Source organism: Moraxella sp. E33BD, assembly GCF_041807865.1.
In the GTDB taxonomy this organism is placed as follows: domain Bacteria; phylum Pseudomonadota; class Gammaproteobacteria; order Pseudomonadales; family Moraxellaceae; genus Moraxella; species Moraxella haemolytica.
Map to the genome: position 1 here is coordinate 1 of NZ_JBGTZD010000009.1, position 57,671 is coordinate 57,671.

55 protein-coding genes, 1 tRNA gene and 1 other RNA gene (1 of these 57 running past the window's edge) are annotated in these 57,671 nt (G+C 43.3%); 30 read left to right on the forward strand and 27 right to left on the reverse strand.

Annotation, left to right across the window (positions count from 1 at the left end; all coding sequences use genetic code 11):
* Window positions 1-157 precede the first annotated feature (157 nt).
* Window positions 158-349 (forward strand): hypothetical protein, encoded by a 192-nt coding sequence (locus tag ACERC6_RS06550; RefSeq protein WP_373628253.1) that lies wholly within the window; start codon window positions 158-160, stop codon window positions 347-349.
* 34 nt (window positions 350-383) lie between these two features.
* Here the strand turns inward: ACERC6_RS06550 and ACERC6_RS06555 are convergent, their stop codons facing one another.
* The 6 genes from ACERC6_RS06555 to ACERC6_RS06580 all read right to left on the reverse strand — a co-directional run bounded on the left by ACERC6_RS06555 (window position 384) and on the right by ACERC6_RS06580 (window position 7,063).
* The gene (locus ACERC6_RS06555; RefSeq protein WP_373628338.1) at window positions 384-1,295 is read right to left on the reverse strand and encodes a tyrosine-type recombinase/integrase; all 912 of its coding nucleotides are present in this window, start codon (window positions 1,293-1,295) and stop codon (window positions 384-386) included.
* Between the two features lie 397 nt (window positions 1,296-1,692).
* Window positions 1,693-2,051, reverse strand: a transfer-messenger RNA (tmRNA) gene (ssrA, locus tag ACERC6_RS06560).
* 66 nt (window positions 2,052-2,117) lie between these two features.
* A complete protein-coding gene (locus ACERC6_RS06565; protein ID WP_373628254.1) occupies window positions 2,118-2,900 on the reverse strand; it encodes a WG repeat-containing protein in 783 nt (260 codons plus the stop codon).
* 61 nt (window positions 2,901-2,961) lie between these two features.
* Window positions 2,962-5,781, reverse strand: coding sequence for a [protein-PII] uridylyltransferase (gene glnD, locus ACERC6_RS06570; protein ID WP_373628255.1), 2,820 nt, complete (start codon window positions 5,779-5,781; stop codon window positions 2,962-2,964).
* Window positions 5,782-5,808: 27 nt separating this feature from the next.
* Window positions 5,809-6,597 (reverse strand): type I methionyl aminopeptidase, encoded by a 789-nt coding sequence (map, locus tag ACERC6_RS06575; protein WP_373628256.1) that lies wholly within the window; start codon window positions 6,595-6,597, stop codon window positions 5,809-5,811.
* A 115-nt stretch (window positions 6,598-6,712) separates the two neighbouring features.
* The gene (locus ACERC6_RS06580) at window positions 6,713-7,063 is read right to left on the reverse strand and encodes a beta-lactamase hydrolase domain-containing protein (protein WP_373628257.1); all 351 of its coding nucleotides are present in this window, start codon (window positions 7,061-7,063) and stop codon (window positions 6,713-6,715) included.
* A 309-nt stretch (window positions 7,064-7,372) separates the two neighbouring features.
* Between ACERC6_RS06580 and ACERC6_RS06585 the strand changes: the two genes are divergently transcribed.
* Window positions 7,373-9,460 carry an FAD-dependent oxidoreductase gene (locus ACERC6_RS06585; protein WP_373628339.1) on the forward strand — a complete coding sequence of 696 codons (2,088 nt, stop codon included), beginning with the start codon at window positions 7,373-7,375 and terminating at the stop codon, window positions 9,458-9,460.
* A 105-nt stretch (window positions 9,461-9,565) separates the two neighbouring features.
* Here ACERC6_RS06585 and glyA read toward each other — a convergent pair whose 3' ends face one another.
* Window positions 9,566-10,948 carry a serine hydroxymethyltransferase gene (glyA, locus tag ACERC6_RS06590; protein ID WP_373628258.1) on the reverse strand — a complete coding sequence of 461 codons (1,383 nt, stop codon included), beginning with the start codon at window positions 10,946-10,948 and terminating at the stop codon, window positions 9,566-9,568.
* A 151-nt stretch (window positions 10,949-11,099) separates the two neighbouring features.
* Window positions 11,100-11,774: a chorismate lyase gene (locus ACERC6_RS06595; protein ID WP_373628259.1), complete on the reverse strand. Its 675-nt coding sequence runs from the start codon at window positions 11,772-11,774 to the stop codon at window positions 11,100-11,102.
* 284 nt (window positions 11,775-12,058) lie between these two features.
* Here ACERC6_RS06595 and ACERC6_RS06600 point away from each other — a divergent pair, with 284 nt between their 5' ends.
* Both ACERC6_RS06600 and ACERC6_RS06605 read left to right on the forward strand, forming a co-directional pair.
* The gene (locus ACERC6_RS06600; protein WP_373628340.1) at window positions 12,059-13,660 is read left to right on the forward strand and encodes an isocitrate lyase; all 1,602 of its coding nucleotides are present in this window, start codon (window positions 12,059-12,061) and stop codon (window positions 13,658-13,660) included.
* Window positions 13,661-13,749: 89 nt separating this feature from the next.
* On the forward strand, window positions 13,750-15,927 hold the full coding sequence (locus ACERC6_RS06605) for a malate synthase G (RefSeq protein ID WP_373628260.1): 2,178 nt from the start codon (window positions 13,750-13,752) through the stop codon (window positions 15,925-15,927).
* A 144-nt stretch (window positions 15,928-16,071) separates the two neighbouring features.
* Here ACERC6_RS06605 and leuE read toward each other — a convergent pair whose 3' ends face one another.
* The 3 genes from leuE to nagZ are packed head-to-tail and all read right to left on the reverse strand — an operon-like array spanning window position 16,072 to window position 18,854.
* Entirely contained in the window at window positions 16,072-16,722 is a 651-nt protein-coding gene (gene leuE / locus ACERC6_RS06610) for a leucine efflux protein LeuE (protein WP_373628261.1), read from the reverse strand.
* 14 nt (window positions 16,723-16,736) lie between these two features.
* Window positions 16,737-17,726, reverse strand: coding sequence for a manganese-dependent inorganic pyrophosphatase (locus tag ACERC6_RS06615; protein ID WP_373628262.1), 990 nt, complete (start codon window positions 17,724-17,726; stop codon window positions 16,737-16,739).
* Between the two features lie 9 nt (window positions 17,727-17,735).
* A complete protein-coding gene (gene nagZ / locus ACERC6_RS06620) occupies window positions 17,736-18,854 on the reverse strand; it encodes a beta-N-acetylhexosaminidase (protein ID WP_373628263.1) in 1,119 nt (372 codons plus the stop codon).
* A gap of 176 nt (window positions 18,855-19,030) precedes the next feature.
* Here nagZ and ACERC6_RS06625 point away from each other — a divergent pair, with 176 nt between their 5' ends.
* The gene (locus ACERC6_RS06625; protein ID WP_373628264.1) at window positions 19,031-21,202 is read left to right on the forward strand and encodes a carboxy terminal-processing peptidase; all 2,172 of its coding nucleotides are present in this window, start codon (window positions 19,031-19,033) and stop codon (window positions 21,200-21,202) included.
* 117 nt (window positions 21,203-21,319) lie between these two features.
* Here ACERC6_RS06625 and ACERC6_RS06630 read toward each other — a convergent pair whose 3' ends face one another.
* The 3 genes from ACERC6_RS06630 to ACERC6_RS06640 form a co-directional block, all read right to left on the reverse strand.
* On the reverse strand, window positions 21,320-22,861 hold the full coding sequence (locus ACERC6_RS06630) for an ATP-binding protein (protein ID WP_373628265.1): 1,542 nt from the start codon (window positions 22,859-22,861) through the stop codon (window positions 21,320-21,322).
* Between the two features lie 193 nt (window positions 22,862-23,054).
* Complete coding sequence (locus ACERC6_RS06635) at window positions 23,055-23,777, reverse strand: response regulator transcription factor (RefSeq protein ID WP_284673346.1); 723 nt, start codon at window positions 23,775-23,777, stop codon at window positions 23,055-23,057.
* A 212-nt stretch (window positions 23,778-23,989) separates the two neighbouring features.
* The gene (locus tag ACERC6_RS06640) at window positions 23,990-25,063 is read right to left on the reverse strand and encodes an efflux RND transporter periplasmic adaptor subunit (protein ID WP_284673345.1); all 1,074 of its coding nucleotides are present in this window, start codon (window positions 25,061-25,063) and stop codon (window positions 23,990-23,992) included.
* A gap of 166 nt (window positions 25,064-25,229) precedes the next feature.
* On the opposite strand from ACERC6_RS06640, the gene ACERC6_RS06645 reads away from it, so the two are divergent.
* Window positions 25,230-25,757 (forward strand): cytochrome b, encoded by a 528-nt coding sequence (locus tag ACERC6_RS06645; protein ID WP_373628266.1) that lies wholly within the window; start codon window positions 25,230-25,232, stop codon window positions 25,755-25,757.
* A 179-nt stretch (window positions 25,758-25,936) separates the two neighbouring features.
* Here the strand turns inward: ACERC6_RS06645 and ACERC6_RS06650 are convergent.
* A tRNA-Phe gene (locus ACERC6_RS06650) sits at window positions 25,937-26,012 on the reverse strand.
* 200 nt (window positions 26,013-26,212) lie between these two features.
* On the opposite strand from ACERC6_RS06650, the gene ACERC6_RS06655 reads away from it, so the two are divergent.
* Entirely contained in the window at window positions 26,213-27,142 is a 930-nt protein-coding gene (locus ACERC6_RS06655) for a polyprenyl synthetase family protein (RefSeq protein WP_373628267.1), read from the forward strand.
* A gap of 86 nt (window positions 27,143-27,228) precedes the next feature.
* Here the strand turns inward: ACERC6_RS06655 and mutY are convergent, their stop codons facing one another.
* A complete protein-coding gene (mutY, locus tag ACERC6_RS06660) occupies window positions 27,229-28,383 on the reverse strand; it encodes an A/G-specific adenine glycosylase (RefSeq protein WP_373628269.1) in 1,155 nt (384 codons plus the stop codon).
* A 166-nt stretch (window positions 28,384-28,549) separates the two neighbouring features.
* Between mutY and ACERC6_RS06665 the strand changes: the two genes are divergently transcribed.
* The 3 genes from ACERC6_RS06665 (at window position 28,550) to ACERC6_RS06675 (ending at window position 30,292) form a co-directional block, all read left to right on the forward strand.
* A complete protein-coding gene (locus ACERC6_RS06665) occupies window positions 28,550-29,518 on the forward strand; it encodes a DNA/RNA non-specific endonuclease (protein WP_284673341.1) in 969 nt (322 codons plus the stop codon).
* 27 nt (window positions 29,519-29,545) lie between these two features.
* The gene (locus tag ACERC6_RS06670; RefSeq protein ID WP_373628270.1) at window positions 29,546-29,782 is read left to right on the forward strand and encodes a hypothetical protein; all 237 of its coding nucleotides are present in this window, start codon (window positions 29,546-29,548) and stop codon (window positions 29,780-29,782) included.
* A 141-nt stretch (window positions 29,783-29,923) separates the two neighbouring features.
* Window positions 29,924-30,292 (forward strand): DUF2147 domain-containing protein, encoded by a 369-nt coding sequence (locus tag ACERC6_RS06675; RefSeq protein WP_373628271.1) that lies wholly within the window; start codon window positions 29,924-29,926, stop codon window positions 30,290-30,292.
* 98 nt (window positions 30,293-30,390) lie between these two features.
* Here ACERC6_RS06675 and glnK read toward each other — a convergent pair whose 3' ends face one another.
* A complete protein-coding gene (glnK, locus tag ACERC6_RS06680; protein ID WP_284673338.1) occupies window positions 30,391-30,729 on the reverse strand; it encodes a P-II family nitrogen regulator in 339 nt (112 codons plus the stop codon).
* 134 nt (window positions 30,730-30,863) lie between these two features.
* Between glnK and murD the strand changes: the two genes are divergently transcribed.
* Complete coding sequence (gene murD, locus ACERC6_RS06685) at window positions 30,864-32,273, forward strand: UDP-N-acetylmuramoyl-L-alanine--D-glutamate ligase (protein WP_373628272.1); 1,410 nt, start codon at window positions 30,864-30,866, stop codon at window positions 32,271-32,273.
* 194 nt (window positions 32,274-32,467) lie between these two features.
* On the opposite strand, the gene ACERC6_RS06690 is transcribed toward murD, so the two are convergent.
* Window positions 32,468-32,608 carry a hypothetical protein gene (locus ACERC6_RS06690; protein WP_284674642.1) on the reverse strand — a complete coding sequence of 47 codons (141 nt, stop codon included), beginning with the start codon at window positions 32,606-32,608 and terminating at the stop codon, window positions 32,468-32,470.
* Here ACERC6_RS06690 and ACERC6_RS06695 point away from each other — a divergent pair.
* Window positions 32,589-33,656, forward strand: a complete 1,068-nt coding sequence (locus tag ACERC6_RS06695) for an FtsW/RodA/SpoVE family cell cycle protein (protein WP_284674625.1) — start codon at window positions 32,589-32,591, stop codon at window positions 33,654-33,656. The two genes, ACERC6_RS06690 and ACERC6_RS06695, sit on opposite strands and share 20 nt — an antisense overlap.
* Window positions 33,657-33,836: 180 nt before the next feature.
* Window positions 33,837-33,968 carry a hypothetical protein gene (locus ACERC6_RS06700; RefSeq protein WP_284673336.1) on the forward strand — a complete coding sequence of 44 codons (132 nt, stop codon included), beginning with the start codon at window positions 33,837-33,839 and terminating at the stop codon, window positions 33,966-33,968.
* On the opposite strand, the gene gluQRS is transcribed toward ACERC6_RS06700, so the two are convergent.
* The 6 genes from gluQRS to ACERC6_RS06730 all read right to left on the reverse strand — a co-directional run bounded on the left by gluQRS (window position 33,965) and on the right by ACERC6_RS06730 (window position 38,417).
* Window positions 33,965-34,951: a tRNA glutamyl-Q(34) synthetase GluQRS gene (gluQRS, locus tag ACERC6_RS06705; RefSeq protein ID WP_373628273.1), complete on the reverse strand. Its 987-nt coding sequence runs from the start codon at window positions 34,949-34,951 to the stop codon at window positions 33,965-33,967. The two genes, ACERC6_RS06700 and gluQRS, sit on opposite strands and share 4 nt — an antisense overlap.
* Before the next feature lie 4 nt (window positions 34,952-34,955).
* Entirely contained in the window at window positions 34,956-35,369 is a 414-nt protein-coding gene (gene dksA, locus ACERC6_RS06710; protein WP_284673334.1) for an RNA polymerase-binding protein DksA, read from the reverse strand.
* 221 nt (window positions 35,370-35,590) lie between these two features.
* Complete coding sequence (locus ACERC6_RS06715) at window positions 35,591-36,394, reverse strand: metallophosphoesterase (RefSeq protein WP_373628274.1); 804 nt, start codon at window positions 36,392-36,394, stop codon at window positions 35,591-35,593.
* Complete coding sequence (locus tag ACERC6_RS06720) at window positions 36,373-37,176, reverse strand: metal ABC transporter permease (RefSeq protein ID WP_373628341.1); 804 nt, start codon at window positions 37,174-37,176, stop codon at window positions 36,373-36,375. The genes ACERC6_RS06715 and ACERC6_RS06720 overlap by 22 nt, the downstream gene beginning before the upstream one ends.
* Window positions 37,169-37,933 (reverse strand): metal ABC transporter ATP-binding protein, encoded by a 765-nt coding sequence (locus ACERC6_RS06725; protein ID WP_373628275.1) that lies wholly within the window; start codon window positions 37,931-37,933, stop codon window positions 37,169-37,171. The genes ACERC6_RS06720 and ACERC6_RS06725 overlap by 8 nt, the downstream gene beginning before the upstream one ends.
* On the reverse strand, window positions 37,908-38,417 hold the full coding sequence (locus tag ACERC6_RS06730) for a Fur family transcriptional regulator (protein WP_284673331.1): 510 nt from the start codon (window positions 38,415-38,417) through the stop codon (window positions 37,908-37,910). The genes ACERC6_RS06725 and ACERC6_RS06730 overlap by 26 nt, the downstream gene beginning before the upstream one ends.
* A gap of 416 nt (window positions 38,418-38,833) precedes the next feature.
* Here ACERC6_RS06730 and ACERC6_RS06735 point away from each other — a divergent pair, with 416 nt between their 5' ends.
* The 12 genes from ACERC6_RS06735 (at window position 38,834) to ACERC6_RS06790 (ending at window position 50,050) form a co-directional block, all read left to right on the forward strand.
* Window positions 38,834-39,691, forward strand: a complete 858-nt coding sequence (locus ACERC6_RS06735) for a metal ABC transporter solute-binding protein, Zn/Mn family (protein WP_373628276.1) — start codon at window positions 38,834-38,836, stop codon at window positions 39,689-39,691.
* Window positions 39,692-39,948: 257 nt separating this feature from the next.
* The gene (locus tag ACERC6_RS06740; protein WP_373628278.1) at window positions 39,949-40,362 is read left to right on the forward strand and encodes a hypothetical protein; all 414 of its coding nucleotides are present in this window, start codon (window positions 39,949-39,951) and stop codon (window positions 40,360-40,362) included.
* A gap of 332 nt (window positions 40,363-40,694) precedes the next feature.
* Window positions 40,695-41,588, forward strand: coding sequence for a F0F1 ATP synthase subunit A (gene atpB / locus ACERC6_RS06745; protein ID WP_284673328.1), 894 nt, complete (start codon window positions 40,695-40,697; stop codon window positions 41,586-41,588).
* 49 nt (window positions 41,589-41,637) lie between these two features.
* Complete coding sequence (atpE, locus tag ACERC6_RS06750; protein WP_277808831.1) at window positions 41,638-41,883, forward strand: F0F1 ATP synthase subunit C; 246 nt, start codon at window positions 41,638-41,640, stop codon at window positions 41,881-41,883.
* Window positions 41,884-41,988: 105 nt separating this feature from the next.
* A complete protein-coding gene (locus ACERC6_RS06755; protein WP_284673327.1) occupies window positions 41,989-42,459 on the forward strand; it encodes a F0F1 ATP synthase subunit B in 471 nt (156 codons plus the stop codon).
* Window positions 42,460-42,471: 12 nt separating this feature from the next.
* Window positions 42,472-43,020 (forward strand): F0F1 ATP synthase subunit delta, encoded by a 549-nt coding sequence (locus tag ACERC6_RS06760; protein WP_284673326.1) that lies wholly within the window; start codon window positions 42,472-42,474, stop codon window positions 43,018-43,020.
* A gap of 33 nt (window positions 43,021-43,053) precedes the next feature.
* A complete protein-coding gene (atpA, locus tag ACERC6_RS06765; RefSeq protein ID WP_284673325.1) occupies window positions 43,054-44,598 on the forward strand; it encodes a F0F1 ATP synthase subunit alpha in 1,545 nt (514 codons plus the stop codon).
* Window positions 44,599-44,672: 74 nt separating this feature from the next.
* Window positions 44,673-45,545 (forward strand): F0F1 ATP synthase subunit gamma, encoded by an 873-nt coding sequence (gene atpG / locus ACERC6_RS06770; RefSeq protein ID WP_373628281.1) that lies wholly within the window; start codon window positions 44,673-44,675, stop codon window positions 45,543-45,545.
* Between the two features lie 27 nt (window positions 45,546-45,572).
* The gene (gene atpD, locus ACERC6_RS06775) at window positions 45,573-46,997 is read left to right on the forward strand and encodes a F0F1 ATP synthase subunit beta (RefSeq protein ID WP_284673323.1); all 1,425 of its coding nucleotides are present in this window, start codon (window positions 45,573-45,575) and stop codon (window positions 46,995-46,997) included.
* Between the two features lie 93 nt (window positions 46,998-47,090).
* A complete protein-coding gene (locus ACERC6_RS06780) occupies window positions 47,091-47,507 on the forward strand; it encodes a F0F1 ATP synthase subunit epsilon (RefSeq protein WP_284673322.1) in 417 nt (138 codons plus the stop codon).
* Between the two features lie 54 nt (window positions 47,508-47,561).
* Window positions 47,562-48,290 carry a response regulator gene (locus ACERC6_RS06785; RefSeq protein ID WP_373628282.1) on the forward strand — a complete coding sequence of 243 codons (729 nt, stop codon included), beginning with the start codon at window positions 47,562-47,564 and terminating at the stop codon, window positions 48,288-48,290.
* A gap of 62 nt (window positions 48,291-48,352) precedes the next feature.
* Window positions 48,353-50,050 (forward strand): ATP-binding protein, encoded by a 1,698-nt coding sequence (locus tag ACERC6_RS06790; protein ID WP_373628283.1) that lies wholly within the window; start codon window positions 48,353-48,355, stop codon window positions 50,048-50,050.
* A 45-nt stretch (window positions 50,051-50,095) separates the two neighbouring features.
* Here ACERC6_RS06790 and ACERC6_RS06795 read toward each other — a convergent pair whose 3' ends face one another.
* Window positions 50,096-51,514 (reverse strand): ATP-binding protein, encoded by a 1,419-nt coding sequence (locus ACERC6_RS06795; RefSeq protein WP_373628284.1) that lies wholly within the window; start codon window positions 51,512-51,514, stop codon window positions 50,096-50,098.
* A 338-nt stretch (window positions 51,515-51,852) separates the two neighbouring features.
* Between ACERC6_RS06795 and rpsP the strand changes: the two genes are divergently transcribed.
* From rpsP to rplS, 4 genes are all read left to right on the forward strand, one after another.
* Window positions 51,853-52,098, forward strand: coding sequence for a 30S ribosomal protein S16 (gene rpsP / locus ACERC6_RS06800; protein WP_284673318.1), 246 nt, complete (start codon window positions 51,853-51,855; stop codon window positions 52,096-52,098).
* A gap of 200 nt (window positions 52,099-52,298) precedes the next feature.
* Window positions 52,299-52,832, forward strand: coding sequence for a ribosome maturation factor RimM (rimM, locus tag ACERC6_RS06805; protein WP_284674623.1), 534 nt, complete (start codon window positions 52,299-52,301; stop codon window positions 52,830-52,832).
* Window positions 52,833-52,843: 11 nt separating this feature from the next.
* Window positions 52,844-53,605 (forward strand): tRNA (guanosine(37)-N1)-methyltransferase TrmD, encoded by a 762-nt coding sequence (trmD, locus tag ACERC6_RS06810; RefSeq protein ID WP_373628285.1) that lies wholly within the window; start codon window positions 52,844-52,846, stop codon window positions 53,603-53,605.
* A gap of 228 nt (window positions 53,606-53,833) precedes the next feature.
* Complete coding sequence (gene rplS, locus ACERC6_RS06815) at window positions 53,834-54,202, forward strand: 50S ribosomal protein L19 (protein WP_284673316.1); 369 nt, start codon at window positions 53,834-53,836, stop codon at window positions 54,200-54,202.
* Between the two features lie 54 nt (window positions 54,203-54,256).
* Here rplS and ACERC6_RS06820 read toward each other — a convergent pair whose 3' ends face one another.
* The gene (locus ACERC6_RS06820; RefSeq protein ID WP_284673315.1) at window positions 54,257-54,805 is read right to left on the reverse strand and encodes a DUF4442 domain-containing protein; all 549 of its coding nucleotides are present in this window, start codon (window positions 54,803-54,805) and stop codon (window positions 54,257-54,259) included.
* Between the two features lie 249 nt (window positions 54,806-55,054).
* Between ACERC6_RS06820 and uvrC the strand changes: the two genes are divergently transcribed.
* Complete coding sequence (gene uvrC / locus ACERC6_RS06825) at window positions 55,055-56,875, forward strand: excinuclease ABC subunit UvrC (RefSeq protein WP_373628342.1); 1,821 nt, start codon at window positions 55,055-55,057, stop codon at window positions 56,873-56,875.
* Window positions 56,876-56,966: 91 nt separating this feature from the next.
* On the opposite strand, the gene ubiM is transcribed toward uvrC, so the two are convergent.
* A protein-coding gene (gene ubiM / locus ACERC6_RS06830; RefSeq protein WP_373628286.1) for a 5-demethoxyubiquinol-8 5-hydroxylase UbiM crosses the window boundary here: on the reverse strand, window positions 56,967-57,671 show its 3' portion. The gene runs 486 nt beyond the window's last position; the window shows 705 of its 1,191 coding nt (coding positions 487-1,191); the start codon falls outside the window, past its right edge; the stop codon is at window positions 56,967-56,969.

The following is a 57,671-nucleotide window of genomic DNA, read 5'->3' on the forward strand; positions in this document are numbered from 1 at the left end:
ACCAGCTACGCACGAGTAAGGACTTGATATGATGTATGTACACACAGGACTGTACGAACTGCCGATATTGATGACGGTGCGATACAGACCACTTAATTATTATGAATTTTGTTTGTTGTGGGCGTATAAGTGCAAATTATCCATCTAGGAGGGAAAAATGATTAATCAGCAAATCCAATGGCTCACCCAAAAAGACATGGCAAAACGACTGGGTGTGTGCGTCAATACCTTTAAGGCTTACTATCGTCCGAAATACCCACCCAACGCTCAGCGTGGCAATAAGGTATATTGGACGCTGGAAAATGCCATTCGCATTGAACAAGAAATTAATGGCACGACCGTATCATAAAAAATCTAATACAAGGGGCAAAATGCCCCTATTTTTATGCCTGCCAATCAGCGACAATATCCGCCCACCAGCTCATGAGTGCCACACGCTCGTCCCAGTATTCAGCACGGTTATAGACATGGCGGACATCTTTTTTGGTGTGAGCCAGCTGTCTTTCAATCACATCAGCACGCCAAAGCCCACTGTCATTGGCGACCGTAGAAAACAGCGAACGAAAGCCGTGCGTGGTCATACGACCGCCAAAGCCCGCCCGTTTGATGACTGCCAGCACACTTTCAATCGGCATGGGCTTGGCAGGATTGCTGTGATGTTTAAACACAAAGCCGTCATCAATGCGTGAGCTGTGTAACTCCTTTAAAATCTTTAACGGCTGACTGGCAAGCGGGACGGCGTGTTCAAGCCGTGTTTTCATGCGATAGGCAGGAATAACCCACACGCCTTTATCTAGGTCAAATTCGTCCCATGTCGCCTTGCACAGCTCGCTGGGTCGCACCGCCAGATAATTTGCCAGCGACAAAGCAACAGGGGCAAGTCCGATGGTGGGCGTTTTTCTGATGGTTTGCCAAAAATCCACCATCTCATCAGCGGATAATGTTGCCATATTTTGCACGGTGTGGTTGGGTATGATGTTATCAACCAGCGTGCAGGGGTTGTTCTGGGCGTATTCGTGGGCGATGGCATAGTTGAATACTTGCGATAAGAGGCGTAATGAGCGTTTGGCAGTCTCGTATGTGCCTTGTGCGACCATTTGGCTGACGGCTTTTGAGACCATCGCACGGCTGACATCTGACACTGCCATGTCCTTAAAATCGTTGGTGATGTAGGTCAGACGATAGATGACGGTGTATTTGTACTTCTCACTTGTCCATTGCTTGCTGTACAGCTCTATCCATTCATGAATGAGTTCGCTGACTGTAATGGGCGTTAGTCCTGCATTGTCTTTGATTTGATTGGCAAGCTCTCGGGCTTTCTTTAAGCTGGTGGCGGGGTATTCGCCAAGTTTTTTGCGTTTTCGCTTGCCAAGGGCGGTGTATTCTAATACCTAAGACTTACGACCTGTTGGCATGACATCAATGGATAAGCCTTCGCCTGCTGATAGCGAGTAGCGTTTTTCGGTGGGTTTTAGCCCTTTGATTTTGTTATCTGTGAGCATTGGTGTGTGTATCTCGTGTGTGGCTGTGTGTCGCCGTGTGTGTAAAATCGTTTGATATTCGTTGATTTACTATGATACAATATGACTTTATGAGATACAACAAGACAATAAAAAAGCCTTGATTTACAAGGCTTTTTTGATGGTTTATGACACTTAAAAATAATTGATGATTTTTAGTGATTTGGATATGTGGTGGAGATGGCGGGAGTTGAACCCGCGTCCGCCAGCACTACGCCCATAGTTCTACATGCTTAGAATCTGTCTATGGCTTTAATCCGCACCGAACCGACAGTCAGGTAGGATTGGACGATTTGCTAAAAATTTCGCCTGATTCATCGCAACACTAAATCAGACTATCCTTTGTGCGTTCGCATCGGGGTGAGCAACCAGACCAAAGGCAATCTGTGCCGACCCAAGTAGCCCTTAGGCTGCTAGTGCGTAAGTTTCGTCGTTTGCGACTATTTTAATTGGTACTGTATTTACAAGAGATTACCACTCTTGGCATGCACTATTAGGTTTCATTACCAGCGTCGAAGCCAGAACATCCCCAATAATCCTATCATTCTAACAGATAAAATGGATACTGACAACCATAGATGGTGTTAATTTGCCTATTTATCGTGGTTGAAAAGGCACTTCTTTGCCCGCTTTGTTGATATAATGGGCGTGATTATCCTTGATGACAAAGGCGACGCCATCAATGAAGTTGGCAGGCGTGTCATAGACCAAATCGATGGCTACATCGCCTTTGGTATTTAAGTAGCCATAGCGATAACCGTTCGTTGTCTTAATGCCAACCGATGCCAAACCTTCAGAAAAATCCTCAGCGGTGTCGTACATGGCAGCGATGATGGTATTCCCATCTTTATTGATAAACCCCCACTTATCGCCCACCTTGACACGCACCAAACCATCTTCAAACCAATCGCCTGTATCGGTGTAGCTTGGGGCGATGGCGATTTTGCCTTTTTTATCAATAAAGCCAAATTTGCCATGCTTTTTAATCTTGGCACGCCCCTCCCAAAAGCCCCATGCGTTGGTAAACTGTGGCGTGATGACAATTTTGCCTTTTGGATTGATGTAGCCAAATTTGCCATCTTGTTTGATGAGTGCTAGCCCATCATCAAAACCCTCCGCTGACTCAAAAGTCGCTGGAATGATGATGTTGCCTTGAATGTTGGCGTAGCCGTATTTGCCGTTTTTGCTGACGACAAATAAATTTTCATTGTATTGGCAATCAGGGCTTTCTTGGGCGAATTGATAACCTTGGGGCAGACTAATGCGACTTTGGCAAGAGATTTCATTGTCGGTGTTGGCGTGTGCTGTACCGATATAACAGGCAACAGCCAAACTTAGGCTAACAAGAGCGAACTTGGGATAAAAAACGGATGTATTCATAAGTTTATGTGTAGCATGAATCAGTTGGGGTAACTATAAAATAAAATCGTTTGCTATTGTATCATGCCAAAGCTTCAATCACAGCGACTTTTAATGTAGTTAATTTGTCAGCATCTAATGTCTGATTATTTTTATCGCTCAAATAAAACATATCTTCGGCACGCTCGCCTAAAGTAGTAATGCGTGCCCCATGCACCTCAACCCCTAATCGGCTAAAGACCAAGCCTAATTTTGCCAGTAGAGCAGGGCGGTCTTTGGTAACTAAGGTCATCATATGATGACCTGTGTGTGTAACCGAAGTCGCTTTGCTAAACTGTACTTGGGTGGGTACGGTAAAGTGTTTTAGTTGAGCATCTAGCGTAAAGTTGCGTGGCATTGTTTGGGTTAGTCCATGCGTGAAGGCATGGATTAGCTTATCGATGAGTAGCTGTCTGCGGATATCATTACTTAGAATGTCATCTTGTGTACTACCTGTGATGGCATGACGGTCGATGAGTACATAAGAATCAAGGGCGACAGGCTGTCCATTGATATCGGCAGTCAAGATAGTAGCATCTAATACGGATAGTCCTAGATGATCTAGCACGCTGACGGTGGCAGCGAATAAATCATCTTGGTCTTTGGTGCAGATAAATAGCTGTAAAGCGTTGAGTGCTAGGTCTGAGTGCGTACGCAGGGCGATGATGGGCAGGTCTTGCGATAGGCTATCTTTGCCTTTTAGGATCTCGCTGGTCTGCCATGCGATGTCATGGTGTTTTTGTTTTAAGAAAAATTCATCGCCAAAATCTGCCCACAGTGCATCAATCTGATGGGTGGCAATGTCTGCCATTAGCTTCTTGGCTTTGATTTTTCGGTTGGCGATAATGGCGTCTTTATCGGCGGCATCAATGCCTATGCTCAGCACTCGGTGCGTACTGATGTATAGTTGTTTTAGCAAAGATGCTCGCCAACTGTTCCATAGCTGTGAGTTGGTGGCGTTCATGTCAGCAACTGTCAGCACATACAGATGATTAAGATGGGCAATCGTACCTGTAAATTTGGCGAATTTTCTGATGACCTCTGGGTCAAAGATGTCTTGTTTTTGGGCGGTTAAAGACATGGTGAGATGTTCACGAACAAGCCATGCAACAAATTTCGTGTCTTCATCGCTCAGTCCGTGCGTCTTGGCAAATTCATGGACATCTACCGCCCCAAGTTCACTGTGGTCGCCGCCACGCCCTTTGGCGATATCATGAAATAGTGCAGCGATCACTAATAGGTCTTTGCGGTTAATCTTTTGATAAACCTCGCTGACTAGGTCAAATTTCTGCTGATATTCGGCGTTACTGGTGTCGCCAAAGCGGTGTAAAATGCGAATGAGTAACAGGGTGTGTGCATCCACCGTGTAACGATGAAAGAGATCATACTGCATCAGCCCCATGATTTGCCCAAAGGCGGGTAAATAATTATCCAAGATGCCGTATCGTTTCATCAGTCGTAGCCGATGAAACAAAAAGTTGGATTCTTGCAGGTTTTGTAAAAACAAAGCACGGTGCTTAGGTAGGTTGCGATAATGCTCATCAATCTGTTGATTGGCAAGATATAAAGCACGCAGGGTACTAGCAGCGATTTTTTTGATGCCATGTATGCCCATGATGAGAAAGATTTTAAGCAGAGTTTCGGGTTTTTTGATGAAAATCTGCGTATCTTTGGCGAAAATTTGTAAGTCTTGGTTGGCTAATTTATCGTGTCTGATTAAGGCTTGCGTTGCTATACCATCTTGTTTTAAGGTGGTGTCAATCGGGGTGTTTGTTTGGACGATTTGATAAAAATCTTGGTCAATAGGGAGTGTGGTATAACTGGGCTTAAGATAGCTTTCATTGTAGTAGGCACACAGCATCTCAGACAAGGCGGCGACCTGCATGGCATGGCGATAGTAAGTACGCATCATGCCTTCTAGGGCTTGTGTGAGTTGTGCGGTGCAAGTGGTCTCATCGGTTAAGTGCAGGCGTTTGGCGATGTGTTTTTGATGGTCAAATAGCAGGCGGTCTTCACAGCGTCCTGTGATGGCGTGTAGATGATGGCGAACGCCCCATAAAAAATTCCTAGCATTTGTTAAGCCGTCAAATTCATCAATGCTTAAAAAACCCAATTTGGTCAAATCTGCCAAATCCTGTACGCCATCAAAATAAAACTTACCAAGCCAAAGCAAGATGTGCAAATCTCGCAGTGAACCTGGTGCGGTTTTTATGTTGGGTTCTAGGCTGTATTCGGTGGCGTGATGACTTAGATAGCGTGCTTTAGATTCGCCTGTTTTGGCAGCAAAAAAAGACTTGGCACTCCATGCGTTTTTGACTGCCTGCTTTGGCACATGGCAAAGATTTTGGTTGCCAGCGATGAATCGTGCTTCAAGTAAGGCGGTGGCGACCGTATGATCGGTAACGGCGATGTTGGTGTCTTCTTGAGTGCGTACGCTGATGGCAGGCGTGATGCCAATATCCCACAGCATTGCCACGAACTGCTCTATGGATTGGGTGTGGTCATCTAGCGTCTCGCCAAGAATTAATATATCAATGTCTGAGCAGGGCAATAGCTCCTCTCGACCATAGCCACCAATGGCGAACAATGACAGCGTCTCACTTAGATATTGACAAAACAATCCATGTAAAACAACATCTACAGCATGGGTGCGTAGCTTGATGAATAAACCCATCTGAGAAAATGCCTGCTCTCCTAAAATGACGACTTTATCGTCAATGGTGGCATTGATGTGTTCTAGCCATGATTTAATCAGTGTGACATCAATGTTGCATTCTTGGCTACAAAGGTCTGGCAGGGGCTTAGGGTGGATGCCAAGTGTTTTGGCATGCTGGTAGAAAGCATGATGGCTAACGGTGGTCATGGCATCTCCTAAGCCTTATTGTGGTTGTCAATGCAAAAAGCTCAAATCCTCACCCAGTCGTTGGGTGGTAACAAGGCATCCGTTATCAGTAACAATCAGCGTGTGTTCCCATTGGGCGGATAGTTTTCGGTCCTTTGTGATGGCGGTCCAGCCATCTTTCATGATTTTGGTTTGCCAAGTACCTTGGTTAATCATGGGTTCGATGGTAATTGCCATCCCTGTTTTTAGTTGCACGCCTGTGCCTTTTTTGCCATAGTGCAGCACTTGTGGTTCGGCATGAAAGGTTTTGCCGATACCGTGTCCGCAGAATTCACGCACGATAGAGAAGCGTTCTGGCTCAACCACTTCTTGAATGGCAGCACCGATATCGCCAAGATAGGCACCGTCTTTGACGACTTTCATGCCGGCATATAGTGCTTTTTGGGCGGTGTCGCAGATGCGTTTTGCCATGACAGAGCCTTCACCAATAATCCACATGGCGGAAGTATCGCCATAGTAACCATCTTTGATGACAGTAACATCGATGTTGATGATGTCACCATCTTTTAAGATGCGTTCATGGTCGGGCATACCATGGCAGACGACATGGTTGATGGAGGTACAGAGTGTGAACGGATAGCCTTGATAATTAAGGCAGGCGGGAATGGCGTTTTGTACTTCGGTGATGTGCTTGTATGCCAAATCATCCAAAAAGCCTGTGCTAACACCTGCTTTGACATAAGGGTCTAGCATTTCTAATACTTCTGCTGCCAAGCGACCAGCGACTTTCATTTTTTCAATTTCGTCAGTCGTTAAGATGGGGATATTTTTACTCATGATGAACCTAGTTTGTTAATTTTTAAAAACTTATCAATAAAAATGGGCGAAAATTAACGCCCATTTTACTAAATTTTTGATATTTTTGCTTGATTTTTCAATAAGGCTTACTGGCTTACTCTTCATCTAACAAATCACGCTCACGAGCTGCCTGTAAAATGATGCTAGAACGGTTGCCTGAGCGACAAAAGATGTGCAATGGGCGTTCGGTGGCATTAAAAAAATCAGCAAACTCTTGCACATGATTCATATCTAGCATACCACCTGCAAAAGCGATTTGTTTATAGATGATGCCGTGTTCGGCACAGGCAGTACCAATCTCATCGGAGGTGGGCTGACCAACTTCCTCACCATCTGGGCGGTTGTTCACGATGGTTTTTACGCCTTGCTTGGCAAGTTCTGCGACATCATCAGGTGTGATTTGACCTGAAATGGTGATGTGAAATTCGGGAGCGACTTCAGTCATGATAATTCCTAAATAATTCGGTTGTGTAAAAAGGTAGATAAGACTAGCTTACCTTTTTTTTAGTATTTTAGCAAATGCTTTTGGGTAATTGGTGCGTGCCTGTCATCATGACCATGTGGTCAAATCTGCAAAAAATCACAATATCAAACCGACCTTATGATAAAATTAGCCGATAAGTCAGCCAGTGCTAGCAGTCGCCAATCATCAAGGATTTTTATGAAAACATTGTTTAAATCAACGCTAAAAAATGCCGTGCAGCTTGGCGAAAGATTATCTGCCAAACAACCAAGCCGTACCCAAATTGCTCAGATGGATCAACCCGTTCATCATGATGGGCTGACATACCCACATTTGTTTCGCCCACTTGATTTGGGATTTGTGGCGTTAAAAAACCGCATTGTTATGGGGTCTATGCACACAGGTCTTGAAGATAGATTTTATCATTATGGTAAATTGGCACGCTATTTTGAAGCACGAGCCAAGGGCGGAGTGGGACTGATCATTACAGGTGGCATCTCGCCTAATAAAGAAGGCTGGCTAACACCGCTTGGTGGCACACTAAACACAACTACCGATACGGTGCATCACCGACGAGTTACTCGTGCAGTACACAAGCACGGCACCAAGATTTTGCTTCAGATTTTGCACTCTGGACGCTATGGCTATCATCCTTTTGTGGTCGCACCCAGTCCGATTAAGTCGCTCATCTCGCCTTTTAAGCCACGCCAAATGTCAATCAAGAACATCCGTGCTACCATTCAGGATTTTGCCCATACCGCCCAACTTGCCAAAAAATCAGGCTATGATGGTGTGGAAATCATGGGTTCAGAGGGTTATTTGATTAACCAATTTTTATCGGCACGCACCAATCATCGTAACGATGAATATGGTGGCAGTTTGGATAATCGTGCCAGATTTGCTCTTGAGATTGTTCATGCGGTGCGTGAGGCGGTAGGGCGTGAGTTCATCATTAGTTTTCGGTTGTCTATGGCGGAGTTTGTTGAGCATGGAGCAACCATGAGTGATGTCATCATGTTGGCAAAATGGCTCGAGCAGGCAGGTGCTACGCTCATTAATACGGGTATCGGCTGGCATGAGGCACGCATACCAACCATCGTAACGGCTGTGCCACGAGCCAGTTTTGTTCGCTATACTCAAGCGGTCAAAGAGGTGGTATCCATTCCTGTCATCGCAGCCAATCGCATCAATATGCCTGCCACTGCCGAGGCGATATTAGCGAATGGTCAAGCGGATATGGTGCAGATGGCACGCCCATTTTTGGCAGATAGCGAATGGGCGAATAAGGCAAAAGAGAATAAAGACCGGTTGATTAATACTTGCATTGGTTGTAATCAAGCCTGTCTGGACCATACCTTTAGCGGTCAAAGAGCGTCTTGTTTGGTCAATCCATTGGCGTGCCATGAGACAGAATATGTCATTAAACCTGCCAAAAAAGCCAAAAAAATCGCTGTGATTGGTGGTGGTGTGGCAGGCATGATGGCGGCACTGACAGCAAGCCAAAGAGGGCACAAGGTTTCTTTATTTGAAGCCAAAGAGGTGCTAGGCGGGCAGTTTAATTATGCCAAAGTTATCCCTGGTAAAGAGGAGTTTTTTGAGACGATTCGCTATTTTCGTGAGCAGCTTGCTTATCATCAGGTGGATATCCAGTTGGAGACTAAGGTTACTCGCCAGATGTTAGAAAAGATGGTATTTGATGATGTCATTGTGGCGACAGGAGTTGTGCCACGCTCGCTACAGATGGCTGGGGTGAATTTGCCCCATGTCATCAGTTATGCCCAGTTGCTTTCAGGTGAAAAGATAGCGGGCGAAAGGGTGGCCATCTTGGGTGCTGGTGGTATTGGTTTTGATGTGGCGGAATTTTTAGCACATGGCGGTCAAGTGTCTAAGCAGGTTAATGATACCGATTATGAACCAGTAACTCAAACGACCGAAGCTTTTTTTAGGCAGTGGGGCGTTGATGGCGAGGCAAATTATACCACACAGGGGGGATTGATTGCTCCACAGTATGTCAAATCATGTCGCCAGATTTATCTATTGCAACGCAGTGAAGATGGATTTGGTAAAACCTTAAATAAAACCACAGGCTGGGTGCATAAAGCCACCATCAAGCAAGCAGGCGTCAAACAAATCGGTGGCGTCAGTTATGAGCGTATCACCGATGAAGGTTTGTGGATTAAGGTGGCAGGTCAATCACAGCTTTTGCGTGTAGATACGGTGGTGCTTTGTGTGGGTCAAGAATCGGTCAATACACTAATGCCCAATGTGGGTGATGCTCCTAAGGCACAGTATCACATCATCGGTGGTGCTAAAAAGGCCGAACGACTTGATGCTAAGCGTGCCATCAAGGAGGGCTTTGAGATTGGCTTGCAAGTTTAGTGGCTTGTCTTGTCTTGATGCTTAGTTTTGGTTTATTAAAAACGCTAAGGTATCCAAAAACAAAAGACCGATTGGAGAATCGGTCTTTTTTAGATGCTCAAATGATTAAGCTTTATTGATTTTTGCCATTGCTTTTTCATAGAGTTCATAGAACTTGTCTTTGGCAGTATGAATCAGCTCGCTATCGGCTTGTTCATCAATCATATCACTGATTTTGCTAAACAACTCTTTGGTTTTTGATTTTTGATAGACAGGTAGGCGAGCACAAAGCTCGGTTACTTTGGTACGCACTTCGCCTAATACTTTTTTATCGCCACGAGCATCTAAGATATCACAAATCCAACCTGCCAGTTCTACACATTCTGCTTCTTTAAAGTCACGAGTGGTAACAGCAGGGGTGCCGATACGAATGCCTGAGGTAATAAACGGTGATTTAGGATCGTTTGGCACAGAGTTTTTGTTCACGGTGATGTGAGCATCGCCAAGCCATTTGTCCGCTTCTTTACCTGTAATGCCTTGTTTGATTAGGCTGATAAGCATTAGGTGATTTTCTGTACCACCAGAGACGACATCATAACCACGCTCAATGATGGTTTTTGCCATCGCTTGTGCGTTTTTGACCACTTGTTGTTGATACTCTTTGAATTCAGGACTCATCGCTTCTTTGAAGCACACCGCTTTGGCGGCGATGGCGTGCATGAGTGGACCGCCTTGCATGCCAGGAAAGACGGCTGAATTTAGTTTTTTCTCAATTTCTTCATTTTTCTTTGCCAAAATCAGACCAGAGCGTGGACCACGCAAAGTTTTGTGGGTGGTTGTGGTTGTTACATCAGCGATTTGCACAGGGTTTGGATAAACGCCTGCTGCCACAAGACCTGCCACATGAGCCATGTCCACCATTAGGTAAGCACCTACGCTGTCGGCAATCTTGCGAAAACGCTGCCAATCCATGACTTGGCTATAAGCTGAGAAACCTGCGATGATCATCTTAGGCTTATGTTCATTGGCTAGGCGTTCAACTTCATCATAGTCAATCAGTCCGTTATCATCGATGCCATAATGCACGGCATTATAGGTTCTGCCAGAGAATGACACGCTAGCACCATGCGTCAAGTGTCCACCATGAGCTAGGCTCATGCCAAGTACGGTATCGCCTGCTTCTAGTAGGGCAAGATAAACGGCGGCGTTGGCGTTAGAACCAGAGTGTGGCTGAACATTGGCATAATCCGCCCCAAATAGCTCTTTGGCACGATCAATGGCAATCTGTTCGATTACATCCACATGCTCACAGCCACCATAGTAACGCTTGGCAGGATAGCCTTCGGCATATTTATTGGTTAGGTTGGAGCCTTGGGCGTGCATGACGGCAGGCGAGCAATAGTTTTCAGAAGCGATAAGCTCGATATGGTCTTCTTGGCGTTGCCCTTCAGCGTCAATCGCAGCAGCGATATCTGGGTCGTAGGTGTAAAGTGAGATGTCTTTGAACATGGTTTGCTCCTTGACGAAGTTGTAAAATAAGTAGTGCTTTGTAGTGTACCATAATTCATCAAAAATAACAGAGTGCTTTGCGTATTTTCATATAAAAAATGCAGGGTCATGCTCACCAAGTAGTAACAGCCTATCCATATCTATTGATTTATTACAACAAACTTTGCACAAAGGTATTTAAAAATACTTCTTGAATTAAGATGGGGCGTGTGTGCCAGTCATAGATGGTGATCCGACCAAATTGCCCAAAGTCGTTGATTAAACGCCGTTTATAGGGCAGGGTTTGATTTTTATTGAACATGACATAGCCAATCGGTGTGTATTTTAGGTGGCATAATCGCTTGGCATCACCTTTTAAACTGCTGATGGGAAAGATGCTTTTGGCATGAACCCAAGCGGTATCATCATCGCCATCTTGTCCAAATAGCAATACTTCTCGTACCCATGCTAAGGCAGGTCGGTGTAGCGGTAGGTTTAGATGTGATTTTTGGGAGGTGTTGAGCAGGTCATAACCTTCATGGATAATCTTGATTTTTAAAGGTTGTTTGGCTTTGGCTTCTAACAAGGCGGTCAGCGAGCCTTGTGCGTGCAAATAGGGCAAGAGGGCGTTGGGCGGTGTCATGTTAAATGGTTGGTGATTAAGCTGATGTTGAAGTGTGGAATAAAAATTGTTTGTTGATTTTAGCATAAAAATGAAGATGGATTGGTTGGATTTGTCATCAAAAGTTGTCAAAATAGATGAATGATTGGGTAATTTGTTACAATTTTTTGAAATTTTTAGGGTATTTTCGTTGTGTTTTTTAGGTATTTTTAAGAAAAATGGCATTGATACATTTTAAGAAATAGAGTTTGGCTTCATTGGTTTAACAAAGTTTTTTTGTATTTAAATTATCAAATATTATAATGATTTTTTATCTATCATTTATTTAAAAAATAGTGAACATTATGACTTGCTATTGGATTAACGATGAAGTTTTGAGTATGCTGTATCACAAGAATCACAGGCAAATAATTATCCATCGGTAATAATTACCCATCGGCATAGGCAGTGATTTGGTCTGGTGTGGCAATCGCTACTCAGATAACACATTACAAGGAATTTAGGAGGCTATCATGACTTATCAATCCGCATTAGAGCATATTCGTGCTGTTAAAGAAAAACTAGGTGGTACTTGGGGGGCTATCCGCCCAGAAGATGCTGCTCGTATGATTGTCCAAAACCGTTTTAAGACTGGTCTTGACATCGCCAAATACACCGCAGCGATTATGCGAAAAGATATGGCAGAATATGATGCCGACCACACCAAATATACTCAATCATTGGGCTGTTGGCATGGCTTTATCGCTCAGCAAAAAATGATTGCCAACAAAAAATACTTTGGCACAACAAACAAACGCTACATTTATCTATCAGGCTGGATGGTGGCTGCTTTGCGTTCTGAATTTGGTCCATTACCCGACCAATCCATGCACGAAAAAACCGCTGTGCCAAAGCTGATTGAAGAGATTTACACTTTCTTACGCCAAGCAGATGCCAAAGAGTTAAACGATTTGTTCCGTGCCTTACAAAAAGCAGAACAAGCAGGCGATACCGCTAAGGTTAAAGAGATTGAAAGTCAGATTGATAACTTTGAAACCCATGTTGTGCCAATCATTGCTGACATTGATGCAGGTTTTGGTAACGAAGAAGCAACTTATCTTTTGACCAAACAAATGATTGAAGCGGGTGCGTGTGCCATTCAAATTGAAAACCAAGTATCTGATGCCAAGCAATGCGGACACCAAGCAGGTAAGGTAACCGTACCACATGAAGACTTTTTGGCAAAAATCAACGCCGTGCGTTATGCGTTTTTAGAGCTTGGTGTTGATGATGGTGTGATTGTGGCTCGTACTGACTCAGAAGGGGCGGACTTGACCCAAAAAATCCCTGTTAGTCGTGAACCAGGCGATTTGGCATCAAAATACATCAGCTACCTAGAAACCACTGAAATTGACATTAGCGAAGCTAAAGAAGATGAGATTCTTATCAAGCGTGATGGCAAATTGCACCGCCCAACTCGTTTGCCATCAGGTCTGTATCAGTTCCGTGAAGGCACACAGCATGACCGTGTGGTACTAGACTGTGTAACCAGTCTTCAAAATGGTGCGGACATGATTTGGATTGAAACACCAACCCCTGATGTGGCAGGTATTGCAAGTTTTGTTAATGACATCAAAAAGCAAGTGCCAGATGCCAAATTGGTGTATAACAATTCGCCATCATTTAACTGGACAATCAACTTCCGCCAACAAGCCTATGACCGTTGGGTTGCCGAAGGGCGTGATGTGTCAGGCTATGAGCGTGATAAACTGATGGATGCCAAATATGATGATTCTGAGCTTGCTCGTGATGCTGATGACAAAATCCGCACCTTCCAAGCAGACGCAGCTCGTGAAGCAGGTGTGTTCCATCACTTGATTACCTTGCCAACTTATCACACCGCAGCGTTGTCTACACATGAACTTGCTAAAGGCTACTTTGGCGATGAAGGTATGTTGGCTTATGTTGCAGGCGTACAACGCAAAGAAATCCGTGGCGGTATCGCTTGCGTGAAACACCAAGCCATGACAGGTTCTGATATTGGTGATGACCACAAAGAGATTTTCTCTGGCGAAAATGCCCTAAAAGCAGGTGATGCCAGCAAGAACACCATGAACCAATTTGGCGGTTAATTCTCGCTAAATCCTAAGTGTGTAAACAGTGTTTTACTGTCAAGGTAAAGCACCGTTTTTGTTAAAAATCTAAAATTTAAGGATGAAAAATGTCAACTACTCGTATCCAAAAAGGCACGCTTGCCATTGACAAGATTTTATACGATTTTATTGAAAATGAGGCTTTGCCTGTAGCAAAGACGGTGCTAGATATTGATAGCGACCGTTATTGGGCAAATTTTGAACAGGTGGTGGTAGATTTAACACCAAAAAACAAAGCACTGCTTGCCCATCGTGATGACCTACAGACCAAAATTGATGATTGGCACAAGAACAATGTTTATGAGTTGGGTGCGTATAAGGACTTTTTGAAGCAAATTGGCTACATAGAGCCAGAGGTTGCTGATTTTACGATTGAGACTAAGAATGTGGACGATGAGATTGCGACCATTGCAGGTGCTCAATTGGTTGTGCCTGTGCGAAATGCTCGCTACGCCCTAAATGCAGGTAATGCACGGTGGGGTAGTTTATATGACGCACTCTATGGTTTTGATGTCATCAGCGAGGCAGACGGAGCTGAAAAAGGCAAAGAGTACAACCCTGTGCGTGGTGCTAAGGTCATTGAATTTGCCAAAAATTTTCTTGATGAGACCTTTGCTTTGACAGATGGCTCGCACGCTGATGTTACTGCTTATAGTATTGATGATGGTCAATTATCTGCTACCATTGGTGATAAAATCAGCACCCTAAAAGACAGCGAAAAACTGGCAGGATTTAATGGAACGGCTGATAATCCCAAGCAGATTATCCTAAAAAATAACGGCTTGCACGCCATAGTGGAGATTGACCGTACACACCTAATTGGCAAGGACGATAAAGCAGGTGTCAAAGATATCATTTTGGAATCTGCGGTTACTACCATTCAAGACTTAGAGGATTCTGTGGCAGCGGTAGATGCTGAAGAAAAAGTAGAAGGATATCGCAACTGGCTTGGACTCATGAAGGGCGATTTGAGTGAAAATTTAGAAAAAAATGGCAAAATCATCACTCGCAAACTAAACGCCGACCGCACCTACACCGACCTAAATGGCAACACCAAAACTCTGCACGGGCGTTCGGTGATGTTACTACGCAATGTTGGGCATTTGATGACCAACCCTGCGATTTTGGTCAATGACGAGGAGATTTTTGAGGGCATCATGGACGCATTGATTACGCCATTGCTATCTGCCATTGATATCTGTGGTAATAACAACTTGCGTAACTCACGCACAGGCTCAATGTACATTGTCAAGCCAAAAATGCACGGTTCTGACGAGGTTGCTTTTGCTGTAGAATTGTTTGAACGAGCAGAACAGGCCATTGGCTTGCCACCTAAGTCCATAAAAATGGGCATTATGGACGAAGAAAAACGCACCAGTGTTAATCTAAAAAACTGTATCTTTAAAGCAAAAGAGCGGACAATCTTTATTAATACAGGCTTTATGGATAGAACAGGTGATGAGATTCATACCGCCATGCAGGCAGGAGCATTTGTACGCAAGGGGGATATTAAGGGGCAGACTTGGTTCAATGCTTATGAAAAAAGAAATGTTGGCATTGGGCTGTTGACTGGGCTTCTTGGCAAGGCTCAAATTGGTAAAGGTATGTGGCCAAAGCCCGATGAGCTTGCCGAAATGTACCGCACCAAGATTGAGCATCCTGAGGCAGGAGCGAGCTGTGCTTGGGTGCCATCGCCAAATGGAGCGACAATTCATGCCATTCATTACCACAAGTGCAATGTCGCCAAACGCCAAAGTGAAATTAAAAATGAAGAGATGCCAAGTATTGATGACTTGCTAGCCATTCCGCTTGCTGTCGATACCAGTTGGACAGATGATGAAAAGCAAAAAGAGCTAGATAATAACTGTCAAGGTATTTTGGGCTATGTTGTGCGTTGGGTGGATTTGGGCGTTGGTTGCTCTAAAGTGCCTGATATTAATAATGTGGGGCTTATGGAAGACCGTGCGACCTTACGTATTTCAAGCCAGCACATTGCCAACTGGCTGACGCACGGTATTGTCACTAAAAACCAAGTATGGGATACCCTAAAACGCATGGCAAAAGTCGTGGACGAACAAAATGCGTCCGACCCTGCGTATCGCCCTATGTCGTCAGATTTTGAGAACAACATCGCCTTTAATGCGGCGGCCGATCTCATCTTCAAGGGGGCGACCGAGCCAAGCGGTTATACCGAGCCGTTATTGCATCAGGCAAGATTGAAATTAAAAGGCTATCAGGGTGATTGATTGCCTTGCAACTGATCGGATTGTTGATAAAACCTCAAAGTACTGGCTTTGGGGTTTTATACTTGGTAAATAATATCTAAAAAACTGCCCATGTAAACAAAATAACTTGGTGCATGATGATAACAATCCTGCCATCTTGTTGGTTTATAACTTGGCAAGCCATAAGTTTACCCCAAACCCAATGAACAACAAGCCCACCACAAGCATTGCTATAGTCATGATTATCGGACGAGAACCAAAGCTCTCTGCTAATTTTTTACCACTAAAAATCAATAGGGTTAAATATAAGAAGCTGATGAATTGCAAAATCAACGCCAAAATAAAAAAGCTCAAAAACGGCTTATCATAATCAGGGCGGACAAATTGCACAAAAAACGATAAAAAAAACAAAATCGCTTTTGGATTGGTCAGACTCAAGGACAAAGAGCGGTAAAAATAATTTTGTTTGTCTGTTTTGGGTGGGGTAAAACGCTTATTGGCGATAAGATGACGATTTTTAAAAGTCTGGTGTGCTTCAATGATTAGCCGTATGCCCAGATACGCCAGATAGCTACCACCAATCAGCTTGATGCCATCAAAAACACTTGGATAAAGTTTTAATAAGGTGCCTGCCCCAAATACGGTTGCTAGGATGAGCATGGCGTCTCCAAGCAAAATCCCTGCCATCACCATAACCCCTGCTTGCCTGCCTTGACTTGCTGATACTGACAGACAATATAGGCTATTAGGACCAGGTAAGGTGATGATGACAATCACGCCAACAAGATAGGTAATTAGGTTGTCAATGCCGAACATGGGTTAATCCTTTTTTAACTGATTGACTTTTCAAGATGATGCTTTAGTGTCGGTACTAGCTGTTTTTTACGGCTGATGATGCCTGTCAAGGTGAATAGTCCGTCATGTGGTGTGGTGTGAAAGGCTTGGCTAATGATGGTGTTTTGGACTGGGTCATGAGCATAAAGATGGCTGATTTTATTTTTGATGTCCACGATGGCAATCATAAGATGGTCAAGTCGTTTTTCTTTGGTTAATTGCTTGGCACTATCGCTTAGCTCGTTTAAGCGATGAAATATCTGCTTGGGGTCTAGCGTCTCAATGCCAGCAATCCCCCATGTCTGACCACCGATATCATACTCTTTATAGTCCATCAGTAAAATCTCATGAGCACTTAACCAAGATAGGTTGCTTTTTGCGGTGAACATTTTTTGGGCATAATCATCTTTGTCTTTTATGCTAAGATTGGCAATGTTCATCAAGTGGTGCAGAGCGTGCCTGTCGTCATCAGTGGTGGTAGGACTGCTAAGATTGAGTGTATCTGAGATGATGGCAGAGAGCATCAGCATACAGAGCATGGGTGTGATATCAATACCTCTCATGACGAACATTTCATATAGGATTGTGCAAGTACAGCCTACAGGGCGAATGTGAATCTCAGCAGGTGTGGGCGTGCTGAGATTTAACTTATGGTGATCAATCACATAACGAATGTCAAAATCGGATAAATTGGCGATGGATTGGGCTTGCTCGTTGTGGTCGGTTAGACCAATCTTATCACCTTTATTCAGTGTATCTAAGGGCTGACTGGGGTCAAGGTAGGGAAGTAGTTCATTGGGCAGACCGTCCATCTCTGCTTGAAAATTGGTAAATAGGTAGTCAAGCACAAAGCGTGTTTCAAGGTTGGGTTGACCCAATCGGTATGCGGTGGCATTGATGTGCTGTGCATTTAGATAGTATGCCAAAGCAAAGGCGGATGCAAAGGCGTCTGTATCGGGGCTTGTGTGTCCAAAGATATGATGCATGATTGTGTCTTATGTGAATGAAGCCTTGTCTGAGTGGTTGGTGCTGGTTGATGTGGTGTAGTTGGTGGGGTCGTTATTGTCTTTGTTGGCGTGAATCGTTTCATCAGCAAAGAAGGCTTGATGAATATTGGCTTTGGCACGCTCATAACCATCAAAGGCAAGACGGCAGGTACTGACCAAATCTGTTTGCCAAACAGGAATCGCACTTTTCATGCGAGTAAAGCGGTTGGGTACATCGGGCATACTTTTGGCGAATTCCACTGCACGCAAGGCATCATCACGACTGTTACACACAAGTGCCATGTCGCACCCTGCTTCTATTGCAGATTTGACACGCATGGTAACATCTCCTGCAACATGAGCAGCTTTCATGGACAAATCATCTGAAAACAAGACGCCATCGTAACCAAGTTTTTCTCTTAAAATATGTTGTAGCCATACTTTTGAAAAGCTTGCTGGCTTATCATCAATTTGACTAAAAATCACATGGGCAGGCATGAGAGCACAAAGTTGTGCTAAATTATTGCGAAAACTCACCAAGTCGCACGCCCAAATCTCATCAAAACAGCGAGTATCTACGGCGTCTGAGATATGCGAGTCAGGGGCGATGGAGCCATGACCTGGAAAGTGCTTACCAGTGGCTTTCATGCCAGCATCATTCATGCCATCTATAAAGCGTGAGGATAGAACGGTAACGACTTGGGGGTTGGCATGAAAGGCACGGTCGCCAATCACAAGACTGCACCCATTGATATCAAGCACAGGAGCAAAGCTAATATCTACGCCCACCGCCAATACCTCACACGCCATAAGATACCCTGCGTCATACGCAAGCGATAGAGCAAGCTCTTGATTTTTATCATAAACATCTCCCAATCGCCCCATCGCAGGCAAGGGCGTAAAGCCATCTTTAAAGCGTGCTACTCGCCCACCTTCTTGGTCGGCTGCAATAATAAGATGGGGATTGACCGCTCGCATACCGTCAGTCAATGCTCGCACTTGGGTAGGGTCTGCTACATTACGCTTAAATAAAATCACACCACCTAATGCGTCATGTGCCAAAAATGCTTTATCTTCATCGGTTAAGGTTAAGCCATCAATGTCTGCCATGATGATACCAGTTGCCATGATATATTCCAAATAACAGTGTAAAAATTACCGCTTATTATGCCATGATTTTGGATAAATGTATCAATTTATAGAGATTTGCTCACAAAAACCATCACACAAGAAAGATTGAGTATGATAAGATAATGCGAATTTTTCTTAAGTTAATTTCTCTTATACTGATATTAAGGATAGTTATGAAGCAACAATTTTTATGGTCAGGTATGGCTGCAGCTGTGGTGGGTGTCATGCTGGCTCAGTCGGTCAGTGCGGTGGCAGCTGATGCTGATAAAGAAGGCTTTGAGCCAAGCATTGAACAAAAAGTTACCGCACGACAAGTCTCGTTTTTGCTTGACCGTTTTCACTATCTAAAACAGCCTCTTAATAAAGAGATGAGCAAACACATCCTTGAAACCTATTTTGATAGTCTAGATGCATCACGCACGCTACTATTGCAGTCGGATGTAGATGAATTTATGGCAAAGTATGGCGATACTTTTGCTGAGCGTCTAAAACGAGGGGATTTGACGGCAGGGATTGAGATTTTTGAGCGTTATCGCACTCGTGCCAATGAATATTATGATTTTGCTAAAACTGCTTTAAATAAAGAGATTGACCTTTATACCGACCAGAGCATCGTGCTTGACCGTGAAGAAGCACCTAGATTTAAAAGTAAAGATGAGCAATTACAATATTGGCAAAATCAGACAGCGTACGCCTTAATTAGCATTATTTTAAATCAAGAAGATGATAAAGCAAAAGATGATGCCTTTATTAAAAACCCTGAGTTATCTCGTGGGCAGGATTTGGTTAAGGGTGAAAATCGCACACCTAATGAGATTTTGCTAAACCGTATTGACCGTCAAAAAAAGCAACTGGCTCGTCTAAAAAATGATGAGATCATGGAGGGTATCTTAAATTCCGCCATGATGGCATATGATCCGCATAGCAACTATTATGCCCCTGTTCAGGCGAATGAAATACAGATTCAATCAAATCTGCAACTAGAAGGTATTGGTGTGTCCATCCGCCCTGACCGCAAAAACCCTGATTATATGCGTATTGTTACTTTGGTTGATGGTGGACCAGCCCAAAAGACAGGTCAGGTGCGTCCTAATGATCTGATTTTAGGCGTGGCTCAAGATGGCGAAGAGATGATTGATACCATTGGTTTTAGCACTCGTGAAATCGTGGCGTTAATCCGTGGGGCGAAGGGTACATCTGTTACCATTCGTGTCAAACAGCCTAATGCCCCAGATAGCTCGGTACGCAATGTTACCATCGTGCGTGATGTCATCAAACAAGAAGAATCAGGCGTGCATCATCGGGTGGTGGAAGTGCCTTATCAGGGTGGTATTAAGCGTGTGGGTGTGCTAGAGATTCCTAGCTTTTACCTAAATTTCACTGCACGCCGTAGTGGAGCGGGGGAAGATGAATACCGCTCTGTCAGCCTTGACACCGAAAAAGCGATTAAGGCGTTAAATGCACAAAACATCGATGGCATGGTGGTTGATTTGCGCAACAACCCAGGTGGTTCGCTTGATGAGGTGGCGAAAATGATTGGGCTATTCATCAAAGAAGGTCCAGTGGTGCAAATTCGTGATAATCAAGGCAATGTGCAAGTCTATGCTGATAAAGATGGCGGTAAACAGCTTTATGCTGGCGATATGTCGGTGCTGATTAATTTGGGTTCAGCGTCAGCATCCGAGATTTTCTCGGCAGCGATTCAAGATTATGGGCGTGGGCTTGTCATTGGTAGTACCACGACAGGCAAGGGTTCGGCACAGACACGGCATGATGATTTGGCTTTGGGTTCTGCTTCTATCACACAGCGTAAATTTTACCGCATCAATGGTGGCAGTACCCAAAATAAAGGCGTTGAGCCAGATATTGAGTTGGTTAATATCTACGAAGGCATCGAATTTGGTGAGCGAGAATATAAAAATCCACTGGAATGGGACACAATTCCTACCACCAACTACACCGCTGAAGGTAAATATAGCAAAGCACTCATTGAGCAATTAGCGGCAGCGTCTAAAGTGCGTCAAGCCAAAGACCCTCAGTTTGTTTATCTAAGCGAGCTTAACGCCATTCGCGCTCTTGACGATCGCAAAAAGCCAGTTGATGTCAATATTGACAAACGCCGTGCCAAAGACAAAGAGATAGAAAACCGCACTTTAAATGCTGCAAATGTTCGAAAGCAAGCAATGGGAGAAGCTCCTTATACTGATTGGGCAACCTATCAGGCAAGCGTGGATGCACTGGCTGAAGAGCGTGGGGCAATGAAAGAAAATGAACGACCAAAACTCCCTGAAGATGAGGCATATGTTATCGAGGCGGCTCGCCTGATGTTTGATGCTAAAAACTAAGTAAAATCTTGAAGTTTTACCATCATCTTTTAAAACACCAAACAATAAAGCTGTCAGTAAGACAGCTTTATTGTTTGGTTGGGATAACCAAGTAAGATTGTCTGTTTTTGGTTTAGGTTAGTCTCGATTAGAGCTATCTTTAAGGGTGTTTTTACCTTTTAAGGGTAATGTTACCAAAAAACGAGTTTTACCCTGCCAAGTATCGGTGGTGATTTTACCTGCATGAGCTTCAACGATTTGCGACACCAAAGACAACCCCAGTCCTGAGCCTTTTTTCTCTTGTTTTAGGCGAACAAAGGGGCTAAAAATATCCTCTCGCTTGTCCTTTGGAATGCCTTCGCCTTGGTCAATAAAGGCAAGTACAGCATAGACAGGCTCTTTGGGTGCGTTGTCTTTTTGACGAGTAAAACGCAGCAGGGATTTTTTAGATTTTTTTGGTGCATCGTCATCAAGCTGACTTAAAGGGGTTTTTGCCAAATTATTTGGGATTTGGGCAGCACAGGATAAATCAATGCTGTTATATAGATACACTTCAATGGGTGGTACGCCATGAATCATGGCATTGTTTAGTAGATTTCTCACAAGATGTGTAAGAAGTTTGGGCTGTGCTGTTATGATGACCGATTCGGCAAATAGCGATACTTCTGAATAATGTTGGCACTCGCTCTTGACAAGCTCATATAGGTCAATTTGGTCGGTTGCTTCTAGAGCATGACCTGCATCTAAACGACTTACCAATAAAATGCTCTCAACCAATTCATTAAGTCCTGTCAAATCACGGTTAATGGCAGCGGCACGCTTGTCAAACTTGGATTTGGTGTCGTCATCAAGTTTGGCAACGAGCATATCCATCATCTCAATTTGTAAGCGTATGCGAGTGATGGGCGTGCGAAACTCGTGCGATGCGTGTGCCAGTAGTAGGTTGTTGGCGTTGATGAGTTGTTCAATTTTTTGGGCAGATTGGTTAAAACCATAAGCAAGAGAAGCGATTTCGTCATTGCCCTGTTCGCTGACCCGCACGCTAAAATCCCCATCGCCAAGTTTGACCATCTGCTGACTCATGTGGTTGATACGCCAAGTAATGTTGCGAGCAATCCACCATAGCACCGCTGACATGATGAGTATAAGAAGCAGTGTGCCTGTGAATAAGTTTAGTGCTGCAGAACCAGGCTTTTCTTTGGGTGGAATGCGACTTTCATACCATAGATGATAGCCTGCACTATTATCTAGTATCACATGATGATGAGTGGGTGAGAATACACCAGGAATGATGGCATCTAGCCAATCTCGATCATTGATGAGCCTGACTGGTAATGTGCTGTCTTCGGTTTGTAGTATCAGCTCGCCTGTAGGTGAGTACAGACCGATTTTGGCGTTTAGACTTTCATCAAAAATATCAAAACTGCGTTTGACCACCGCCAAGATAAAGCGCGATTTTAAAAGTTCGTTTTCTTTATTTAGGGCTTCTGCTTGAGTGATAAGGGGGTCAACTTGTGCCAAGATTTGTTCAGCGACAGCTTTAGCACGCACGGTATCGGAGTTATTGTGTACCAACTGAGCAAGAAATACCATGGCGATGGCAAAGGCGATGATTGCCAAAAATACACTAATGAATAGCTGAGCAAATAATGAATTTAAACCAAAAGAATGATGTTTCATATACCCAAAAACCACCCAAAAATCAAACAAAAGTTACAACTAATTTTGATAACTCATGCCGGCTTTGGCCAAGCTAGCATAAACCAAGCTGATGACTTGTATGATAAACTTACAATCTTATAACACAAGTCATCACAACACCAAATTCGCCCGATAAAAAAAAGACCATCAAGCGATGGTCTTTTGGCTTGAATTATAATTGGTCGGTGGCGAACTGATAGCCAACACCACGCACGGTAATGATGCGTTTTGGTTGGCGTGGATTGTCTTCAATCAACGCACGCAACCGAGAGATATGCACATCAATAGCACGGTCAATATTCTCTGAACTGTCGTCATTTGGCATGGCTTGCCATAACTGCTCACGATTTAGCACCTTGCCTGCATGGGTGGCAAAATAGTGCAGTAGTTGGAATTGATGCGTGGTTAAGCGGACAATCTTATCATCAATGGTAACTTCGTGGCTGTCAGGAAATACGGTCAATCGCCCAAAAGTTAAACTACCAGAATGTAGGTCGGCTTGGTTTGGGGTTTCGTGGCGACGCAATACCGCACGAATGCGAGCAAGTAGCTCTCTTGGCTCAAAAGGCTTTGAGATGTAATCATCTGCACCCATTTCAAGACCTAGCACACGATCGGTGGTGTCGCCTTTGGCGGTCAGCATGACAATCGGAACTTTATTTATTTGTGGATTTTTTGCTCCACGCACCCTCTGGCATACTTGCATGCCGTCCATGTCAGGGAGCATAAGATCAAGCACGATTAGGCTAATGTCTCTTTCTTTTGCATCTAATAGGTCAAGACCTGCTTGACCTGTGGCGGCATGATGCACTTCATAGTAATTCATTGACAGATAATCGGTGATGAGTTCTGCCAAATCTGGATCATCTTCGATAAGTAGGATTTGTTTATTCATAAGTTTTCCAATTGATACTAAAATGATTGACTGTCTTTAGATAAAAATAAAATAGTAATGATATTTGGGTGGGTATATCTTGCCAATATTTTTGGACATTGACAAGTGTTATTTTGTAGCAAATCAATACTTTTGATGAAAATTGCGTAATTTTTCTAAGAATTGTGCAAAATTTCTCTATTTTTGATAATTGGCTGTAACATTTGATGTCGTCACTCGACTCTGACCTGTTTACCGGCTACCTGTTTTGGTAAATGCGTTAAGACAACCAAACTGTCTTCGGTAATACCTGATACCAAAAACCGTCGTGTATTTGGTTGATATTCAATGACATGGATTTTGGCAAAATGTAGTGTGGCGTCTTGTTTGATTACCCACGCATGAGCGATAATAGGGGCTTGTGGTTTATAGGGTGGTTGGTGTAGCCTGTCCAAATCAAGTGGCTTGGCGTATTCATCAACGATGGCAAAATCAGGCAGTAATGCACCAACTTCTATTTGCCCATATTCTATTACTGCTTTGGCAAGTTGATCTGATGGTAGCTTAGACCAAATGATGTCTTGTGGCAAGATTTTGATATGCACATCAATGGCGTTAAGATCACTGGGTTTGATGAGATGTTTAACTTGTCCGCTAAATCCTTGTCCATCGATACCAAGCTCAACTGTATCGCCGATAGCAATGTGCTGTTTTAGATGAGCTGGCAGGCGACTGACTAGCTTATACTCAGAGACATCGTTGATGGTGATGAGCGGAGTGGTGGGGTTGATGATGCCTAGGGGATTTGTAGTCATGCTAGCAACTACGCCATCAAAAGGGGCGATAAGCGATATCTCTGGGATATTTGGTGGCATCTCTACCAGTTCATCGTTGTCCAGATTGTCTGTTGGCGTGGCTGTTGTGTTTTGGGTGGGTGTTAGTACACCAAGCACCGAACCTTTTTTAACCGTATCGCCTATTTTGATAAACCATTGCTTGATGGTGGCATCTGTTGGACTGTATAAAGTACTGCTTTTTAAAGGGGTGATGATGCCTTGTAGGGTAAAACTTGGCTGATAGCGTGCAGGCTTGATAGAACTTAGGTGTATTTTGGATAATATGACCTTGTTGTCTGCGTATCGCACAGGGGTGCTATTGATGTCTAGTTGTAATTTATGATCTTGATATTTGATGGCAGAGTCGTCTTGCTCGTGTGGTTGGGTGGTATCTTGCGTCTGTGGCTGCTGACACGCCACAAGCAGGCAAGAAATACTAAATAAAAACCCAAGCATGACGGCAGTACGCATACAGATTACCAAATTTGCTAAAATGCTTATCATAGCACACAATGTGTATGATTGTGCGACTGATGTGTAGATTGTTTCAATTCACTGTCTATTTTGGTAAAATCAACATATAATGCGGTAAAAAACAATCAAGACAAGCCAATTAGCCGTCGCTAACGGAGATTTTATGAGCAATATCCATGATGCCACCAACACTAATTCTACCCAAAAATATGCGTTATTGGTGCGTGTTTTTCACTGGATTGGGGCGTTGCTTATTTTGATGGCTTTTATTGCCATCAATCAAGGTGATGAGTTTGTGGGGTTACATAAATCTATCGGTGCAAGTTTTCTATTATGGACGATATTGCGTATCTTGACACGCTTTGTTACTACAGCACCTTCGCCTGTATCTGCCCCTGCTTGGCAAAAGACCATCGCTCATTTGACTCATGTGGCACTCTATGTGGTCATGCTTGCCATGCCGATAAGTGGTGTTTTGATGTCTATGTATGGTGGTCGTGGCGTGAGTGTGTTTGGTCTGTTTGATTTGCCAACCATCGTGTCAATCAACCCAAGCATGGCAAAGCTGATGAACTTATGGCATACCCAATTGATTTGGTTGGTGATGTGGTTGCTTATCGTCATGCACATCGGAGCGGCATTGTATCATCAGTTTGTGATCAAAGATGGCTTGCTTAATAGAATGCGGTGATTGCATGATGGCTGATTGCCATGATGAATTGTGAAAATGGCTTGAAAAGCTGAGCTGATACCAATTAAAAGCTGTCCGATGACGGCTTTTGCTTTATGAGCAAGCTGAGTAATTCAAAGGAGCTATCAAGCAATGGGCAAATAAAAAAATACCCAACCGAAGTTGGGTATTTTTAAATATGGTGGCGTGAGGCAGGATCGAACTGCCGACACACGGATTTTCAATCCGTTGCTCTACCGACTGAGCTATCGCGCCGTATTTAGCTTTATTGGCTAAGTGGTGCGTATTATATATGATTTAAAAATCTTTGCAAGCATTTTTTTAATAAATTTTTAAAGATTTTGCAATTTTATATATTTTTATGCAAAATTTGACTCTGATTTGACCAAATCGGTGGTTTTTTGGGGTATGATATTGCTTTTTGGAATGATTTTTGAGAATTGACTGGGGTTTTTATGATAACTGATGATTACAGTGATTTATCAACTCATCATGATTTAAAGCGTGCACAAGCCTTTGTGAATCATCAGCTAATGGCGGATTTTGGCGTATTGTTCAGCCATGCCAACCTGCCCAAGCCACTTGGTGAAGCGTCTGACTATGCCATCTCTAATGGCGGTAAACGAGTACGACCACTTTTGGTACTGGTCAGTTTTTTGGCGACAGGTGGTGATATCAATCAATTGGATTTTGTACGCCGTGCCATGCTTGCCATCGAGTGCATACATGGTTATTCGTTGGTGCATGATGATTTGCCATGTATGGACGATGATGAACTACGCCGTGGTAAACCAACCTGCCATGTGGTTTATGGTGAGGCGGTTGCCATGCTTGTAGGAGATGTACTGCAGTCGCTTGCTTTTGAAGTATTGGGTTCTGATGAGATTAACGGATTTGGCAAGATGGACGATGTCATATTTGTCAGACTAAGCAAAATTCTAGCCTACAATGCCAGACGCATGGTGGTAGGTCAGCAAGCGGATTTAAATGGCGAACAACAATCGCTCAATCAAAACGAACTGGAGAGCATTCATCGGGATAAGACAGGAGCATTGATTGTTGCTAGTGTGCTGATGGGGGCTGTGTGTGCTGGGGCAGGTGCTAAGATGCTGTCTTGGCTTGATAGGTATGCCCAACTGATTGGACTTGCCTATCAAGTGCAAGATGATGTGCTAGATGTCGTGGCAGATACTACAATGCTAGGCAAGATGGCAGGTAGTGACGAGAAGCTTGATAAGTCCACTTATGTCAAGCTGTTGGGCGTAGAAGGGGCTCGTGCTTATGCTGATTCACTGTTTGATGAGGCAAGAGATCAGGCGATGGCTTTGGGTGAGGGCAATTTATTATTACAGGTGGTGGACTGGCTGCAAAAAAGGGGGTATTGATTTTGTATTGGTAAACCACACCATTGTATTCTTGGGCTTTTAAAAGCATACTACCCATCTTGTATCTACTGAAATCTTGTTTTTGGTTATTTTCCAAAAACCTTTTCCATTGCTTTTGGAATACCCAGTCCAATACTGTCTTGTTGCCAAGTGAATTTAGCATGGATTGTTTTAAGAGCGTGGTTAATTTTATTGTATAGCTCTTTATCAATGCTAATAGATATCGGTGTCAAATGCCAGTGAAAATGCGTGAGTGTGTGTTTAATGGTTTTTTTCGCTACTAAGGTGGTATTGGGCAGAGTATCAAAAATTTGTCGTTCGGCAAGACTTAATGCTTGGGTATTGGCTAGTTGTTCATGCAATTTTTTGGCGGTTATCAAATCATTTGGTAAATCGATGGCTGTACTATTGTTGATACCATCTATCATCAGCATGGGCAGGGTGTATAAGCCATCCCAAATGCCACCATTGTTATTTCTTTTTAGCCATAGCAATGTGTCATTAAATTCTAGGACGAACACCAGCGAATGGCGGTGGGGTTTGTCTGATTTTTTGGTTTTGACAGGATAGGCGGTGGGGTTGCCATCTTGGTAAGCGGTGCAGTCATCAGATAAAGGGCAGGCATGGCAATCAGGGCGTGTGCGAGTACAGACAGTCGCTCCAAGATCCATCATTGCTTGGGCGAATTTACCGCTGTCATGCGTAGGAGTGAGTGTGTCAGCAAGAGACCATAGCACTTTATTGGTGGTAGACTTGGTAATATCACCGTCAATCCCTGCCCAGCGTGTCAGCACTCGCTTGACATTGCCATCACATATCACACCACGCCCACGCACCCCCATAGAAACAATCGCTCCTGCGGTTGAGCGACCCACACCACTGATTTTTTCCCATTCATCAGTCGTTTGGGGAAAATGCCCATGATGGGCAATAAAGTCGGCAACTTGTTTGGCTCCTTTGTGTAGGTTTCTGGCTCGAGCATAATAGCCAAGCCCTGCCCAAAGTTTTGCTACACTGTCCCAGTTGGCAGCAGCCAAGTCTTCTACAGTGGGAAACTGTTCTATAAAACGCTCAAAATAGCCCAGAACGGTTGCTACTTGGGTTTGTTGTAGCATAATCTCGGATAGCCATACTGCATAGATGTCAGCCGTGTCTTGGTGGTGGTATTGCCAAGGTAAATCATGGCGACCGTGTGAGGTAAACCAAGTCAGCAAGCGTGGAGCAAAAGTGTGGTGGTTCATGGGTGTATTTTATTTTTTGAAACAAAAAGACTATATGGGGATAATGGGTGGATTTTTCATGGTTTTTATGGATTTGTTGGTATAGTGTAGATAAGAATTTATAAGATTTCAACAGGATAATGATGGTTTTGCTAGGGTTTTTTGATGTGGTTTTTGGTATAATTAAATGATGAGATATTTATTTGTGATTTATCTAAGCGTTGCTTACCTAATGATGGGTGCTGGTCTTTTGACCGCACAAACTGCCATCGCTACGCAAGTTGTAGCGACCACTACAGATTTTGCTGTGGGGTTTGATGATGTCTTTGCTCAGTGTCGCCAGCATTTTTATGATGGTAAATCGCCCACGCTTGTAGGGTCTCGTGGCGAACGACTCAATAAAGAGCTTGATGCTTTATGCTTTGAGGGCTTTGCAGTACTGCATTCAGGTGTATCTCGCACACCTTTATGGTCGGCGGAATATCTTACTCGTGAGCGTATTGAACAGGCACGCACATTGGTACGCAATGACAGTTTTCGTGCTGAAAGTCGGTTGGCTCACAGCAGGCGTGCAGAGTTGTCCGACTATAGTCATTCAGGCTTTGATCGTGGGCATTTATCCCCAAATGGCGACATGGCAAATACACACACGCAATATGAGAGTTTTAGCCTTGCCAATATCGTTCCCCAAAACGGCACGCACAACCGCAATGTTTGGCGACACATTGAAACTGCCACACGCAATCTTACCATCAAATATGGTGATGTTTATGTGGTTAATGGTGTGGTTTTTGATGGAAAAACGATTGCACGCATCGGCGGCCGTGTGATGGTGCCAAGCCATTTGTTTAAGGCGGTGTATATCCCAAGTCTGAATCAGGCGGGCGTGTATTATTCACCCAATATTGAAAGTGCAAGCTATGAGATCATCAGCTTAAACGAACTACAAAGCCGTACCGGCATGAGTGTTTTTCCGATGTTGCCAACCCCAGTTCAAAATCAAGCCTACCAGTTATCAGAATCAAACAATGATGGAAAGCAGATGGGTGGCAAGGCTGAAGTGGAGAGGGACAAGATAAACTTAAGTAGCATGAGTGGTTGGTTGCTTTTTATCCTTGAAATCTTGAAATATTTCATCACGGTAATCAATCGCTAGGCTGAATTGATGTCATTAGGAGTGGTTATGGATATTTTTAATAATGAACACGAAGTGCTGACCATTGGTAATCTGATAATAGAAAACCGTCTAGGTCATGTCATCATTCATGGCGATGTGCAAATCAAGGCTGATGAAGTGGGGCGGTCTCATGCCAAAGCGTTGGCGGAATTTGCCCAAAATTTACTCATGGCGACAGACGAGCAAGACGAGCGGGATTTATCTGTTAAACAGATGGAAGTGATTGACAATCCGTTTGGTTAAGTATTGTATCGGTAATACAGCTTAATAAAACTACCACAAAAAGGGCATTTTCTTACAGCGATTGGCATTGCTTTTGACGACAGGATTGATATAATGGATTTATGCTTGTTATTTTGACAAGTGGTTTTTAAGGAGGTGGTTATGAAAATGACAAAAATTATCGCAGTGGCAGCGGCATTAACTTTAGCGGGCACAGCATTTGCTGCTGACCCAATCGTTGGTAACTGGCAGATGAGTGAAGATGGTCAGCCAAAATCTGTCGTACAAATCAGCGAGTCTGGCGGTAAGTTCACAGGCGTAGTCGTATCAGGTCAAACTGAAAAAGCCAAAAAATTTGTTGGTAAAACAGTCATTCTAAACGCCCAAAATCTTGGTGATGGCAAGTACAAGGGTAAGGCAAAAGATCCTCGTTGGGGCTTGATACCTGCAGTAAACGCAGACATTACGCTAAACGGCAATAAACTTACCCTAAAAACGCTAAAGGGTTCTCAAGTTTTAACTCGTAAGTAATTTAAGTAGTTCAAGTTTTGATTTTTTGATTAGAATCACTGAATGGCAATAAAAAACGCATCAATCACGATGCGTTTTTTATTGTTGCTTGTTTGATATTATAAGGCAGATTCGTCAGTCTCGCCTGTTCTAATACGGATGACTCTTTCAAGTGGTGTTACAAAAATCTTGCCATCGCCAATTTTACCTGTGTTAGCGGCACTGATAATTGCTTCGATGATGAGATCTGTCATGTCGTCAGTGCAGGCGATTTCAAGTTTGATTTTTGGTAAAAAATCCACCACATATTCAGCACCACGGTACATCTCGGTATGACCTTTTTGGCGACCAAAGCCCTTAACTTCGGTGATGGTGATGCCGTTGATGCCAATTTCTGAGAGTGCTTCTCTGACATCGTCTAGTTTAAAAGGTTTGATGATTGCCGAAACGAGTTTCATGAAATTTCCTTGGCGTTAAGTGTGAATTTATTGATGAATAGATTATACCGCCAAATGCTACAAAAATTCAATGTGCATTGATGCAAATTCTGCTACAATAGGTTGTCATTATAGCAAACATGGTGAGAGTAATTATGACAGAACCAGTAGAGTTGTTGTATGTGGTCGTTGGACTTGGTGCATCAGGACTATCAGCGGTTAATTTTTTGACAGAAAAGGGGCATACAGTCTTAGTGGTTGACGAGCAGTCAGCACCAGGTCTTGCTTCTAAGTTACCTGAAGGTGTGCAGACAGCTTTTGGTGGTATTGACCAAAACCTACTATTATCAGCAAGCACCATCGTGATTAGCCCAGGGGTTGACCCTAGACATTCAGCGATAGTGGCTGCCAAGGTGGCAGGCATACCTGTGGTAAGTGATGTGCAACTGTTTGTTGATGAGTTGCGTGTGCGTGATGAGAAGTTAGGCAATCAGACGCCGATAGTTGCCATCACAGGCTCAAACGCCAAATCCACTGTAACAACTTTGGTTGGTGAGATGGCAAAAGCATCTGGTAAAGTAGTTGGTGTAGGTGGTAATATTGGTACGCCAGCACTTGAACTACTTAGCATTGCCGATTTGGATATGGTGGTGCTTGAATTATCCAGTTTTCAGCTAGAGCATATTGGTAGGCTGGGTGCATCAGTGGCAACCATCTTGAATATCTCGCCAGACCACCTAGATAGACATGGCGATATGCAAGGTTATCTTGCTCAAAAGCTGCGTATTTTTCATGAAGCAGGGGCGGCTGTCATCTGTATTGATGATGAATCTTTGCAGGTTTCTTGTCAGCAAGCCTTATTGGAAAAAGGGGTGGGTGGTGCAGGCGTTATCACTACCAGTGGCATTATTGATGGGGGCGATCAAGCCGATTTGTATCTTGTTAAAGAGCAGGGTGTGATTTGGCTATGCCGACAAGGCAAGCGACTCATATCCGCTGACGAAGTATTCATCAAAGGCGGGCATAATTTATTAAATGCCTTGTCTGCCCTTGCTTTGGGCGTGATGGTTGGGCTTGAGATGAGTGCCATGCTTAAGGTATTGGGGGAATTTCGTGGGCTACCGCACCGCTGTGAATATGTTGATAAGGTGGCAAATCGTGCCTACTTTAATGATTCAAAAGGAACTAATATAGGCTCAACCATTGCTGCGGTTGATGGGCTTGGGGCGGTCTATGGCGAGCGTTCTTTGGTACTCATTTTAGGTGGATTGGGTAAGGGTCAGGATTTTAGTGAGCTTAGCGATTGTGTAGAAAAATATGTGCATTCCATCTATCTCATTGGTGCTGATGCTCAAGCCATCGAAAAAGGACTGCTTGTCAAGCCATTACTGGTAAGGCGTATTCATCATGCAGGCAATATGCAGACAGCCTTTGCTTTAGCCAGTGGTAGTGACGCTAAGGCGGTGTTACTATCGCCAGCGTGTGCCAGCTTTGACCAATTTAAAAGCTATAGCGATCGTGGTGAGCAATTCGTGGCGATGGTCAAAGCCTTGACGACTGCTTGATGTTGTGATTGTCCAATAAAACCACCAACAGAGTGGTTTTATTGGATTTATGGCTTGACACTTTGGTGTAACGACCATTATGTCAATTATTGTGTCTGGTTGCTCGGTTAATTTGTAATATCTTTTTTCTATCTGATGAAAACCCCTGCGTTTCAACAAAAAGTCGTTTATAATAGTAAGTTTATATTCATATTTTATTGAGTGGTTTTTAGTACCATGTCTGCATTTTTCCAAAGATTATCCACACTTAATCTGCCATCACCACAGACGATGCTTGTGGTGAGTTTGGGGTTGTTGCTATCCTTATCTTTGCTGATGATTGCATCAGCTTCCATCCCTTTTGCCTTAGCTAAAGATTTAAACCCAATGCGGTTTTTTTGGTCGCAAGCGTTTTATATATCTGTCGGTATTTTTGCGGCATTTTCGGTATATAAGGTGCTTCCGCTAAAGATTTACTGCAACTTGAGCTTTTTGGTCATTGCATGGATAGGGGTGATTTTTCTTTTAATATTGACTGAGATTTTTGCCGTGCCGATTAACGGCTCAAAACGCTGGCTGAGTATTGCAGGGTTTAACTTGCAAACTGCTGAGCTTGCCAAGATGGTCATGGTAATGATTGCTGCAGAGTATGTAGTACGCCGTTCGGCAGAGTTTCGTAGCAGTATCTTGGGCGGTGCAAAACTACTGGCTTGGTACGCCCCTGTCGCTGTTTTTTTGATGATGCAACCTGACTATGGTTCAACAGCAGTTATTGTGGCAACCTTGCTTGTACTTGCTTGGATTAGTGGTGCACCTAAAACGCAGTATGTCATGATTGGACTGTTCGTCTTGGTGGTTGGTATTGCAGGTATTTTTCTTGCTGATTATCGCCGTGAGCGTATGATGTCATTTTGGGATCCTTTTGATGACATTCAAAATTCTGATTTTCAGCTATCACGCAGTTTGATTGCTTTTGGTCGTGGTCAGCTAAGTGGTGTGGGTTATGGAGACAGCGTCCAAAAGCTATCACACTTGCCTGAGGCTCACACAGATTTTATTTTGGCGATTACTGGTGAAGAGTTGGGATTAATTGGCGTGGGTTTTGTATTGTTACTTGAGGCAATGATTGTCGTTGCCATCATGATGATTAGTTATATGGCGTTAAAGCGTCGCCAGTTGCGTCTTAGCTATATCGTTTTTGGTTTTGCGGTGGTGATTTTTGGGCAGGTATTCATCAATGCAGGCATGAATATGGGTATCTTGCCAACAAAAGGTCTGACTCTACCGTTTTATAGTTTTGGTGGTTCGGCACTCGTGGTCAATATGATGATGATTGGCTTTATCTTAAAGGTTGCCAAAGAAAGTGCCCGTATTGATTATGAGGGTAATAGTAGAAACTACTAGACTTCTGTAAGTGCTACGCAATAGCCTAATGGTCATGAAAAACACCCTAAAAGTTAGATAGCCCCCCTTTGAACCGCACCCCAAAAGTTAGACACTCGAAACTTTGGGGTGTTTTTTTGTCAATCCATAGTGGATTAAACCGCCCTTATGGTACATTATCTGTAATAAAGCATGGTCTAAATGAATATGATGATAATTAAGTCATCAGAATTTCGCCTAAGGTGTGTCAATGCAGATCATCGCTTGGGTGGTTCGGTCATAAAGATTGTCGGCATATTAAATCCAAGATTTTTATTGATGTTGCAGGTTTAGTTGTCATCACTGATGCCGAGCGAGCTTTGCTGGATGAGTGGTTGATTATTCCAATGCTTGATGGCAAATGCTAATATCTCATCAGTCTTGCCGTCCATCATGTCTTTAGGGATGGGCTGTTTTAGTCGTCTTAGGGCATCAATGAGTAAAGCGGTGGGTTGTTTATCTTTGATGGGTTTGGCAAGATTTTGCTTAGAGAGTTTTTGTCCGTCTTTGTTGTGCAGTAGTGGCAGATGATAATGATGGTCGGCGTGGGGTAGTTGACAGGCTTTATTGATGGTTAGCTGTCCAGCAGTCATCGGCAGAATATCTAGACCACGCATGATGTGGCTGATGTTTTGCAGACCATCATCAATGGCACAGGCAAAAATATAGTTAATCATGCCATTTTGGCGTTTGATGACAACATCACCTAGACTTCTAGCAGGATTATCCCAAATAACCCCCTGAATGCCATCATAAAATGCACTTAAAGTATCAGGCAGGCAGAGGCGTATTTTACTGTTTGGATGAGCGGCGTCATAAGAATGATGCAGGCACAGTCGTGGATAAATAAGTGGCTGATTTAAATCTTGAGTTTGACTCAGCTCTTTTGATGCGTGATTAAAGGTGATGGGTTTGGTGTTGTTGTTGTGTGTCTGCAGATATGCTTGTAGCTGTTTGCGTGAGCATTGACAAGCATAGGTTAGGGGCTTTAGCATATCTATAAACTCATCATAGATATGCTGGCGGTCAGACTGATAAACGACTTCGCCGTCCCAATGCAATCCCAGATTGTCTAAATCCTGTAGAATAGAAGTGCTATACTGTGCCTTACAGCGTTCAAAGTCCACATCTTCCATGCGAAGTAGCCACTGTCCACCTAGCGACTTAATATGACAAAAGCTCGCCACCGCAGTAGTGAGCGAGCCTAGATGTAAATGACCTGTCGGCGATGGAGAAAATCGCCCAATGATGGGTCGATGCTGGGCGACTGTCAGCATAACATTAGCCTAAGTTTTGCTTTTCTTTCATCTCGGATAAGGTTTTGCAGTCAATACATTGAGTGGCGGTCGGTCTGGCTTCTAGGCGTTTTAGACCGATTTCAGTACCGCAAGTCTCGCAGTAACCGTAGTCGCCTGTATCAATCTCAGCGATGGATTTGTCAATTTTTCTAATCAGTTTGCGTTCACGGTCTCGTGTCCGTAGGGCAAGGGCGAATTCTTCTTCTTGGGTGGCACGGTCGTTAATATCCGCCATTGTACCAGTTTCTTCGTTGATATAGTCTTTGGTTCGCTCTGCTTCTGACATCAGCTCTTCTTTCCATGCCAACAGCATTGTGCGAAAATGCTCAAGCTGTGCATCAGACATATACTCTTCGTCTTTGGCAGGTTCATAAGGGGTGAAAGTTTTGGTATTCATGCGCTTAAAATCCTTCAAAAGTCGCCTTATTGGCTTTTGGTAAATGGCAATGCCCATAGCGCAACCGCATTGCCGCAGAATTTGGGTTTGATTGTGTTATTGATATCCACCGCACAATCAAAAATGCTACATTTTGCCAAAACCTAGCAAAATTTACAAGTATTTTTCTAATACCCACTTGAATCTATAAGGGTAATGGATTGGCATTATTATAAAGAAAGTTAATTTTGTAATCTTTTTACCCAAGTTGCTAGTGTTTTTTTGTTGCAAATGTGTATCAAGCGAAAGCCTGGTGGTGTGTCATCAATGGTAAAATCGTCATGATATGCTAGAAACTGACGGCTACTTGCAGGGCAAGTATAGAGTGAGGTGTTATGTGTGTCAATGCGATGTGCCTGATGTACATGACCACATATGACAGCTTTGATGTTATCAAAACAAGAGAGCGTCTGCCAAAATTCATCATGATTTTGTAGCATGTATTCATCAATCCAAGCAGAGCCGACAGGCTGAGGGTGATGGTGCATGGCGATGATGGTTGGTTGATTACAGGTCAAATGCTTGCTAAGAAATTCTAGATTCTCACGGCTAACATATCCGCCGATTTGACCAGATATGGCAGTATTGATGGCGAGAATCTGCCAAGTGATGTTTGCCATCTTAATGGTGAGTCGTTGCCTGTCAGGTAGTCTATCGTCAAGACGAATGGGCAAAAAAGTGCGTTCATCAAAGGGGAGGTGATGCCCAATTTCGGCAGTAACATCATGATTGCCTGCCAAACACAAAAAAGGAATCTTAGTGAAAATTAAAGTTTTGTATAGACGGTCGTAGCCTTGGCGATTCCCATCATTGACCAAATCACCTGTCAAAAGTAATAAATCAGGCGATTCTTTAAGTGCTAATGTTAGCACTGACAAGAACTGATTAAAGCTACTTTCATCACTAAGATGTAAATCGCTGATTTGAGCAATTTTAAAGATATTGGCAGGTGCGTCAATGTGTGTTAAGTGTCCATGTGTCGGCATTTATGCACCATAAAGAAGCCAAAAAAGACCAATGCTAAAGTCAGCACAATGGAAATTCCTGTCGGTATATCAAGCCAAACACTGCCCCATATACCGGCTGTTACACCACATTGTGCCAATGCCATGGCAACGATGACCATCTGCCTTGGCGACTTTGAGACCAATCTTGCACTCAATGCAGGCAAAATAAGCAAACCGCTAATCAAAAGACTTCCTACGGCTTGTAGTGCCACTGCACAAAAACCTGCCAAAAGCCCCATAAAGAATATTTGCTGTTGTAAGGGGTTGACGCCTGCGATGCGTGCCAGTGCTTCTGAAGTGGCAAGTTTGATCTGATTGTTCCAAATCCATGTCAAAAATGCACCACCTAAAGCGATGAGTACACTCAAACGAGGTAGGTCTGCCCAATCAATATCAAGCAAGCTACCAAACAAAAACCCTAATATGTTCGCCTGCTGTTGGGTCAGCTGTGTTAGAGTCAGTAGCCCTAGGCACAGTAGGGTGGCTGCCATGACAGATAAAGTAGCGTCATTGGGTAGCTTGCGTTCATTGATAAAGATGAGCGTGATGACAATCAGTACGCTCACTAAGGTGATGCCAATATCGGCAGGTAAATTTAACCAAGCTGCCATCGCCACACCAAGTAGGGCTCCATGTGCCAAAGTATCTGAAAAAAATGCCATGCGTCGCCATAATACCAAGCAGCCAAGTGGTGCGGATAATAGTGCTAATAGCGAGCCTGCTATCCAAGCAGGGGCGATGATGGGTAGCCAATCACTCATGGGCATCTCCATGCTGATGGGTGCAATCATCGGCATGATGGCAATGGTCATGATGATGAATATAGGGTTGATAATGACCGAATAGATGAGTAAATTCAGGAGTAAGAGCAATCTGACTAGGCACACCTTGACAACAGATGTGTTTATTTAAACAAATGACTCGTTTTGAACCTTTCATTACCCAATGCAAATCGTGCGAGACCACAAGCATGCCACATGCCAAAAAATCTGGTAGTTCATCAATGAAGTGATACAGCCAGTTTTCAGTGTCTGGGTCAAGTCCTTGCATGGGTTCATCCAGTATAAGCAGTTCAGGCTTGTTCAGCAGTGCCTGTGTTAATAGCACACGCTGCGTCTCGCCACCTGATAAATGTATCATTTGCTTATTAAGCAGTGGTGCGATGGATAGTTTATCTAGTATGAAGCTCTTTTGTTCAGCGGTTAGGTGTGATTTATTGACTTGTGCAAGCAAATCCTTTGCACGAAGTGGCAATATTTCAGGCACGCTAAACCGCTGTGGGACATAGCTTAGAGTTTTGGCATTGTTGATGATTGTTCCTGAAGTGGGTTTGATGAGACCCAAGATGAGTTTAACCAAGGTGGATTTGCCCGCCCCATTTGGACCAATGAGACTGACCATCTCTCCTGCATACAGCTTGATGGAGACATCACTTAGCAAAGCATTATCCCCAATTTGATAACTGATGTTTTGAGCGTGCAATAGTGGCGTATTAGGCTTGGCAGGCACGACAGACACCTTTTAGCTCAATCACGGTTTGATCAACTTGAAATCTGGCATCGTCTTTAGCAAAGTGCATGATGTTATCAACAGGTAGATTGCTACATTCTTCAACGCTTTGGCAGATTTTGCAAATCAGAAATGCTGCTGCGTGCTTAGAGCGTGGATGACAGCATGGCACATAGGCATTCATTGAGCTTAATTGATGGATTAAGCCTTCATTTAATAAGAACTCAAGCGAACGATAGATGGTTGGTGGTGCGATGTTTTTGGTGGTAGCATCGCTGTTTTGACGATTTCGTTGTAAGGCACTAATCAAATCATACGCCCCAAGCGGTTTGTCTGATGCCAAAATAAGTGCATAAACCTCTTCACGCAGTGGTGTGAATCGCACACCTCGAGCTTCGCAGTGAATTTTGGCATCATGAATGCGTTCTGAGATGTTGTGTTGGTGGACGCTGTGATGATGGTTGCAACTACAATGATGGTTTGATGTTGTCATGGTAATGTTCTTGTGCTATGGTTTGTCAATTTTTACTTAAGATGCCTTGGCAAGCGTCGCTTAGCTGGGTTGTCTTAAGTGTTTTTTTAAAAGTAGGAAAATAGAGCATCATATTTGATATTGATTTGGCATATTATACCTTATAATATAACTCATGCCATCAAGAAATTTTTGCAGACTGTTAAAAATTGTCAATCAGTAGATGATTTTCTTAGCGATATATGTTATTTTATAACTATATTTTCCAGAAAATCTGTCAGCCTATTTGATGGGGCTTGGCGTATTTTTTGCGTAGAGTTTTTCAAGATTTTATAACAATTAACCAGTTGTATTAACGATAAATAGGCTTAATCACGCAGGGTTTTATTTTGAGCTTAGCATTGATACTGGGGTTGATTGATTTAATAGAGAGATTTATGAATTTTGATCGTTTATTTGCCAATTTTACCAAAGTCGCTGTGTTTACGCCCATGCTGTTAACCGCCATTGCTCATGCAGGTACAGTCAGCGTCAGCAATTATCCATTGGCGTTATTGTCCAATGCCGTAACCAAAGGAGCAGAGCCTGCCACAGTGCTTTTAAAAGCCGGTGATGTCGGTCATCATGGTGAGCTAAGCCCAAGTGCACAAAAGACCATCGCTCAAAGTAGTTATGTGGTGTGGTTTGGAGATTTGCTTGAACAAAATTTGGTTAATGCACTGTCGGATGAGCCAAATGTCATCTCGCTATTTGATTTTAATGCTTTTGAACGCTTGCCACGACGCCATATTGATGGTACGCCACAAGAAGGCAGTTTTGATGCTCATATTTGGCTTGAACCTGAGAATGCCAAAGCCATCGTCAGGGCATTGGCGGTGATTCATAGTCATGCCAATCCTGAGCATCAATCATTGTATCAAAAAAACGCCCAAGAGTTCGCTTCGCGTATGGATCATGCAGTCGCTCAAGTCAAAGTGAATGGTAAGTCGCTACCTTATTGGGCTTATCATGATTCGTTTCAGTATCTTGAGCGTTCGGCAGGTTTGAAATTTTCAGGAGCGTTAACACCTGTTGATCACCTGCCACCAAAAGCAAGACAAATCGCTCATCTAAGTAAAAATCGCCCGCAACCACGCATGTGCATTGCTTCTCAAGGGGCGGTTTCTGATGGCATTATCAACAAACTGGGCAATGTTGGTACGATTGTTCGTCAAGAAGACATGAGTGATGGCGATGATTTTGTTGAGGTGTGGACGGATTTAGCCTTAAGTATTCAAAAATGTATTAAAGGTTAGTCATTACCAGCACGCCCTGACCCATGGTTGTGGACGAATCGTATCATGATTTTTATAAAAAATAATGATTATTTTAATGCAATAATTGCTAAAACCTATTGCCATTGTTAACAAAAGTTTTTATAATACAGTCGTTTATGCACACACTAAAGGCTTACTATCATCAAACAATGCAGAGGGCTTATGTCTCTTTGCCATTGTCGGTTATCATAGCTATGTGTTAGCTTTCCTGTCTATCCGATTTAAAAGATAATGTGATGACTGTTCCAGCAAGACGCACCCAAAAACAGCAAGTTTATGCCATGCAGGTTCGCCAAATTTGGGCAGTCTTGATTGTGGCAATCTTAGCCATGATTGTTGAGCTGTATGGTGGTTTTGAGTGGTTTGGTGGTCATGGGTTTATTGCTACCAAGAGTTTATTGTGTGGTGCATTGTTACATTTTTTGGCTCAATATGTATTTACCTTTGTAGCCTATCGTCTTACAGGGGCGAGGGTTCGCCAACAGATCATGCTCAATATGTATCTTGGGCAAATGTTAAAATGGCTTGTGGTCATGTTGGGCTTTGCGTTTATTTTCATTTATTTAAAGCCAATATTGGCGATGCTTGTGATAGCAGGTTATGTCATCATGCAATTAGTGTACACACTTAGTATGTGGCGACTGGCTTGATTTTACAATTTTAAGTGCTGTTTTTTATTAAATCGTAAAATTTCAGCAAGGAAAAGTATATTTTCCTTTACATATGGGCTTGACTAAAGTAAGATAGTGACCTAGCTATTAATGTAATTATTGATAAAATTTACCCCATATTGGATGTTGATGGTCTTTTTTGTCAAATGCCGTTTACTGGTAATTTGCAAGACCAAATGGATAAATAGTATCTTGCTCAAAAAATAAATAGGTCAGCTATGTTAGTTGCCTGTGATGTTTATCATAGATTTTAGTTCTGATTAGGTGTTTATCACCAAATCTTTTGTTTGACTTAAGATAAGAAGCTTATTATGGCAGCCGAACAAACATCTTCAGATTATATTGCTCACCACTTAACCAACTGGACTTTCGGGAATCACCCAGAGCATGGCTGGAAAGTGGCGTATGATGCCGCTGAAGCCGCAGAAATGGGTTTTTGGGCCATTCATTTGGACTCCATGCTGTGGTCTATTGGGTTAGGCATATTTTTTTGTGCGTTGTTTTGGGTAGTAGGGCGTAAGGCAACCTCTGGTATGCCGACCAAACTACAAGCTTTTGTTGAAATGATTGTAGACTTCGTTGACAATAGCGTACGAGAATCTTATAACGGTCCTTCAAAGCTTATCGCACCATTATCCTTGACGATCTTTGTTTGGATTTTCTTGATGAACTTGATGGACTTGATTCCAGTGGACTGGATTCCTTATGCCGCTCAAATGGTAGGGCAGCATGTGTTTGGACTAGATCCTCATCATGTTTATTTTAAGATTGTCCCAAGTACCGATCCAAATATTACTTTAGGTATGGCACTGGGTGTGCTCATTCTAATCATTGGGTTTGGTCTAAAATATAAAGGTGTGGGTGGGTTTATTGCTGAATTTACATTACACCCATTTAGTGCAAAAAACCCATTGCTACAAGCAATACTTATTCCTGTAAACTTAGTTCTTGAGATTGTAACTTTGCTTGCAAAGCCAATTTCTCTAGGTCTGCGTTTATTTGGTAATATGTATGCTGGAGAGCTTATCTTTATTTTGATTGCTCTTATGTATATGTCTAGCAGCCTATTTGTCAAAACTTTAGGCGTACCATTACACTTGGCATGGGCAATTTTCCATATTTTGGTTATTACTCTTCAGGCGTTCGTGTTTATGATGTTGACGATTGTTTATCTATCGCTCATCTCACAAACATCAGAACATTAATTGAAAACTTTTTAAATTTTATCCTTCGATAGGTCATTAAGGAGACATCATGGATCCAGTAATCGCTCAGTACACTCTACTTGCAGTAGCTATTCTAATCGGTCTTGGCGCACTAGCTACCGGTATCGGTTTTGCTCTATTAGGCGGTAAATTCCTAGAGAGTACCGCTCGTCAACCAGAACTAGGTTCGCAACTTCAAACTAAAATGTTTATCGTAGCAGGTCTTCTTGATGCCGTGCCAATGATTGGTGTTGGTATTGCAATGCTTCTATTGTTCGCCAACCCATTCGCATAAGCTGAAACTGTCAGTTTAACGCTCATTTCTGGTCGTGGATTTGCCTTGCAATGATACGACCTAGAATTGGCTATCACCTGACTTTCACTAACAACGAGGTGATTGATGAACATTAATGCTACATTGTTTGGTCAGTTGATTGCTTTTGCGATTTTTGTGTGGTTCTGCATGAAATTCGTATGGCCACCATTTATCGGTGCTATCAACGAACGCCAAAGAAAAATTGAGGAAGGCTTAAATGCCGCCGAAAAAGCCAAAGCAGATTTGGCTTCTGCTGAACAGCAGGTAGAACAAGAATTTGCTGCTGCAAAAACTGAGGCTGCTTCTATCATTGAGCGTGCCAATAAAACCGCTAATCAGATGATTGAAGATGCTAAAGAGCAGGCTCGTCTAGAAGGTGAGCGTATCATTGCACAAGCACATGCGACTGTCGAGCAAGAAGCTGCTCAAACTCGTGAACAGCTACGCTCTCAAGTCGCTCACCTAGCGGTACTAGGTGCAGAAAAGATTTTGCAAAGCAAAGTCAATGAACAAGAACACGCTAACATGCTAGACCAGTTGGCAGCTAAGCTGTAATTAGAGGAAATCATGGCTGAACTATCCACCTTAGCAAGACCCTATGCCAAAGCGGCATTTGACTATGCTAAAGAGCAAAATGTAATTAACAATTGGGAGAACTTTTTGTTAATTGCAAGCAGTATTGTAAGTGATGAGTCTTTTTCTTCACTGCTAAGCAATCCAGCCATTTCTGCAGAGCAAAAAACTGCCGTCTTGATTGATATCTATGCTTCACAAACGGCAGAGCAACCTTCTGACGCATTGGTTAATTTTACCAAGCAGTTATCAGAACATGACAGACTGGCTTTATTGCCTGAAATCCATACTCATTACAGCAAATTTAAATCACAAGAGCTAAAACAGGTTGACGCTTACGTTACTTCAGCCTATCCCTTAACCGAAGCCCAGCGTAAAACCTTGCAAGAGAAACTTGCAATCTCAACAGGTTCGATTGTGATTCTGCATGAAGCAGTTGATCCGGAGCTTTTGGGTGGTGCAACGATTAAAGTGGGTGATAAGTTTACCGATGGCTCAGTGCGTGGTAAGTTACAACAATTAAAGACGCAGCTAACTGCCTAAGCAGAAAGCTGACATTTTAAAGGAAACAAGGCAATGCAACAATTGAATCCAGCCGAAATCAGTAATCTGATTAAGCAGCGCATTCAAGACCTTGACATAAGCGCAACTGCAAAAACTGAAGGCGTAATCGTCAGTGTCTCTGATGGTATTGTGCAGATTCATGGTTTAGAAGAAGCCATGTATGGTGAGATGATCGAGTTTGAGGGCAATGTTTATGGCATGGCACTTAACCTTGAACAAGACTCAGTGGGTGCTGTTGTTCTAGGCGATTATTTGAGTCTGCAAGAAGGTCAAAAAGCCTATTGCACAGGTCGTATCTTAGAAGTTCCAGTAGGTCCTGAACTATTAGGTCGTGTCGTTGATGCATTGGGTAATCCAATTGACGGCAAAGGTCCAATCAATGCAAAATTGACTGATAAAGTTGAAAAAATTGCACCTGGTGTTATCGCTCGCCAATCAGTTGATGAGCCTGTAATGACTGGCTATAAAGCTGTTGATACCATGATTCCTATCGGTCGTGGTCAGCGTGAGCTTATCATTGGTGACCGCCAAACTGGTAAAACTGCATTAGCTATCGATGCCATTATTGCTCAAAAAAATTCTGGCATTAAGTGTGTGTATGTTGCCGTTGGTCAAAAACGCTCAACCATCGCTAATGTCGTGCGTAAACTTGAAGAAACTGGTGCATTAGAATACACCACTGTTGTTGTGGCATCAGCCTCTGAGCCTGCAGCACTTCAGTATATCGCACCATATTCTGGCTGTACAATGGGTGAATACTTCCGTGATCGTGGCGAAGATGCACTGATTGTGTATGATGACCTGTCTAAGCAAGCGGTTGCTTATCGTCAAATTTCACTACTACTACGCCGTCCACCAGGGCGTGAAGCCTATCCTGGCGATGTATTCTATCTACATTCTCGCCTACTAGAGCGTGCTTCTCGTGTTAATGCCGATTATGTTGAAGCATTTACCAATGGTGAAGTTAAAGGTAAGACTGGCTCATTAACCGCACTGCCTATTATTGAAACACAAGCAGGTGATGTGTCTGCATTCGTACCTACCAATGTTATCTCTATTACTGATGGTCAGATTTTCCTTGAGTCAAACCTATTTAACTCAGGCATCCGCCCTGCGGTAAACGCTGGTATTTCGGTATCTCGTGTTGGTGGTGCTGCACAAACCAAGATCATCAAAAAACTGTCAGGCGGTATTCGTACAGCTCTAGCTCAGTATCGTGAACTTGCTGCATTTGCCCAGTTTGCTTCAGATCTTGACGATGCAACCAAGCAACAGTTGGAACACGGTCAGCGTGTTACTGAGCTGATGAAGCAAAAGCAATATGCACCGATGTCTATTGCTGATCAGGCGGCAGTAATTTATGCTTCTAATGAAGGCTATCTAGCTGATGTACCAGTTGAGAAGATTGGTGCGTTTGAAGAAGCGTTGTTGCGTAGCCTACGCAGTGAACATGCTGCCTTGATGAATGAAATTGATGAGACTGCAAACTACAATGATGACATTGAAAGTCGTCTAAAAGCAGCCATTGAATCGTTCAAGGCAACAGGTAGTTACTAAGTAGCTAATAAATGGTGTGCTAAAGATTAGCACACCAAACCTTATTTAAAAATAAGTCCAGTATTGGAACAATTATGGCAAGCTTAAAAGAAATACGTGCAAAAGTAACCAGCATTAAGAGCACTCAAAAGATTACGCGTGCAATGCAAATGGTGGCTGCCAGTAAAATGCGCCGAGCTCAAGAGCGTATGGAAATGGGTCGTCCTTATGCCGAAAGCATGTCCCGAGTGATTACGCATTTGGTGCAAGCACAGTCGGATTATAAGCATCCGTACATGGTAAGCCGTCCAGTCAATCGTGTGGGCTTTATTGTCGTTACTTCAGACCGTGGTTTGGCAGGTGGTTTGAATATTAACTTGTTCAAAAGCCTTCTAAAATCAGTAAAACAATATCAAGACCAATCGGTTGAAATTGAATTTGCAGTCATTGGTTCAAAAGGCGTGAGCTTTTTTAAGAACTTTGGTGGCAAAGTAAGTTCAGTATTGACAGGCTATGGCGACAGCCCAAGCTACGAGCAGCTCAGCACCCCTGTGCAGGTAATGCTTGATGACTACAGTGAAGGTCGTTTAGATCGCATTTATTTGGTTTATAATAAATTTATTAATGCCATGACGCAAAAGCCTTCGGTAGCACAACTTGTGCCACTGCCAGAGGATACTTTTGCCGATGATGTGAGTGTATCGCATAGCTGGGATTATATTTATGAACCAGACACCAAGACTTTGATTGATAGTCTGATGGTGCGTTATATTGAGTCAATCGTTTATCAAGCAGTACTTGAGAATATCGCTTCAGAGCAATCAGCGCGTATGGTAGCGATGAAAGCTGCAACAGATAACGCTGGCAATTTGATTAAAGATTTACAGTTGGTTTATAACAAGCTGCGTCAAGCGGCGATTACCCGAGAAATTTCGGAAATCGTTGGCGGTGCTGCCGCTGTTTCTTAGCCGAACAATGAATTATAGGAGAACGCAATGAGCGGTCGTATTGTGCAGATTATTGGTGCGGTAATTGACGTTGAGTTTAGCCGTGGTCAAGTACCCCAAATTTTTGATGCACTAAGTGTTGATGGCACTGAAACAACTTTAGAAGTGCAACAGCAACTTGGTGATGGGGTTGTGCGTACCATTGCAATGGGCTCAACAGAAGGTCTAAAGCGTGGTTTATCGGTTTCTAATACTGGTGCCCCAATCTCTGTGCCAGTTGGTCAAGCGACTTTAGGTCGTATTATGGATGTGCTTGGCCGTCCAATTGATGAAGCTGGTCCTGTTAATGCTGCAGAAAAATGGTCAATCCATCGTGATGCACCAAGCTATGATGAGCAATCAAATTCAACCGAGCTACTCGAAACTGGTATCAAAGTTATTGACTTACTATGCCCATTTGCAAAAGGTGGTAAAGTTGGTCTATTTGGTGGTGCTGGTGTTGGTAAGACCGTTAATATGATGGAGCTTATCAATAACATCGCTTTAAAACACTCAGGTTTATCGGTATTTGCTGGTGTGGGTGAGCGTACTCGTGAGGGTAATGACTTTTATCACGAGATGCAAGAAGCAGGCGTTGTTAATACTGATGACTTTACCAAGTCAAAAGTAGCGATGGTTTATGGTCAGATGAACGAGCCACCAGGAAATCGTTTGCGTGTTGCTTTGACTGGTCTAACCATGGCGGAATACTTCCGTGATGAAAAAGATGAAGCTACTGGCAAAGGTCGTGATGTATTGTTATTCGTTGACAATATTTACCGTTACACCTTGGCTGGTACAGAGGTATCAGCATTGCTAGGTCGTATGCCATCTGCGGTAGGTTATCAGCCAACTTTGGCTGAAGAAATGGGTATTTTGCAAGAGCGAATCACCTCAACGCAATCAGGTTCTATTACTTCTGTTCAAGCAGTATATGTGCCTGCAGATGACTTGACCGACCCATCTCCGGCAACGACCTTTGCTCACTTGGATGCAACTGTTGTATTAAGCCGTGATATCGCATCACAAGGTATTTATCCTGCGGTTGACCCACTAGACTCAACCTCTCGCCAGCTAGATCCACAAATCATTGGTGAAGAGCATTATCATGTTGCTCGTGGTGTACAAGAAGTGTTGCAACGCTATAAAGAACTAAAAGACATCATCGCCATCTTGGGTATGGATGAGTTGTCTGAAGAAGACAAGATGATTGTTTATCGTGCTCGTAAGATCCAACGCTTCTTATCTCAACCATTCCATGTGGCAGAAGTCTTTACAGGTGCACCTGGTAAGTATGTTTCACTTCGTGATACCATCGCTGGTTTTAAATCGATCATCGAAGGCGAATACGACCATCTACCAGAGCAAGCTTTCTATATGGTTGGTAGTATTGACGAAGCGGTTGCTAGAGCTGAGAAGCTACAAGCAGCATAAGTTTAATATTTCCCCAATCACTTGCTGATAGGGCGGAAATGACAATCACTCAATGAGTGGTTGTCATCATTAAACTTAACATAGGAGAGTATAATGGCAACCTTTAAATGCCGAGTGGTAAGTGCTCGTGAAGAGTTGTATGCTGGCGAGATCAGTGTGTTGGTGGCGGCAGGTCATGATGGCGAGATTGGTATTCTTGCAGGTCATACACCGTTAATCACACTGCTAAAACCAGGTACATTACGCATCAAAACCACCGATGGTACTGAAGAAATCATCTATGTTTCAGGTGGGGTTTTGGAAGTTCAACCACATGTGGTAACTGTTTTAGCGGATTCTGCTGAGCGTGCACATGATTTGGATGAAGTAAAAATCGCTGAAGCTCGTCGCAATGCCGAACAGCTACTGGCAAACCAAAATAGTACCGTTCAGACAAATGCTGCATTGGCGGCGTTAGCTGAGTCTGTGGCACAATTACAAACCATCCAAAAATACAAAAACCGTGCTTAATGATTTTCGGTGCGTATTTTTCAAGCAATCTTATGATTTCGCTTAAGGATAACCATGACAACAAATACAGCAACCCCAGAAAAAGAAGATATTCCCAGAATTCTCATTGTTGAAGACGATGAAAGACTGGCAATGCTAATCCAGGATTACCTAAGACGCAATGGACTGGATGTAGCGATTGAAACCGATGGAGCTCGAGCGATTCGCCGTATTATTAGTGAGCAACCAGACTTGGTGGTGCTTGATGTGATGTTGCCAGGTTCTGATGGTCTGGCAGTGTGCCGTGAGGTTCGTCCGCATTACCAAAATCCAATCTTGATGCTAACTGCTCGTACTGAAGACATGGATCAGGTGCTTGGTCTTGAGATGGGTGCTGATGACTATGTTGCTAAGCCAGCCCAGCCAAGAGTATTGCTTGCTCGCATTCGAGCGTTGTTGCGTCGTTCTGAGACTACCCCTTCGGCGGACTCGCCACAGCGTTTAGAATTTGGTGATCTGGTGATTGATAATGGCGGTCGTTCGGTAACTTTGAACGATGAATTGGTAGATTTTACCAGTGCTGAGTACGATTTGTTATGGTTGCTTGCTTCAAATTCTGGTCGCATTCTATCTCGTGAAGATATTTTTGAGCGTTTGCGTGGCATCGAGTATGATGGTCAAGACCGTTCTATTGATGTTCGCATCTCTCGCATTCGTCCGAAGATTGGCGATGACCCAGAGAATCCAAAGCGTATTAAAACAGTTCGTAGCAAGGGTTATTTGTTTGTCAAAGAAGGCAACTGATGTGGATAGGATGATAAAAGCTGGCTAATGCTGGCTTTTATTTTATTGGATTATTTTAAGATATGGCACTGATTTCCTTAACCGAACGAAGCATATTTTTTCGTATCTATGCGGGTTTGCTACTCATCTGCTTGGCGGTGGCGTTTTGTGCTTATTTATTGGTTGATGCCATCAACCAAGAGCGTTTGCAATCTTATCGAGAAGAGATAGCTACAGGCTCATTTTATCTTATCAGTCAGGGGCTCGTTCATCAGCAAGAAGAGAATCGCCGTGAGTATTGGTTGTTGGATGCCAGTCGCTTATTTGGTGAGACTTTTAGTATCGTGCCAATGAATTCGGTTGAATTTACGGGGCGTGAGATACGCCGCCTAAATGAAGAAAAGACAGTGGTGCGACATAATCCTATTACTAAGGATATGACTATTTATCATCGCATTGCTGGAGAAAATAATCTACTGACGGTGAATTTATCGCAAGTGGGTGAGCGTCAAGTACGAGCATTGATGATATTTTTACTTGATGATTTGGCATACTATCCAACCATGCAAGCCAAAGAAAGTCGCTTGCAGTTTTTAAGCCAAAAATCCGCCTATCCCATAGAGATTAGACCGATAGACTCACTTCGGTTGGATAGTAGTCAGGTGGCTCGTCTACATCGTGATGAACCAGTCATTTTATATAAAGATGGCGACAGCATACAAAACTCATTGGTAACCTTTGTGGTGGCTTCGGAGGTTGATACATCTGTCATTGTGATTGGTCCTGTGGCCTTGTTTAATTGGTTTCCGATGAATCTGATTGCTGGCATTGTGCTGATTTGTTTGCTGTTTATTAGTCTTGGTGTGTATGGGCTAATTTTTCCGCTTGAGCGTCGTTTGCACCTATTGCAAGCAGGTGTCAATCGTGTGATGCAAGGCGATTTAAACACCAAAGTTCAAGTGATTGGGTGTGATGATGTCTCAAGATTGTCATCAACTTTCAATGCCATGACACAGCATATTAAGCGACTCATTGAGTCCCAAAGGGAGTTGACTCGTGCGGTATCGCATGAGCTGCGTACGCCCGTAGCTCGTATCCGTTTTGCGGTGGATATGTTGGCAGATGAAGACAATAATGAGTCAAGACAGCTACAAAAACAACAGATTGATGAAGATATTGAGTCGCTCAATGAGCTGATTGATGAAATCTTAACTTATGCAAAATTGGAAGAAGGTTCGCCAAAACTAGAGTGGGAAATGGTCAATTTGTACGATTTGGTTAAGCAGATTGAACGAGAGACCAATGCCCTAGGTGGAAACATCAAGGTGCTAACTAATGTGTCATCACCTAAAGCACAAGCGATGGCGGACAGACGCTACTTGCATCGTGTTGTACAGAATTTGGCGGGTAATGCCATGCGTTATGCCAACAGTACGATTTTAATCAGTGCGAGCGTGGCTAAAGGTCGTGTGGTGGTCAGTGTTGAAGATGATGGACAGGGCATTAAAGAAGAAGACCGTGAAAAAGTATTTGTACCGTTTGCAAGGCTTGATGATAGTCGTACTCGCTCATCGGGCGGTTATGGGCTTGGCTTATCCATTGTGGCACGCATCGCTTTTTGGTTCAATGCAGAGCTTAAGGTTGATGAGAGTCCAACACTAAAAGGTGCTCGCTTTATGATGGATTGGCCTGCCAAACAGGCAGGGGTGGCGATTGTTGCTGATGAGCTAACTCAAGCAAAAAGCGATAAAGTGCTGATTGGTAAACAAGGCGATAAATAAAATCATACTTCTTGATTGATACAAAATACCCAACACACCTTAAAGTTAGCTTTGGGGTGTGTTCTTTTCTGTCTCGTCATGGCTGATAATTTGGGTGATAAGCGGTATTTTGACGCAAACATACAGTCCGCCATCAGGGTGGTTGATTGCCTCAACACTGCCTTGATGTAGTCTTGCGATGCGATTAACAATGGCAAGACCAAGTCCACTACCTTGAGTGGTGCGAGCTGTTTCGCCACGCTCAAAAGGTTGCATGATGCGTTCTAGTTGGTCATCTGCTACGCCATCACCTTCATCTTTGACATGAATGATGAGTGTGGGATATTTGGTGTAGGGATTTTGCAATTCAAAATCAGCATCGCCTTGAGAGTTAGGTGGTATGATGGAAGCACCGATGTGAATGGGCTGTCTTCCATAACGAATGGCGTTATTAACCAAATTGATGATTAGGCGTTTGATGGATAAAGGGCGAACAGACACATCTTGACCGATGCTACTGTCGTAGTTAAATCTGACATCTGAAAATTGCACCATAATTTCTTTAAAAATGACGTCAAGATTGGTTGGGCAGACAGGTTCATCAGAGCCGTCTTTCATGAATGAGATGAACTGTTCTAAGATGGCGTCCATATCCTCAATGTCGTACACTAAGCCTTCACGGAAGAACTCATCAGGTAGCATCTCGGCGGTCAGACGCATGCGAGTTAAAGGGGTGCGTAAGTCATGACTGATACCAGCGAGCATGATGGTGCGTTCTTTTTGAGATTGGCTTAATGTAGTGAATAACTGGTTAAACGCTGTGTTAACACGGCGTATCTCTCTTGGACCTGTGTCGGTGGCAAGTGTGGTGGCATGTCCTTCTTGAATGTAGCTGATGGCGGCTTTTTCTAGGCGTTTTAGGGGGCGGTTCAAGCTGCGTACTAGCACCCAAATGGTGAGTAAAGTCAAAAATGGCAAACCAAATACAAAACCTACTAATACACCGGTGCTATACTCAGAATAATACGCAACAGGCTCACGAAGCCAAGTGTCGGGGTATTTGCTGTCTTGCACCCATAGTCTGGGTGTGGGCTTAAATTTAAAATACACCTCTACATCACGCCCCAATTCAGCACGCACTTCGTCTGCTAGAACATCGGTCATCTTACTGACAAAGAATTTTTCTGTAACATCGGGAAAGTTATCAGGATTGCTGATGATTTGAATGTGGCTGTTTTGTTCTAGCCAAGCCAGTGTTTCTGGGCTATCTGCCCATTTGCTACGGGCATTATCCATGAGTCTGATTTCACTTGCTAAATAACTGGCATGGCTTTTTAGCTCGGGCAGATACAGTGTTCGCCAGAACAGCCAAATGGATAAAGTAACGCTGACAAACACAATAAAAAACACCACCAAAACCGTTCGCCAAGTGTTCGAGTGCAGGCGATGACGCAATTTGGCAAGCGATGTGGCATGATGACCCATGAGACACAACCCATAAAACTAAATTGGCATATTGTAGCATACTTATATCATTGGTAATGATTTTATCATAAGAGCAATAAAGCATCAGCAAAGCTATTACAACCAAGATGTTCTTTAAAATAAAACCAAGTTGCCACCGCTTAATGGCAATCTAATAAAAAAGTGAGAAAAATGGCATATTGTGTAGATTTTACTTTGAAAGAATCAAAAAATTTTGCTATAATTTAAATCTTTTAATGATTCTGTTCATCATCGGCTCATCCTCAACACGATGACAGAATGATTAGCCTAATTCTTGCAACAAATTTTTTACTTATTTTTTCAAAAGAGAGTTTCTCATGGTAGTTATCCGTTTAGCCCGTGGTGGTGCAAAAAAACGTCCTTTTTATCAAGTAGTTGTTGCTGACAAGCGTGCTGCTCGTGATGGTCGTCATATTGAAAAAATCGGCTTCTTTAACCCACTGGCTCGTGGTCAAGAAGAAGTTTTCCGTATTGATCTAGATGCTTACAATGCTTGGATTGCCAAAGGTGCACAACCTTCTGATCGTGTTGCACAGCTAGTAAAAGCTAAGCAAGCTGCTTAATACGACTGGCATTGCCAACATTGGATTGAAAAAATCGGTTTGCGTTGTTTACTGTATGAAAACGCAAGCCGATTTTTTTGATATCATGTCGATGATTGAATTGCCATCGATACTGATGATTTTTAGATAACTCTTGGGATAAAACCAGTTTAATGACCATGAATAACAGGATTAACAATCTAAATTTACGCCGTGATGGTATGATTGCCACACCTGCTGTTGATGAACTCATCAAAATCGCCACCCTAAAAAAACCGTATGGCATCAAAGGTTGGCTATGGGTGTTTAGCGAGACCGCCAACCATGCTGATGTATTTGGTATGTCGCCTTGGTGGATGAAAACGGCAACAGGATTTAAACCTTTGACGGTTAAGGAGTGGCGTGTACAAGGTTCAGGGTTGGTAGCGAGCTTTGTTGAGATTGCTGACCGCAATGTCGCTGAAATGATGAATGGCACAACCATTTGGGTGCATAAAGACAATCTACCAGCCCTTGATGAAAATGAATACTATTGGTCGGATTTGGTGGGATTGACTGTCATCAATGAATCAGGCGAGAATTTAGGTGTCATCAAAGAGATGTTTGAGACGGGTGCTCATGAAATCATCTCTGTTACAGCAACCAAAGACAGTGTTGATGGTGAAGACAGACTGATTCCGTGGCACAAGGAAGTGGTATTGTCTGTCAATTTAGATACAAAAACCATGCTTGTGGCATGGGGTGTTGATTACTGATTGGGGTTGCCATGTTCTTTGCGGTGATTAGTATCATGCCACAGATGTTTGATGCAGTGCGTGATTTTGGCATCACAGGGCGTGCCGTTTCCCGTGAGCAGGTGGAAATCTGCGTCATTAACCCTCGTGACTTCGCCACGGATAATTATAAGCGAATCGATGAACGCCCCTTTGGTGGTGGACCTGGTATGGTCATGATGGCAGAACCACTACAAAAGGCGATTTGCCACGCCAAGTCTTTGGCTGAGCAGTATTTTCATCAAAAAGGGATTGCAAACCCCAGTTGTCCTGTGGTGTATCTGTCGCCACAAGGCAGGCAGTTAAACGAATCTAGGGTGCTTGAATTTGTCAGTCATCATGGCATGATTTTGCTATGCGGTCGTTATGAAGGTGTTGATGAACGACTGCTTGAGCTGTATGTTGATGCTGAAATTTCTATTGGAGACTATGTGCTGACAGGGGGTGAATTGCCTGCCATGATAGTCATGGATAGTGTGATACGCCGACTGCCATCAGTGATGAGCGATGATAAATCAGCACTTGAAGATAGCTTTGTGGATGGACTGCTTGATTGTCCGCATTATACCAAACCTGTACAATTTCATGGTCAAAAAGCCCCAGAAGTGTTGTTATCAGGACATCATGCCAATATTACTAAGTGGCGTTTTTTGGAGCAGGCGAAACGCACTCAAGCACGCCGACCAGATTTGTGGCAGGCGTTTACCCCAACCAAAGAGCAGGCCAAATGGTTAAAAACACTTGACGATGAATAACAATACCAAAAATGATGGTCATTCTTGTCTTGGCGTTATTTGATTGATTGTGTTTGTTTGTCTAAAATTACCTTGAAAAACAGTATAAAAATAGGTAAAATAGCATCGTTTTGCCCATGTGGTTTGGGTAAGCAGTTCATTTTATGACTGCATGATAATGATACGATATGCGACCTTTTAGCCACTTTAAAAAGGTTTTTAGCCTATGTCGTTTGATTGGAGATTGCCATGAGCAACAAACATCCTTTAGTTCAACAAATTGAAAATTCACAGCTAAAAGACCACCCAGCATTCGCACCAGGCGACACCGTTGTGGTACAAGTAAAAGTGCGTGAAGGCGACCGTGAGCGTCTGCAAGCCTTTGAAGGCGTGGTTATCGCTAAGCGTAATCGTGGCTTGAACTCATCTTTCACCGTGCGTAAAATCTCAAGTGGTATTGGTGTAGAGCGTGCATTCCAGCTACATTCACCACTTATTGACAGCATCAGCGTGAAGCGTCGTGGTGATGTACGCCGTGCGAAACTTTACTACTTGCGTGATCGTTCTGGTAAGTCTGCTCGTATTAAAGAAAAGTTGGGTGCAAGAAAAGACGCATAATTTTATCCGTCTTTTACTCAAGCAAAAACCCCGTCCTATTGGCGGGGTTTTTTGTTATTCATCAGTCTTTGATGGCTTGTGTTGCTGTCGGTTTTTTAGGCGAATGTAGAGTGTCTTATTGACTTTGGCGATGATTTTGCCTGAGCTGTCAGTAATATCCACTTGATATTCACGAAAGACAGGCTCGCCAGTTTTGGCAAGGGTGATGATGTCATTGATTTCTTGGGGGCTGATTTTCATGCGAGCAATGACTTTGCCTAGACCGGGCTTGATAAAATCAATGGTGGATTTTTTGTTCCAAACAACATAATCCTTGCCCAGTCTTGCCATTAGCATGAGCATAAAAAATGGGTCGGTCATCATAAAAAGACTGCCGCCAAATTGTGTGCCAACTAGGTTACGATTTAGCTTGGTTAAAGGCATGCTGACCACGCATAAGCCGGCGTCCAAGTCCAGCACATCAACATGAATTCCTGCTCCTATCAGTGGTGCATAAGTGGTGATGCGTGCCTTTAGGAGATGGGGAGCAAGCTGAGTTTGGGCGATTTTTTGACCTTTTTTAAAGAGTGTATGCAGTCGTTTTTTGGTGGCTTGAATTGGCATAATGATGGGTTGATTGATGATGATTGGTTTGGTATTTTGCCATAGTTTTGGTGCAAGTTAAAGTTTTTGTCTTGCAAAAGCCAAAATTGTCTTTATATTAGTTGATCTATCAAGTTTAAAAGATGGGTGATGGGTTGTGGTGGTTTATTGGGTTGATATGTGGTGGTTTAGTCAGTCCAAATCAATTTAATGAAGTAATTAAGGCTAAGTAAGACAGTCATGAGTGAAAAGATAGAGTTGGACGGTGCGATGACGGATAGATTATCTCATCTGTCGGCGATTTTAAAAACTTTGCCAAATTTGCCTGGGGTGTATAAGATGCTAGGCAAACACGGTGAGATTTTGTATGTGGGTAAAGCAAAATCACTAAAGAGCCGAGTTAGTAGTTATTTTTCTAAGAATATTGAGCATCCAAAGACTCGTGCATTGGTGCAAAGAATTCATGACATACAGATCATCATTGTGCGTGGTGAGACCGAAGCTCTGCTACTTGAGCAAAATCTCATCAAGGCACACAAGCCACCTTATAACATCATTTTAAGAGATGATAAGTCCTATCTATATGTGTTCATGTCTAAGGATAAGTTTCCTCGTCTGGGCTTTGGGCGTGGCAGGGGCAATCATGCAGAAGGTAGATTTTTTGGACCGTATCCATCTGCTACAGGTGCAAAAGAAGCGTTGCTACTAATGCAAAAGTTATTCATGATAAGAAACTGCACCAATAGCTATTTTAATGCCAGAAAACGCCCCTGCCTTGAATATCAAATTAAGAGATGTAAAGCACCTTGCGTAGGCATGGTTAGTTATGATGAATACATGGAAGATGTGCAAAATGCTTTGCTGTTTTTGAGTGGAGAAAATGCACAGGTACAGCAGATGCTCGTTCATAAGATGGAGCAGGCAGCTGAAGCGTTAAACTTTGAGCGGGCGGCATTTTATAGAGACCGTATTACGATGGTTAGTGAAATGCAAGCACGCCAAGCGGTATTTCGTCTATCAGGTGAGGCGGATGTTTTTGCTGTTAGTCATCAAGCGGGGGTTACTTGTGTGCATGTGCTGACGGTTCGTGGTGGCAAGGTGTTGGGCGGTAAGAATTATTTTCCTGATGAGATTGTGGTTGGTGAGTCGGATAATGCTGAGCGACTTGGGCAATTCATCTTATCGTTTTATTTTCAAGTGAGTGATGACCTACCAGATGAGATTGTGGTTAGTACACCTTTAGCGGATGAAGATGCTATTGGTGGGTTATTGCTAGAACAGTTTGGTAAAAAAACACGCATTAAGCACCGTGTACAAAAACACAGAAAAGAGTGGCTAAGCCTTGCCATCATCAATGCAGATAATGCCTTAAAGGCAAAAATGACTGATTATTATGAGCTAAAAGTACGCTTTGAGGCTCTAAGATCTGTCTTGACCAAAGTATCCCCTAAAGCGATTGATCGTATTGAATGCTTTGATATCAGTCATACGATGGGTGAGGCAGTAGTAGGGTCGTGTGTGGTATTTGACTCAGGCGGTGTGCGTAAGCGAGATTATCGTCAATATGCCATTCATGACATCACGGCAGGTGATGATTATGCTGCCATGCGTCAAGTGCTAACACGGCGATACTCTAAGCATGAGTTGCCTGATTTGTTACTCATTGATGGTGGCAAGGGTCAGCTGAACATCGCCAAAGAGGTCTTAACAGAGTTGGGTAAACTAAATGATACCTTGCTTGTGAGTGTTGCTAAAGGCGAGGGGAGAAAGGCGGGGCTTGAGGTGCTTCATTTTATTGAGCACAACCCTATTGATTTACCTTCGGACAGCAAGGCATTGCACCTTATTATGCACATTCGTGATGAGGCACATCGCTTTGCCATTACCAATCACCGCAAAAAAAGAGATAAGGCTCGTGGTGCATCAGTGCTTGAGGTAATTCCAGGTCTTGGTGAAAAAAGACGGCGAGATTTACTGAATCATTTTGGCGGTATTCAGCAGCTCATTTCAGCATCTGAACTTGAAATTGCCAATGTTAAGGGTATCGGCAAAGTCTTGGCAGGTACGATTTATAGGGCATTGCACGCCTAGTAAATGCGTGTAAATCCTTTTGATGCAGACAAAAATACCGCAAAGATGGTCTGTCTTTGCGGTATGCTAAAGTGATTGGTCTGCTAAATGGTTATTTACCTGTGAGTTGTCCTGTGATCCAGCGTTTGATGGGGGGTAGGTTATTGCTAAATCTTAGAGCGACATCACGCACCACACGCATGGCTGGTTTGTCATTGGTAAACATGGATACCATCGCATTCGTGCCGTGATATAAAGGGCGAGTGTGTCGCTGATGGCGAAGGTTGTAGCGTGCCAAAAGCGACTGACTGCCAATATCTAGATTATCACGATGAGCTTGTATGATGAGTTTGCCTAAGGTGTCTACGCTAAGCAGTCCTAGGTTGTACCCATGTGCGGTTACAGGGTGCATACCAACAGCGGCATCGCCGATGAGTGCTGCTCGCTTAGCGATAAAGGTGTTGGCATGTACGCCCATCAAAGGATAGTGATGAATGCTACCTGCAATGCTACAAACACCCAGTTTATCATTCATCATACGCTGAGCTTCTTTGGCAAGCTCGTTGGGCGTCATGGCGAGTAACTCGGTTGCTTGGGTATTGTCTAGCGTGATGACACAGTTGGTCAGATGATTGTTTAGTGGTAGTAGGGCAAGTGTTCTACCATAAAAAAAACACTCTTGGGCGGTGGCTTCATTAGATAAGGGGTGGCTGACTCGAAAGACGATGACCGTTCGCCCAAAGTCATTCATCTGTGCCCCAATCCCTAGCGTGCGTCTGACATAAGATAAGCGACTGTCCGCTCCGATGAGTAGCTT

Bases quoted from the DNA above. Each gene is read 5' to 3' on its own strand.
- map (WP_373628256.1), bottom strand. From the start codon at position 6,597: ATGAGTAAAAATATCCCCATCTTAACGACTGACGAAATTGAAAAAATG.
- gluQRS (WP_373628273.1), bottom strand. From the start codon at position 34,951: ATGCTGACAGTCGCCCAGCATCGACCCATCATTGGGCGATTTTCTCCA.
- ACERC6_RS06605 (WP_373628260.1), top strand. From the start codon at position 13,750: ATGTCAACTACTCGTATCCAAAAAGGCACGCTTGCCATTGACAAGATT.
- glnK (WP_284673338.1), bottom strand. From the start codon at position 30,729: ATGAAACTCGTTTCGGCAATCATCAAACCTTTTAAACTAGACGATGTC.
- ACERC6_RS06690 (WP_284674642.1), bottom strand. From the start codon at position 32,608: ATGGAAGCTGATGCAATCATCAGCAAAGATAAGGATAGCAACAACCCC.
- ACERC6_RS06675 (WP_373628271.1), top strand. From the start codon at position 29,924: ATGAAAATGACAAAAATTATCGCAGTGGCAGCGGCATTAACTTTAGCG.
- ACERC6_RS06665 (WP_284673341.1), top strand. From the start codon at position 28,550: ATGATGAGATATTTATTTGTGATTTATCTAAGCGTTGCTTACCTAATG.
- ACERC6_RS06780 (WP_284673322.1), top strand. From the start codon at position 47,091: ATGGCAACCTTTAAATGCCGAGTGGTAAGTGCTCGTGAAGAGTTGTAT.
- ACERC6_RS06635 (WP_284673346.1), bottom strand. From the start codon at position 23,777: ATGAATAAACAAATCCTACTTATCGAAGATGATCCAGATTTGGCAGAA.
- ACERC6_RS06795 (WP_373628284.1), bottom strand. From the start codon at position 51,514: ATGGGTCATCATGCCACATCGCTTGCCAAATTGCGTCATCGCCTGCAC.
- ACERC6_RS06820 (WP_284673315.1), bottom strand. From the start codon at position 54,805: ATGCCAATTCAAGCCACCAAAAAACGACTGCATACACTCTTTAAAAAA.
- ACERC6_RS06640 (WP_284673345.1), bottom strand. From the start codon at position 25,063: ATGCGTACTGCCGTCATGCTTGGGTTTTTATTTAGTATTTCTTGCCTG.
- ACERC6_RS06700 (WP_284673336.1), top strand. From the start codon at position 33,837: ATGAATATGATGATAATTAAGTCATCAGAATTTCGCCTAAGGTGTGTC.
- glnD (WP_373628255.1), bottom strand. From the start codon at position 5,781: ATGACCACCGTTAGCCATCATGCTTTCTACCAGCATGCCAAAACACTT.
- murD (WP_373628272.1), top strand. From the start codon at position 30,864: ATGACAGAACCAGTAGAGTTGTTGTATGTGGTCGTTGGACTTGGTGCA.
- atpE (WP_277808831.1), top strand. From the start codon at position 41,638: ATGGATCCAGTAATCGCTCAGTACACTCTACTTGCAGTAGCTATTCTA.
- trmD (WP_373628285.1), top strand. From the start codon at position 52,844: ATGTTCTTTGCGGTGATTAGTATCATGCCACAGATGTTTGATGCAGTG.
- ACERC6_RS06755 (WP_284673327.1), top strand. From the start codon at position 41,989: ATGAACATTAATGCTACATTGTTTGGTCAGTTGATTGCTTTTGCGATT.
- ACERC6_RS06565 (WP_373628254.1), bottom strand. From the start codon at position 2,900: ATGAATACATCCGTTTTTTATCCCAAGTTCGCTCTTGTTAGCCTAAGT.
- ACERC6_RS06695 (WP_284674625.1), top strand. From the start codon at position 32,589: ATGATTGCATCAGCTTCCATCCCTTTTGCCTTAGCTAAAGATTTAAAC.
- ACERC6_RS06790 (WP_373628283.1), top strand. From the start codon at position 48,353: ATGGCACTGATTTCCTTAACCGAACGAAGCATATTTTTTCGTATCTAT.
- dksA (WP_284673334.1), bottom strand. From the start codon at position 35,369: ATGAATACCAAAACTTTCACCCCTTATGAACCTGCCAAAGACGAAGAG.
- rpsP (WP_284673318.1), top strand. From the start codon at position 51,853: ATGGTAGTTATCCGTTTAGCCCGTGGTGGTGCAAAAAAACGTCCTTTT.
- uvrC (WP_373628342.1), top strand. From the start codon at position 55,055: ATGACGGATAGATTATCTCATCTGTCGGCGATTTTAAAAACTTTGCCA.
- ACERC6_RS06550 (WP_373628253.1), top strand. From the start codon at position 158: ATGATTAATCAGCAAATCCAATGGCTCACCCAAAAAGACATGGCAAAA.
- ACERC6_RS06715 (WP_373628274.1), bottom strand. From the start codon at position 36,394: ATGCCGACACATGGACACTTAACACACATTGACGCACCTGCCAATATC.
- ACERC6_RS06595 (WP_373628259.1), bottom strand. From the start codon at position 11,774: ATGCCATTTTTCTTAAAAATACCTAAAAAACACAACGAAAATACCCTA.
- ACERC6_RS06760 (WP_284673326.1), top strand. From the start codon at position 42,472: ATGGCTGAACTATCCACCTTAGCAAGACCCTATGCCAAAGCGGCATTT.
- ACERC6_RS06645 (WP_373628266.1), top strand. From the start codon at position 25,230: ATGAGCAATATCCATGATGCCACCAACACTAATTCTACCCAAAAATAT.
- ACERC6_RS06655 (WP_373628267.1), top strand. From the start codon at position 26,213: ATGATAACTGATGATTACAGTGATTTATCAACTCATCATGATTTAAAG.
- ACERC6_RS06730 (WP_284673331.1), bottom strand. From the start codon at position 38,417: ATGACAACATCAAACCATCATTGTAGTTGCAACCATCATCACAGCGTC.
- atpB (WP_284673328.1), top strand. From the start codon at position 40,695: ATGGCAGCCGAACAAACATCTTCAGATTATATTGCTCACCACTTAACC.
- ACERC6_RS06625 (WP_373628264.1), top strand. From the start codon at position 19,031: ATGAAGCAACAATTTTTATGGTCAGGTATGGCTGCAGCTGTGGTGGGT.
- ACERC6_RS06735 (WP_373628276.1), top strand. From the start codon at position 38,834: ATGAATTTTGATCGTTTATTTGCCAATTTTACCAAAGTCGCTGTGTTT.
- atpA (WP_284673325.1), top strand. From the start codon at position 43,054: ATGCAACAATTGAATCCAGCCGAAATCAGTAATCTGATTAAGCAGCGC.
- ACERC6_RS06740 (WP_373628278.1), top strand. From the start codon at position 39,949: ATGACTGTTCCAGCAAGACGCACCCAAAAACAGCAAGTTTATGCCATG.
- rimM (WP_284674623.1), top strand. From the start codon at position 52,299: ATGATTGCCACACCTGCTGTTGATGAACTCATCAAAATCGCCACCCTA.
- ACERC6_RS06585 (WP_373628339.1), top strand. From the start codon at position 7,373: ATGGATCAACCCGTTCATCATGATGGGCTGACATACCCACATTTGTTT.
- leuE (WP_373628261.1), bottom strand. From the start codon at position 16,722: ATGTTCGGCATTGACAACCTAATTACCTATCTTGTTGGCGTGATTGTC.
- glyA (WP_373628258.1), bottom strand. From the start codon at position 10,948: ATGTTCAAAGACATCTCACTTTACACCTACGACCCAGATATCGCTGCT.
- ACERC6_RS06580 (WP_373628257.1), bottom strand. From the start codon at position 7,063: ATGACTGAAGTCGCTCCCGAATTTCACATCACCATTTCAGGTCAAATC.
- atpG (WP_373628281.1), top strand. From the start codon at position 44,673: ATGGCAAGCTTAAAAGAAATACGTGCAAAAGTAACCAGCATTAAGAGC.
- rplS (WP_284673316.1), top strand. From the start codon at position 53,834: ATGAGCAACAAACATCCTTTAGTTCAACAAATTGAAAATTCACAGCTA.
- ACERC6_RS06720 (WP_373628341.1), bottom strand. From the start codon at position 37,176: ATGAGTGATTGGCTACCCATCATCGCCCCTGCTTGGATAGCAGGCTCG.
- mutY (WP_373628269.1), bottom strand. From the start codon at position 28,383: ATGAACCACCACACTTTTGCTCCACGCTTGCTGACTTGGTTTACCTCA.
- nagZ (WP_373628263.1), bottom strand. From the start codon at position 18,854: ATGGCAACTGGTATCATCATGGCAGACATTGATGGCTTAACCTTAACC.
- ACERC6_RS06785 (WP_373628282.1), top strand. From the start codon at position 47,562: ATGACAACAAATACAGCAACCCCAGAAAAAGAAGATATTCCCAGAATT.
- ACERC6_RS06630 (WP_373628265.1), bottom strand. From the start codon at position 22,861: ATGAAACATCATTCTTTTGGTTTAAATTCATTATTTGCTCAGCTATTC.
- atpD (WP_284673323.1), top strand. From the start codon at position 45,573: ATGAGCGGTCGTATTGTGCAGATTATTGGTGCGGTAATTGACGTTGAG.
- ACERC6_RS06615 (WP_373628262.1), bottom strand. From the start codon at position 17,726: ATGCATCATATCTTTGGACACACAAGCCCCGATACAGACGCCTTTGCA.
- ACERC6_RS06670 (WP_373628270.1), top strand. From the start codon at position 29,546: ATGGATATTTTTAATAATGAACACGAAGTGCTGACCATTGGTAATCTG.